Raw genomic sequence first — 57671 nt, forward strand, 5'->3', positions numbered from 1 at the left:
TTTGCCGATCGGTGGCCTGAAGGAGAAGTTGCTCGCAGCACATCGCGGAGGAATCAAACATGTGCTGATCCCGGAAGGTAATGAAAAGGATTTGGTTGATATCCCAGATAATATCAAGCATAAGCTAGAGATTCATCCTGTGAAATGGATTGACCAAGTTCTGACTCTGGCGCTTGCTCGTCAACCGGAGCCAATCACGGAAGCTGCCGAGCCTGTTGCCCCAGTCGATACATTGCCTGGAGCGGAAGCTGTGGCGCAAACCAACCCGCTGACCAAGCACTGACGCGGCTTCCAAGCTTGACACTGCGAAATTTCGCTTGCTATAAAGTTCGTGCGCTTGACCTATGCTTGGTATTCCAAACTGATCGAAAGGGGACATAAGTGAACAAGTCGGAACTGATTGATGCAATTGCTGCAAATGCCGATATATCAAAGGCTGCTGCAGGAAAGGCCCTCGATGCCACTGTTGAGGCTATCACCGAAGCACTGAAAAATGGCAATCTTGTCACTTTGGTTGGGTTTGGAACCTTTTATGTTGGCGAGCGTAGTGCGCGAAATGGCCGCAACCCACGCACAGGAGCGACGATAAAAATTGATGCGGCCAAGCAGCCAAAATTCAGGGCTGGTAAATCTCTCAAAGACGCAGTACAATAGTCGTCTTTATCAGGTTCACTCTAACTTCAAAGGTGGTTTGAGGTTGGGGGTATAAGGCCAGTGCTGGGTTTGATTGCTACTGCAGAAGGTAGCTGTTAATAAATTAGGAAGATGTTCCCGAACCCGTCAGTTAATGGCTATAGATTTCTGGAGCGGTAGTTCAGTTGGTTAGAATACCGGCCTGTCACGCCGGGGGTCGCGGGTTCGAGTCCCGTCCGCTCCGCCAGATGCGAAAGGGTGAACATATGTTCACCCTTTTTTGTTGCCTAAATTCACGATCTGGGATCAAAACTGTTCCTGGCGAGACGCTGTAAGGAAGACGTCCAAATGTTCGATCTAGTGCATAACAACAGAACCTTAGTTCAGGTGGCTTTGGGGGCTGTGGGCTTGGGCTTGGTAGTTACTGGCGGATTCACATTCAGTGATTATGGCAGCGAACCCTATGTAGCCAAGGTCGCTGACCGACGGATTACGGCCAGGGATATTGCGGAAGAGACTCGCGGCCAGCCAGTGCCTGATGCAATGAAGCCAATGATTGTTGATCGGCTGATTCAGAAAAGCCTGCTTTTGGCTGAAGCAGATAAACGATATCTGGTTGTGCCGGATGATCGCTTAAGGGATGTTATCGGCGCTATTCCTCAGTTCAAGAAGGGGGATAAGTTTGATCACGACACTTATGTTTCGATGCTGAGCGCTCAGCAGATGACTCCGCAGCTGTTTGAAGCAAAGGTCAAGGAAGATATTCGGCTTCAAAGCCTCACGACACCATTTCAAGCAAGCATCGTCTCCAAAGTTATGGCAGATCGGCTTGCGGCTGCATTGGTTGAGCAACGGGAAGTGTCAGCGGTTGAGCTGAAGGCAGTCCAGTTCCTCGATAAGGTTGCAGTCAGTGAGGCAGACGCCAAGAAGTACTATGACGCCAACCAACCTGAGTTCAAGGTTCCGGATCGCGTGAAACTTGAGTATCTGGTTTTGTCTCAAGACGAGATTGCGGCAAAGATTTCTGTTGATGAAGCTAAGGTTCGTGAGTATTTCGATAAGAATCAAAGTGTTTTTAACAAGGAAGAGAGTCGTAAGGTCCGGCACATTCTGATCCAGGCATCTGCTTCCGCCAGTCAGAAAGACAAGGCTGCTGCGAAGGCTAAAGCAGAGGAAATCCTGGCTGAATTGAAGAAGGATCCGTCTAAGTTTGGCGAACTAGCCAGGAAGCATTCCCAGGATCCAACTTCCGCCGAAAAGGGCGGCGAGCTTGACTATATCCGACGCGCAGGTCAGGTGAAGGCATTTGCAGATGTGGCATTTGGCTTGACAAAGAACCAGTTGAGTAGTGTTGTAGAAACCGAGTTTGGATATCACATCATTCAGGTTTTGGATATCAAGTCCAAAACCTATGATGAAGTGAAGCCGGAGGTTGAAAAGCAACTGAAGCGTCAACTTGCCCAGCAGAAGATGCAGGGATTGATTGATCAATTTGGTGAAGTTGTTTATCAGCAGGCTGATAGCCTTAAACCCGCAGCTGAGAAAATCGGTCTTTCTATACAGCGTAGTGACTGGGTATCTAAAGAGCAGGCAAGCGAGCCGGTGTTGAATAATGAGAAGCTCAGGCAGGCTGTGTTTGGAGATGATGTTCTACTAAAGAAGCACAATACCGAAGCGATTGATGTTGGGAACGGGGTTTTTGTTTCGGCGCGTATTGCCGAGTATCAAAAAGCATCCGTCCGCCCGTTCGCGGAGGTGTTGCCTACGATCTCGATCAAACTGAAAACGCTTAAGGCGAACGAGATGGCTGCCAGCGAAGGTAAGAAAGCTTTGGCTGCATTGCAGGCCGGTCAGCCAGCTACCGCATTGAACTGGACTGCCACAAAGCAAGTAAGCCGACGTGATCCCGCTGGTTTGCCTGAGAAGACGGTTACGGAGCTGTTCAAACTACCGACAGCCAAGTTACCGACGTATGCAGGCTTTGATCTTCCGGGCGGTGGCTATGCGGTTTACAAGGTAGCCAAGGGCGCTGAGGCCAAGTTGGATGATGCGACCAAGCAAGGCCTGTTGCAGGCATTGCAGCAGAGCCAGTCTGGCGCAGAAATGCAGGCGTATTTAGCCACCTTGCAAAAGCGTTACAAGGTTGAGCGAGCACAGATTAAAGCCGCACAGCAATAATTTGTTCTATCCTCGAATGCTGAAGGCCTAGCCTCTGGCAGCCATCACGGGCTCTAGCCTGTTGTCTGGTTGTCAGAGGTTATTTGTTTGAGCTTGAGGTGTCCCGAACTGTGGTGCCCTACGCAGCCTCTCGCCATTGAAATAGCTTGGTTTTGACCGGAAATAAAACTTTCGCAGAACCTGGGCTGAGCCTACTTACGGACCAACTCGTAGACCGTTTTGCCGCGAAGCCGGAACACATGGGCCGCGTGATAGAGGTTTTCTGAGTGGCCAACAAAAAGCAGGCCGTTGGGGCGCATAAGGGGGGCGTAGCGTTCCAGAATTTTTAACTGTGTGGCCCTGTCGAAGTAAATCATCACATTTCGGCAGAAGATCGCGTCAATTGGTCCGCGCAGAGGCCATACCGGATCAATCAGATTCACTCTGCGGAAGGTGATCAGCTCCTTGATTTCCTGTTTCACTTCGAACTGCCCGTCAGGGAGGCGACTGAAATATTTTTGCAATTGAGCCGGTGTCAGTTTATCGACTTTGTCTGGACTATAAATTCCAGCCTGGGCGGTACGCAAAACGCTGGTATCCAGATCTGTCGCAATGATTTTGACGGGTGGCCGCATGCTGTCCAATGCCTCTATGGCCGTCAGGGCCAGCGTGTAAGGTTCCTCTCCAGTTGAAGATGCGGAACACCATATGGTTTGTACCCCAACATGCTTGTTCGCCTTCAAATGCTCAGCCAATACCGGGAAGTGATGCGCCTCGCGGAAAAATGAGGTGAGATTGGTTGTCAATGAATTGATGAAGGCTTCCCACTCTGCCTCGTTGCCTTTTTCCAGCAGGGCCAAGTAGTCATTAAAGGTGGTCATATTGTGGGCACGCAATCGCTTGGCGAGCCGGCCGTAGACCATATCGTGTTTGCTGTCGTTCAGTGCGATTCCGGCATAGTCGTACACTAACTTTCGAACCCGCTCGAAGTCCTGCTGAGTGAATTTGAACTCTCGACTGGCTGGTACGGGCGGAATGGACATGGCAGTGCAGTCTTGCGCGAAGTTTTTTTAATCTTAGAAGTAGATGCTCCAATTAGCGAGCAAGAGCTGATGAGGCATTGCGCCGACGCGTATCGCCTACCTTGGTGTGCTTTCCGGTTGCTGTGGGCGTGGTAATTGTAGCCAACTGGACAGTTTGACTTCGAACGGTTGCGTATAGGCAGGGCTGGAAGAGGGGAGGTCAAGCAGGATGATGGTGGCTGAGCACCCAAGCAGCTGTTTGCGACCAATACGCGCAGCCGTCTTTCCGTTGAAGCCAATGTACTTCAGGCGGGGATGCTGGGCGATCAGCGATGCGAGATCATTGTGGTCAGCATTCCGGATAGCGCTGTCCAGGCTGCCGGGCCGTTGCGCGGTAGCGATGACATCCCATAAGCCATAGCCATGTACTTGTAGAGCAGCGAGTCGTTCGGGGTAGGCGAGGGCTGCGAGATCCTCCCGTAACACAGCCCCGAGCAGTCGCCAAAACTGGTTTTGGGGGTGTCCATAATATTGTGCTCTCGACAGTGAGGCATCGCCCGGTAGGCTGCCTAATATCAGGACCTCGGTATCGGCATCCACGACTGGTGGGAAGCATTGCTTGCTGGAGAGGCTCATTCAGGAGGTTCGTCGAATAATGAAAGTTGGATCACCCGGCTATGGTCGGGTTCAGCAAAGCGAATGCCGACGCCGAGCAGTCGGACGGGTTGTTGCTTGCGCTCAAAACCCTGAGTAAGCAAGCGTCGAAATGTGGCGTCACCTGGATAAGGATCTACACATTCGGCGGTGGTCTGGCTGAAGTCCGCAAAACGAAGTTTCACGAAAGCCTTATGAGCGGGCGTCGGATCGTTCAACTTCTGCTGGCGTTGTCGTAGATCTTGAATGAGCTCTCCAAGTGCGGCCTGGCAGCTACCAAGGTCTGGCAGATCATGCGTATAAGTGGTTTCGACCGAGAGCGATTTCCTGACGCTATCCGGGCAGACCGGCCGTTCGTCGATGCCTCGGCAGAGCTCATACAAACGTTCACCGAATTTGCCAAACTCTCGCCACAGGTTGGTTAGCGACCAGTCTCTTAGTTGGCCACAAGTTTCGATTCCGAGCGTGTTCAGTTTGGCAGCGGTCACCTTGCCGACACCGAACAGCTTACCCACCGGCAAGGCGGCCACAAATTCGTCGATTTCATGCGGTGCGACAGTGAACTGACCGTTTGGCTTCTGCCAGTCGCTGGCAATTTTGGCGACAAACTTGTTGGGGGCAATACCTGCCGAGGCAGTAATTCCAACTTCTGTGGCGATGCGCTGACGGATTTCCTGTGCCATCAGGGTGGCACTGCCCTGGCAGAAGTTCGTATCACTGACATCCAGATAAGCTTCGTCTAGCGAAAGCGGTTCAACCAGGGGAGTGTAGTCGTGATAAATGGCCATGATCTGGCGCGAGATACTGCGATAGCGTTCGAACCGGGGGGGCAGAATGATCAGCTTGGGGCAGATGCGCAACGCATGACTGGATGCCATAGCCGACCGCACCCCAAACCGACGCGCAACGTAGTTGCAGGTTGCAATGACGCCGCGTGCGCCAGGTTGCCCCCCCACAGCGAGAGGCTGTGTGCTCAGGGAGGGGTCGTCAAGCATTTCGACGGCGGCATAGAAACAATCGCAGTCGCAATGGATAATCTTGCGCGGCGGCTTGGACATTGAGTGAGGTTTGGTAGACGAATGTTCTCCAATCTTACTGGTTTTGGAAAGGGCTTGCACCTCGTCTGAGGGGTGTAGCATTGCAGGTTTTTGATGAGTGACAGCCGGGGACTTCCGGTATGAAAGACAGAATTCATGCTTAGTTATCGCCACGCATTTCACGCCGGCAATCATGCCGATGTGCTCAAGCACTTTATTTTGGTTCAGTTGCTGCAGTATCTGGGTCAGAAGGATAAGCCGTTCTGGTATGTGGATACCCATGCCGGGGCAGGTTGTTACCAGCTTGATACGGGCTATGCCGCCAAAAATGCTGAGTACCTCGGAGGGATTGATCGGCTGTGGCAGCGCAACGACTTGCCCGAAGCCATTCAGGAATATGTTGAGGTGGTGCGGACGTTCAACCCGGATGGCAAGCTGCGCTTTTATCCCGGTTCGCCGATGTGTGCTTTGAATGTCATGCGCAGTACCGACAAGCTGCGCTTGTTTGAACTGCACAGTACGGATAGTGGTTTGCTGGCTGAGAATATGCGGCCAGCCGGGCGACAGGTAGGTTTGCAGGCAGCGGACGGTTTTGCCGGCCTCAAAGCGGTGTTGCCCCCGCCGCCCCGACGCGGCCTGATCCTGATTGACCCACCTTATGAAGATAAACGAGACTACCAGCGTGTAGTGGCTGCAATGCAGGAGAGCCTGCAGCGATTTGCGACAGGGACTTACGCCATTTGGTACCCACTACTGCAACGCCACGAAGCCATGCAACTACCCGAGAAATTGCACGGGGTACCTTGCAAGAGCTGGCTCAATGTCAGTTTGACGGTGCGTCGTCCCTCTTCCGATGGCTTTGGCATGCATGGTAGTGGAATGTACCTCTTCAATCCTCCCTGGCGCTTGCCGGAATTATTGAAGGAGGTAATGCCGTGGTTGACCGCAGCGTTGGCTGAAGATGACGGCGCAAGCTATCGGCTAGATTTTCAGATGGATTGAGTTGTGTTGATTTGCGGCGTATTCACCCTGAACTGCCCCCGGCTCGGCCTTGGTTGAGGACACGAATCAACAATGCTCCAGACAAAAAGCCCCGCCAGTTTGTACTGAGCGGGGCTTTTTGCTGGTGTGACTGGCAGTAAAAGGTCAACCGAACTTGGGTTGGCGCCTGCAGAGCAATCACCAATTAGTCGATATGGTAATTCGGTGCTTCCTTGGTGATCTGCACATCGTGTACATGCGACTCGCGGATACCTGCCGAGGTGATTTCGACGAACTCTGCACGCTCGTGCATCTGGGCGATCGTTGCGCAACCCAGATAACCCATGGAAGAACGCAGGCCGCCCATCAGTTGATGGATGACGGCAGTCAACGGGCCCTTGTAAGGAACGCGGCCTTCGATGCCTTCCGGTACGAACTTGTCGGGTTTGGCTGTGCCATCCTGGAAGTAGCGATCACTGGAACCTTGCTGCATGGCACCCAATGAACCCATGCCACGGTAGCTCTTGTAGGAACGGCCCTGATACAACTCGACTTCACCAGGTGCCTCTTCGGTACCGGCAAACAAGCCCCCGAGCATTACACAATGGGCACCAGCGGCCAAGGCTTTGGAGATGTCTCCGGAGTAGCGGATACCACCGTCTGCGATCAGCGGTACCCCCGTACCTGCAAGCGCGTCGGCAACGTTGGCAACGGCAGTGATCTGCGGTACGCCTACCCCAGCCACGATACGGGTGGTGCAGATCGAGCCTGGGCCGATACCGACCTTGACACCGTCTGCCCCTGCATCCACCAGGGCCAAGGCGCCAGATGCGGTGGCGATGTTGCCACCGATGACCTGTACATGCGGGAAGCTCTGCTTGACCCAGCGCACGCGATCAAGCACGCCCTGGCTGTGGCCGTGTGAGGTATCGACAACCAGCACATCAACGCCGGCTTCAACCAGCGCGACCACACGCTCTTCTGTGTCACCGCCCGTGCCGACGGCAGCGCCGACCAGCAGGCGACCCAGGCTGTCTTTGGCGGCCAGTGGGTGTTCGGTAGTCTTGATGATGTCTTTTACGGTGATCAGACCTTTCAGGCGGAAGCTGTCGTCAACTACCAGCACGCGCTCCAGACGATGGGTGTGCATCAGCTGGCGGGCGTCTTCGATGCTCGCACCTTCCTTGACGGTAACCAGACGCTCACGCGGGGTCATGATGCTCGACACGGGCGCATCCAGCCGGCTCTCGAAGCGCAGGTCACGGTTGGTGACGATGCCAACGATCTGGCCATCCTTTTCGATTACCGGCAGGCCGGAGATGCGGTGCTGACGGGTAAGAGCTACGACATCACGCACCAGCATATCGGGGCGGATGGTCACGGGGTCTTTTACAACGCCGGATTCGTATCGCTTGACCTTGGCGACTTCCAGCGCCTGCGCCTTCACCGGCATGTTCTTGTGAACGATACCGATACCACCTTCCTGTGCAATGGCAATGGCGAGCCGGGCTTCGGTCACGGTATCCATGGCGGCGGATAGCAGAGGCATGTTCAGGCGGATGTTGCGCGTGAGTTGAGTCGAGAGATCAACTTCGCGTGGCAAGACCAGAGAGTGGGCGGGAACAAGGAGAACGTCGTCGAAGGTGAGGGCTTTTTGAACGACACGCATGGTGAAAAATCCTTTCCGGCAAAAGACAATTATACCGTAGCGCCCACTTGCAAACGAGTAGCTGATTGCTTTTGTTCAGTTAGTGCATAAGCTGGAATGAAGGATTGCAGCTGCTGTGCCAGGGTTCCGGATTGATCTGGCGAGGGCGTCTCGCCGTATTGGCGACGGGAAGCTCGGGTTGGCGGCTGCGGTGAAGGCACCAAGAAAGCGCCGGATCAGAGGGAAAACAATGACTATGCTCGGGTCGCCGGTCATCGGCTTGATCCTGTCAGGCGGCGGTGCCCGCGCCGCCTATCAGGTAGGTGTACTGCGGGCGATTGCCAAATCTTTGCCACCAAAGATTCCCACACCGTTCAAGATCATTTGTGGCACTTCGGCGGGGGGCATCAATGCAGCCTCGCTGGCGGCGGGTGCGCAGGATTTTCGCAAGAGTGTGTGCCGGCTTGAATACCTATGGAAGAACCTGCAAGTGGAGCAGGTTTATCGTAGCGACTTCGCAACCTTTGCCCGCTACTTCGGGCACTGGATCGTATCGCTGGTGATTGGCGGCATGGGTAAGCGAAATCCCCGCTCCCTGCTCGACAACACACCGCTCGAAGCCATGCTCACCAAGCTTGTCAATTTCGATGGCATCCAGAGCGCAATCGACTCGGGTTTTCTGAGGGCTTTGAGTATCACTGCTTCAGGTTACAACAGTGGCCAGTCGGTCTCTTTTTTCCAGGCTGTTGAAGAAATGGAAGGCTGGAATCGGGCCCAGCGGCTAGGCTGCCGGTCCAGGATCGAGATCAAGCATCTGATGGCGACTTCCGCCATCCCTTTTGTGTTTCCGGCCGTGCGCATCAATCGGGAATTCTTTGGCGATGGCTCGGTGCGGCAGGTAGCCCCCATCAGCCCGGCTTTGCATCTGGGCTCGGAAAAAGTGCTGGTGATTGGCGCCAGCCCACCGCGCGAATTGCCGGGTGAGCGTCTGCGGGCACCCAATTATCCGACGCTGGCGCAAGTAGCCGGTCATTTGATGAACAGTATCTTCATTGATGGTCTGGAAGTGGATCTGGAGCGCATCACCCGCGTCAACCGCACCTTGTCGTTCATTCCGCCCGAGGTGAAGGAGCGCAAGGATGTCGCCCTCAGGGAAGTGGAAATGCTGGTGATTGCGCCATCCAAGGCATTGGAGATGATCGCGGCACGCCATGCCATGCATTTCCCGACCACAATGAAATTCATGCTCGGCGGCCTGGGGGCCCTTAAGCGCCAAGGTTCGGTGGTGGCGTCCTACCTGCTGTTCCACAAGCATTACACCAGAGACTTGATTGAGCTTGGCTATCAGGATGCAATGCGGCGGCAAGACGATATTGTTGAGTTTCTCGGCTATGATAGTCCCGCCCCCAAGCGTTCTGAAGGATAAGCGTGAGATGCATCGCAATCGCAACTGGCTGTGCCTTGTCTTGATGCTGCCCCTGCTCGCGGCTTGCGACCATTTTCCCTATTACGGCGGGAAGCCGCCCGGCATTGTCGATCCCTTGCTGGATCAGCGCGGCCTGCGTGCGCCGGCTGACTGGAACGAAGTAGCCCGCGATGCGGCTTACCGTGTCGTCCAGCGGGCGTCGCAGATCAAGGATTTAAGCAGCCGCACGCTCTACGTGCCCATGCCGGCCAAGCCCACCCGCTTTACGCTGGCCATGCATACCTTTTTGATCTCCGGCCTGACCCAGATGGGACTGACGGTTTCTCAGCGTGCCGATGGCTCGTTGCCTGTGGAATTCGAGGTTCAGCCGGTTCAGCTGGAGCGAGGGTTGCAGCTGATTACCACAGCGTCGATCGGTAATGGTTCACGCTACCTGTTCCGGGCCTCGGATGTGTATTACGTCAATAGCAACGATGCCCAGCTTTATCTGGATGCCTTGAATCAGCCACCGCCACCGCCTCCCCCTCCAACGCCGGTCAGAAAAATGCCGATTACAGGAGGCGCCTGATGAAACGCCTGCTGCGAGCGGCACTGCTCGCTTTAATGTGCGCACTGGCAGGTTGTGCCAGCTATGAGGCGGGTAGCGCCAACCGGCTGATACGTGCCAGCTATGACTCGACCGATACCCTGATCGGTCTGATGCCTGCGCCCCTGCCCAAGGATGCGCCCCTGCTGGTTGCCACTTTGGTCAATATCGATGCCCTGACCGAATCCTCCACGCTGGGTCGGATACTGTCCGAGCAGGTGTCGGCCCGCCTGACTCAGCAGGGCTATCAGGTTATCGAATTGAAAATGCGCGGCAGTGTGTTCGTAAAAGCCTCTCAGGGCGAGCTGATGCTGTCGCGCGAGATCAAGGATCTATCCCAATCGCATCAGGCACAGGCCGTGGTGGTGGGCACCTATGCGCTCGGGCCACAACACCTGTTCGTCAACCTGAAGATACTGCGGCCGCAGGACAATCGCGTACTGTCAGCGCACGACGTCGCAATCAAGCTCGACAGCACGGTGCGCATGATGCTGATGTCGGAAACCTAGTTGACGTTTGGTTTGCGGCCGGGTCGGGCCGAGTTTTGGGGTAAAGTCCTGGTTTGAAACCTGTGCGCTGGTAATTCATCCCTGCTGGCGTAAAATCGCCGGCCCTTTCCTGAACGCCGATCACCATGCATTCGATGAATCCCCCACAGCGCGCTGCGGTCAAGCACCTGGATGGCCCTTTGCTGGTGCTGGCCGGGGCTGGGAGTGGCAAGACCCGCGTCATCACCCACAAGATCGCCTATCTGATCGAGCAAGGGGGATATCAAGCCCGCAATATCGCGGCGATTACCTTCACCAACAAGGCTGCACGCGAAATGCAGGAACGGGTGTCCAGCCTGATCGACCCCGCCAAATCACGCGGCCTGACCGTTACCACCTTTCACTCACTGGGGCTGATGATCGTGCGCCAGGAGGCCCAGCATCTGGGGTACAAGCCGCAGTTTTCCATATTGGATGCGGCGGATAGCGCCAAACTCATTTCCGACCAGATTGCCACCACCGACAAGCAGGAAATACGCAAAGTACAGTCGCAGATTTCGCGGCTGAAAAATGACTGGATTGGCCCTGATCGAGCGCTGGTGGAAGCCCAAAGCGACGGAGAGCTGCGACTGGCCCGCATCTATCGTGCATATCAAGACACCCTGCAGGCCTATCAGGCGGTTGATTTTGATGACCTGATCCGTCTGCCGGTCGAGCTGTTCGAGCATCATTCCGAAGTGCTGTTCAAGTGGCAGAACAGGCTCAGCTATCTATTGGTCGATGAATATCAGGACACCAATACCTGCCAATACCGGTTGCTCAAGCTGCTGACTGGTTGGCGTGGCATGTTCACGGCAGTTGGCGATGATGACCAGTCGATCTATGCCTGGCGCGGCGCCAACCTCGACAACCTGCGATTGCTGCAGGAAGACTTTCCCAAGCTCGAAGTCATCAAGCTTGAGCAGAACTACCGGTCCACAGTGCGGATTCTGAAGGCGGCCAATGCGGTGATCGCCCATAACACCAAGCTGTTCGAGAAGCAGTTGTGGAGTGAACTGGGCATTGGCGACCCGATACAGGTCGTCGAAGCCAAAGATGAAGAGCACGAAGCCGAGCTGGTGGCCATGCGACTGCTGGCGCACAAATTTGAGCACCGTACCAATTTTTCTGATTACGCCATTCTGTATCGAGGCAATCACCAGTCGCGCATCATTGAGCAGCAGTTGCGGAACCATAAAATTCCCTACGTGCTATCGGGAGGGCAGTCTTTTTTTGATCGCGCAGAAATCAAGGATGTTCTGGCCTATCTACGCCTGTTTGCCAATGAAGACGACGATCCGGCATTCATCCGTGCCATCACGACACCCAAGCGTGGTGTCGGCAATGTCACCCTTGAAAAATTGGGCAATTATGCGGCCCGGCGCAAGGTCAGTTTGTTTGAAGGATTGTTTGAAATTGCATTCGAGCATGAAGTCGGGGCGGCGCAGTACGCACCACTGAAGATGTTCGGGGACTTCATCAACCGCATGCAAGACAGGGCAAGGCGCGAGCCAGCGGGCGCCGTGCTGCGCGAGCTGTTGCACGCCATCGACTTCGAGACCTGGCTCTACGACAGCGAACCCGGCAAAGCGGGTGAAACCAAGTGGAAAAATGTACTGGATCTGGTGGGTTGGCTGGAACGCAAGGGTGAAGAGGATGGCAAGAACCTGATCGAACTGACCCAGACCATCGCCCTGATCACCATGCTGGAAGGACGGGATGAAGGTGAAATGGATGCGGTCAAACTGTCCACTTTGCATGCCTCGAAAGGCCTGGAATATCCGCATGTCTTTTTGGTCGGCTGCGAGGAGGGCATATTGCCGCACCGAGAATCTCTCGATAATGGCATGGTCGAAGAAGAAAGACGGCTTATGTACGTTGGCATTACCCGAGCCCAGCGTAGTCTGACAATCAGTTATTGCAGTAAACGCAAACGGGCCGGCGAATGGCAGATTGTCGAGCCATCGCGCTTTATTGCCGAGTTGCCGGAAGACGAGATACGTATGTCCGGTAGAAAAAAAGATGGCCCTGCCGTGACGCGCGCCGAAGGTAAAGCCAAATTACAGAATTTGCTGGCCGGCCTTGGCGGCAACAAATCCTGAGCCTAATCATGCAGGACATAAGACTTAAACAATTTATTGCATTTAGGTCTAATGACGGATTTGATAAGCCAGATGGTATTTGATTGAATTGACCGACAATCTGATAATTACCCATGATGGGGCGGATTGGTTTAGTGTATCGCTTAAATCTGCAAAATCAGGGTGATGCCTGCCAGTGGATGGCTCGGCAGATGTCAGGTATGCGGGGGCCACACTTGGCGCTAGCCCAGCGTGGAAGCCAGTTACAGCGCTTCTTCGTTTAAATGGCGTGCGGTTTGGTGTGGATCGGGGTCCGCAATAATTATTAAATATGACCCGTGCTCAGAGTGCTACATAAAATGCAATATAAGTATTAACTGCTTTACAAGATTATTTTTGGTGTTTACAGGCGGCTCTGCATTGGCACGATGCAGCTATGATAAGATGCCGCCCGCCGAGGCAAGGCATAGACACATTCGAGTTAGATCATTATTTATTGAGGCATATTCAAGCTATGGGAAGTCAGAGATTGACCCGAATCGGGGTCTTTTACGATGGTAATTTTTTTTCGCACGTCAGTAATTTCTACAATTATCACCATCCACGCCGAGCGCGAATCAGTATTGACGGGCTGCATGCGTTTGTACGCAAAAAAGTTGCCGATTGTGAGAACACCGATGTGCGCTATTGCCAGATTGTTGATGCGCATTATTTTCGGGGTCGTCTGCGGGCGCAGGAGGCCCTGCATCGTGACTACCTGATGAAAGAGCGGGTCTTTGATGATGTACTGATGCGTGCCGGGGTGACCACCCACTACCTGCCGCTAGGCCCGGAAGGCGAGAAGGGCATTGATGTATGGCTGGCGCTCGAAGCTTATGAAACCGCATTGCACAAAGAATTTGATGTAATTGCCCTGATTGTGTGCGATGGGGACTTCCTGCCCCTGCTGCGTAAGCTGAATACGCTGGGAACAAGAGTCATGCTGCTGGGCTGGGATTTCAAGTACACCGACCAGTCGGGGGATGAGAAGGAAACCCGTACTGCGCAGACCCTGCTCGACGAGGCGACCTATCCGATCATGATGCATCAAGTGATTGATGACCGTGCCTTGAAGTCCGATTCCGATCTGAATGGCATTTTTGTCAGCCAGCGTACGCCTCTGCTAAGAGATGCCGACGAAACGGCCAGTCAGCCCGAGATTGGCAATTCCACCCATCAGCGCGGCACGGTTTACAAGTTGAAGGAAGGTTTTGGCTTTATCCAGCCGGACTCTGGCGAGCGTGAAGTTTTCTTCTACTGGCGGGATGTCAATAACCGTGACTTCAATGAACTCAAGGTTGGCGACAAGGTGCAGTACTACCTCGGTGAAAATCATCGGGGTGTCTGTGCCAAGGAAGTAACCTGCCTGGGGGCAGAGATGCCTGATCAGGAAGAAGTGGAATTTGTTGAGTAGATATCGCGTAAACCTTGGGCTGCACAGCCCGAGTTGCCAATAAAAAGCCGTGCAGGCAATCACTGCACGGCTTTTTACTTGCCCTAACGTCCGCCACCGTGCAATTCGTTCAGCAGGGTTGCCAGATGTTTGTCGATTTCCAGCCCGCGCTTGTAGGCATCCAGCGCTGCCTGGGTGCCGCCCTGCACGATCTGCACCAGCATGTTTTCCTGTGACTCCTTCAGCCCCAGCATCAGCAGGGCATCTTCGAAGTCGCGCATCATGGTGTTGAAGGCTTCGAAGGTATCGGCCTGTTGCTGCTTATAGCCACGGTCGATCAGTGTCAGGATTTCCTTGGTGCGGTCCACGATCTTGCTCAGCGCCTCGGTTTCCATCGACTTCAACCGTTCCGATGCGCCTTCCACGAGCAAGGCCAGGTAATCCTTCAATTTGCCATACAGGCCGCTGTCGTCCATCGGCATATTCTTTATCAGCACCGAAATCGCCCCGTAGTTGAAGGCGGTACGATTGCTGTAATCGACAATGCGCTTGCCCTCTGCCCCCAAATGGGTGAGTAGCACATTCTCCATGGCGCTGGTTCGGCCATCAGAATTCAGTGTCACGTTACCGCTGGCTTGGCGGATCTGGACGGCGGCAGACAAGCCGTATTCATTCATCGAATCGAGAATGGCTTTTGCCAGTGCCTGTGCGTCACCGAGCGTGAACATACGCCGGAAGAACTGGATGACGATGCCCAGCGCGCTGGTATCCGACATCGCAGACATAGCCACGCCCATGGCGTCAGACGCTGACTGCTTGAGCGCGGCGACCTCACTGCGCATTTTCAGCGTCTGCTCGACCTTTCGATATAACTCTTCAGGCGATAGTGGCTTGGTGACAAAGTCGGTAGCGCCGACGTCGTAGGCGGCCAGTCTATCTTCCGGTCGGCAATGCGCCGAGACGAAAATCACAGCGGGGGAGTCATCGCCCAGCTTGGCCTTGATCTCGCGGCAGACTTCGTAGCCATTCATGCCGGCCATTTCAATATCCAGCAAGACCAGCTGCGGGTTTTCGACGGCGATGGCTTCCATGCACGAGCGGCCATCCGGCGCGTAGGCAATCTGGTGGTCTCGCTCCAGCACGGCCTTCATCAGCTGGTAGATAAAAACATCGTCATCAACGATCAGGATTTTGTCGCTCATGCTCTCGCTCTGGCGGGGAAGGGGACAACCTGCTTTCAGACTATAACCCGAAGCCCTGCAGGACAAGGACAAACTGCGGCACGACCGGAAACGAAACGCCAACAGACGTTGCCATCATGCGATGGCGGTTTGGGCATTGGAAGATTAAGCCATGTTGGCCAGGTGCCGGGCTTGCCCGGCATGACGGCCAAGCCCGGCTAGGGGCAGTCTGAAAGGGAAGGGCTGTGCATTGCGTGACAAGGTGGGAATGCCTGTCTGGCAGCTGACGGGTTGCTCTGTGCAAAGCGTCGCATCGACCACAGTAGCGGGCAGAAATGTTGCGCAGGAAGTCACGCTTTGCCTACGCAGGTTGGCTCAACCTCGTCTATATCAAGTTTTGGGGAGACTCGGTGCGGCCGGTTGCCGACGAACGGCAATACCGACCGTCAGCACTGGCCATGTGACCAGAAGCCATCGCCGACATTCGTTTCAAACGACGCAATAGCCCGGAGTTTCGAAGACCATGCCGAAAACCATTCTTACCGTCGATGATTCACCTTCTATTCGCCAGATGGTGGGTTTTACGCTTAAAAGTGCCGGCTATCAGGTTGTCGATGCCAATGATGGCTCGGCAGGGCTGACCAAGGCCAAAGCGGCTGCCTATGACCTAGTGCTGACTGACATCAACATGCCGGCCATGGATGGCTTTGCGCTGACTGCGGCGTTGCGGGCGCTGCCCGAGTACAAGTCGGTGCCGATACTGGTGCTGACGACTGAGTCCAGCGATGAGATGAAGCAGAAAGGGCGGGCTGCCGGGGTGACGGGCTGGCTGATCAAACCCTTCGATCCCCACAAGCTGCTTGAGGTTGTCCGCAAACTCATAGGCTAACTGCACGGAGCTGGCGATGACGATTGATCTTTCGCAGTTCCACGACGTCTTTTTCGACGAAGCCGAAGAGCATCTGGCCTCACTCGAATCCCTGTTGTTGGGGCTGGATCTTGACGCGCCCGATACGGAAGCGCTCAACGCGATCTTCCGTTCTGCCCATTCGATCAAGGGCGGGGCCGGGACTTTTGGTTTTGATGACATGACCCACATCACCCACGAGCTGGAAACCCTGCTCGACGGGGTGCGTAAGGGGACGCGCCAGCTCCGCAAGGATATGGTCGATGTGGTGCTGTCTGCAGGTGACACACTGAAAGCGCTGGTGATGGCGCATCGCGGGGGGGATGACGTCCCGGCCGAGACCATTGCCAGCATCGTGACCGCCCTGCAACAGATGCTGAACGATGATGGTGCCGCGACCAGCAAGGCGCCCGCGCAGAGCGGTGCCCCCCTCAAGCGGGCAAGCGAAGCCTATCGCGCCCAGATATTCATCTCGCCGGAAGCGGATTGGGGCGGTGTCCTCAGCGAACTGACCCGGTTTGAAGGCGCTCGCATCATCGAGTTTCCGGCAGAAGTCGGGGTGAATACCCCGCTGGTGATTGATGTGCCGGCTGGCGGTCCTGCCTCCAGCGAGCTTGAGGATAGCCTCGCTTTCCTGCTGCCGCCGGATGCCATCAAGATCGGCCCGATTCCAGCGCCCGAACCCGAAACATTCGGTTTCTTCGATCCGGCGTTGGCGAATGCCGATGATTCCTTCGGCTTCTTTGTCGAGCCCGAGCCGGTTGCTGCCGCAACGCCGGCACCCAGCTCGGCTGTCGTTGAAGACCCGGCCTTCGGTCTATTCGAACCCATGCCCGATGCGGCGCCGGCAGCTGCGGCGCCCGTCGCCCCTGCCGCGACGATGCTGGCTGATGGCGAAGGCTATGGCTTTTTTGCCCCGGTGGCCGCTGCGCCAGCGGCTAAGCCCGTCGAGACCAAAGCCCCGGCCCCGGTTGCCAAAGTCGAAGCCAAACCCGAAGCCAAACCCGAAGGCAAGGCAGAAGCCAAGTCTGATGCCAAGCAAGCTGAGAGCGCGTCGATCCGGGTGGGTGTGGACAAGGTGGATCAGCTGCTCAACCTCGTGGGGGAGTTGGTGATCACACAATCAATGCTGGCCCAATGCGCACAGGTGCTCGATTCGACGGCGCATGAAAAGCTGCTGTCCGGCATCGACCTGCTGGAACGCAATACCCGTGAGCTGCAAGAAGCGGTGATGTCGATACGCATGTTGCCGATTTCGGCCGTGTTCAACCGCTTTCCAAGGCTGGTGCGCGATCTGGCCGGACAGCTGGGCAAGAAGATCGACCTCAAGCTGATTGGTGAGCAGACCGAGCTGGACAAAGGGTTTATCGAAAAGTTGTCCGATCCACTGACCCATCTGGTACGCAACAGCCTTGATCACGGCATCGAATCGGCGGAAGTCCGGCGATCCAAAGGCAAGCCAGAGACCGGCACCCTGACGCTTTGTGCCTTTCACCAAGGGGGGAGCATCGTCATTCAGGTGATGGATGACGGGGGCGGCCTCAATCGCGACAAGATTCTGGCCAAGGCCCGCGAGCGGGGCATGTCCGTCAGCGATAGTTTGACCGACGGTGAAGTCTTTGCCCTGATTTTCGAAGCGGGCTTCTCCACGGCCGACAAGGTCAGCGACATCTCGGGCCGAGGCGTCGGCATGGACGTGGTCCGCCGCAATATCCAGCAGATGGGCGGACGCATCGACATCGAGTCGATGCTCGGAGTCGGCACCACCATGACGCTGCGTCTGCCGCTGACGCTGGCGATTCTCGACGGCATGAGCGTATCGGTGGGCGACGAGATTTATCTGATTCCGCTTGGCTTCATCGCCGAATCTTTGCAGCCACGCAAGCAGGATCTGCGCACCGTGGCAGCCAATGGACGGGTCATTTCGGTGCGGGAGGAATACCTGCCGCTGGTGGCCCTGTATGAGGTGTTTGGCGCCAAGCCGCTTTATCCCGATCCGTCGCAGGGCCTGTGCGTGATTCTGGAGTCGGATGGCGAACGGGTGGCCTTGCAGGTGGATGATCTGCTGGGCCAGCAACAGGTCGTCATCAAGAATCTCGAAACCAACTACCGCAAGGTTGCCGGCATATCCGGTGCCACCATCATGGGCGATGGCCGGGTAGCACTAATTATTGATGTGCCGGCGCTCGTTCGTATGACGCGCAGCCGCCATCCTGCAACCCAGACTGCCTGAGGAGCTGACATGACTGTCTCGAATGCGCTCGCCAATACTGAAAGCCGCGAGATCCTGATCTTTACCCTCGGCGCCGAGGAGTACGGCATCGACATCCTGAAGGTGCAGGAAATCAGGGGCTACGATGCGGTGACGCGGATTGCCCATGCGCCGGAATTCGTGAAAGGCGTGATCAATCTGCGCGGAGCTATCGTGCCCATCGTCGATCTGCGTCTGAAATTTGGCTTAGGCGAGCCGACTTACAACGAATTCACCGTCGTCATCATCCTCAACGTCAGAAAGCGGGTGGTGGGCATTGTGGTTGACGGGGTGTCAGATGTGTTGCGACTGGACGAAGGCCAGACCCGGGCGGCGCCCGAGTTCGGGGCTGCCGTCAAGGCCGACTACATCGAGGGGCTGGGCACGATTGGCGACCGGATGCTGATTCTGGTCGATATCGAGGCCCTGATGAGCAGTGAGGAAATGGCACTGTTCGATACCCTCTGACGTCATCCCATCGTGACGGTTGCTGAATTCATCTGGCGGGCGATGAGCCTGTTATCACACAGGGCGAGGTAGCAATGAATGCCTTCTTTAACCGGTTTAGCCTCACAGTCAGGCTGGGGGCCATCACCATTCTGGCCGTGCTGGTGTTTCTGATTCCCAGTTACGAGCGCTGGCAAGCCACCAACGCCGAGCTGGCGCTGACCAAGGAGGAGCTGCGGGCGTTGCCGCCTCTGGATATCGCCAGAGACATTCTGCGCAATGTCCAGATCAACCGTGCCTTGTCCAGCCAGGTCTTGACTGCTGGCGACAGCCATCCGGCACGGCCAAAATTTATCGCACAAAAGCAGAAAGTCAGCGAAGCCTTCGACAAGTTTCTGAGCTTGCCCGATGTGGCCAGCCAGCCGGTTTTGCAGCAGAAAGGTCGAGATCTGCGAGTGCGCTTCGAGAGCCTGCACGGCAAAGTTCATGACCGGCAATTGGATGCTCGAGAGAGTTTTGTTGCCCACACCGAGCTGGCGATTGATCTGCTCTATCTGCTTGATGCCTGTGCCAACCAGTTCAAGCTGGCACTCGATCCCGAAGCCGGTAGCTATTACAGCCAGTTGCTGGTGGTGAGTACCTTGCCGACGCTGTCGGAAGAGCTGGGGCGGATGCGGGCAACGGGTTCCCAGCTACTGGCGGTTAGCGGGGCTGATCCGGTATTGCAGGGCAGGCTTGAGTTATTGCGTGCGAACGTCGGCGATCGGCTACGTGCCTATGGCTTTACCAGTAACAACGCGGCGGCCAGCCTACCCGAAGCCCAAGCTTCTGCATTAAAGAAAGAGAGTGCAGAGCTGATAGCGACGATTCAGTCTTTGCTGGATATCGTCAACACCAAGGTACTGACTACAGACGGGAAAACCACGTTTGCCGCAGAAACTTATGTTGAACAGTTCACCCAGGTGATCAATCGGGTGTTCGATTCCTCAGATAAGCTTTCAGTGGTGTTGACAGGCGCCTTGCAAGACCGTGAGTCCCGGCTAACGTCGCGCTTGCGTAGCGAGATGGCGAAATCACTATTGCTGATTGCCGTGCTGGTCGGGCTGACGTGGATGATTGCCCGCTCGATTACCCAGCCGATCGGCACTGCCATGCAGGTGGCGGGTGACATAGCCGACGGCCGGCTTGATGGGGCACCGATCCGCGAGGAGGGCAGTAGCGAGACGGCCCGTCTGCTCTGCGCATTGGACGACATGCGGCGTGATCTGGCCGACCGCATCAGCCGCGAGCGTACCGTCGCAGCCGAAAATGCCCGCATCCGCAGCGCGCTGGATGTCTCGGCCACCAATGTGATGATTGCCGACGCCAGCAACGCCATCATCTACACCAACCAGACCATGCGCGAAATGCTGCGTGTGGCCGAGTCCGACATCCGCAGGGAGCTGCCGCAATTCCGGGCCGATGGGGTACTCGGCGCGAATGTCGATCAGTTTCACAAGCATCCGGCCCATCAACAGGGCTTGCTGCGCCAGCTCAATAAAACCCACGAAGCGACCATCAGCATTGGCGGCCGTACCTTCCGGCTGCTGGTCACGCCGATTTTCGATGCGCAAGCTGGCCGGTTAGGCACCGTGGTGGAATGGCAGGACCAGACCGAAATGCTGGCCCAGCGGGAAGTCGAGCAGCGCAAGGCTGCTGAGAATGCCCGCATCAAGGCCGCGCTCGACAATGTTTCAGCCAATGTGATGATCGCCGATAACGAGCGCCGCATTATTTATATGAACCCGGCCGTGCTGCAGATGCTGCGGCGGGCCGAAAACGACATCCGCAAGGCCTTGCCGCAGTTTGATACCAGCAAGCTGCTTGGCCACAGCATGGATGCCTTCCACAAGAATCCGGCACACCAGCGCGACCTGCTGGCGGGTCTGAAGACGACCTACAAGTCTGAAATCACCCTGTCTGGCCGTACCTTCAGCCTGATTGCCAACCCGGTGTACAGCGAGGATGGCCAGCGCCTGGGCTCGGTAGTGCAGTGGGCCGACCGCACCGACGAAGTGGCGGCGGAGGCCGAAGTGTCGAGCATCATCAGCGCGGCGGCCAATGGCGACTTTTCGCAGCGCATGGGGTTGGAAGGCAAAGAAGGCTTCTTCCGCGTGGTGGGCGAAAACATCAACCGCCTGGTTGAAACAGCGGCCGATGGCCTTGAAGAAATCGCCAGCGTGCTCGACCGGCTGTCGCAGGGCGACCTCACCTACCGCATCGAGAAAGACTACCAGGGCATCTTTGGCCGGCTGAAAGATGGGGCCAACACCACGGTTACCAGCCTGAGCGAGCTGGTCATGCAGATCAACGAATCGGCCGACACCATCGCCACGGCTGCCAAGGAAATCGCCAGCGGCAACCAGAATCTGTCGCACCGCACCGAGCAGCAGGCCGCCAACCTCGAAGAAACCGCGTCGAGCATGGAAGAGCTGACCAGCACGGTGAAACAGAACGCCGAAAACTCCCGCGAAGCCAACAAGCTGGCAGGCGAAGCCTCGACCGTGGCGCAGCGCGGCGGCGAAGTGGTGGGGCAGGTGGTCAGCACCATGAGCGACATCAGTGCCTCGGCCAAGAAGATTGCCGACATCATCGGCGTGATCGACGGCATTGCCTTCCAGACCAATATCCTGGCCCTGAACGCCGCAGTGGAAGCCGCCCGAGCCGGCGAGCAGGGCCGTGGCTTTGCCGTGGTGGCGAGCGAGGTACGTAGCCTGGCCCAGCGTTCGGCCACCGCCGCCAAGGAAATCAAGACGCTGATCAACGAATCGGTTGGCCGGGTTGAAGAGGGGACCAAGCTGGTTGATAACGCCGGCAAGACCATGGAGACGGTGGTCGAGTCGATCAGGCGTGTGGCCATGCTAATGAGCGACGTCAGTGCGGCCAGTGTTGAACAGAGCTCGGGCATCGAGCAGATCAATCGCGCTGTCACCGAAATGGACGAAACCACCCAGCAGAACGCAGCCCTGGTCGAGCAGGCTGCCGCTGCCGCCGAAAGCATGGAGCAGCAGGTGGATTCACTGACAGTGGCGATTTCGGTATTCCAGCTGGCCAATCAGCCTCGTTCCCGTCAGGCCCGCAGCTTGCCAGCGGTCGCCAGCCCGCAACGCGCAAGCGCCACAGCCAAACCCAAAGCCCTGCCCAAACCGATGGCCAGCCAGGGGCATGAAGAGGAGTGGGAGGAATTCTGATGGTTGGCGGGCCGAACGCCGTTTGCACGACCACAACGTACGGCGCCAGCAACGTACTGGCGCTAATCACCTAACAGTCTTGAACTGCCCTAAGGATTGAATGCCATGAAAAAAATCGCCAGCCTGAGCCTGATGATGTTAGCCGCCACCGCCTTTGCCAAAGGGGTGGATGACATCGTGCCTGAAGTCGAGAAAATGGCTGCCCACCCAGCTGTGGTGCAGGCCGTAAAAGCCCAGAACGCCAAGAAGCTGACGCTGGAAAAGATCAAGACAATCGACGCGGACTGGATCGCCAAGAAAGGCGAAGTGCCGCTGGCACGGGAGCTGATGGACAACGCTGCCGCCAAGCAGCTTGCACAGATGCAATCGGCGCGAACTTACTTTATTGAAGCCATCCTCACCGACAACCTGGGCGCCAATGTGGCGATTACCCATCTGACCAGCGACTACTGGCAGGGGGATGAGCCCAAATATGAAAAAGCCTGGGCCGGTGGCAAAGGGGCGGTGTATATCTCGAAGCCAAAGCAGGATGAGAGCACAGGTGACCAGCTGTCGCAGGTTTCAGTGCCGGTGAAGGATGGCGATGCCGTGATCGGCACGTTCACCATTGGCGTCAAGGTCAATCTCTTGCACTAAGCCGAGACTAAAACTGTACAGAAATCGGGGGAGCGTCATGCTGTCTGACCTGAGCTTCAAGGCGAAATTGCAGCTACTGCTATCCAGTGCCTTGGCGGCATTGCTGCTTGTTGCGTTGCTGGCGATTGTGGCGACCAGCCTGTTACGGACTGATAGCGACCGCTTTGAGTTGTATTCCGTGGCCATGGCTGCACAGCAGGATTCGGACATGATGCACGATGCGATTCGTGCTGACGTGCTGGATCTACTGAATTCAACCAGTGGCGAGGCGATATCGGCCGAGGAAAAAAAGCGGCTGGAGGACTCCCGAGCCGAGCATGTGGCCGACTTTCAGAAAAGCCAGGCACTGCTGGCCCAGTTGCCGCTTGATGACGATGTGAAAGCAGCAGCCAAAGCGGCGGATGCCGAGCTGAAAAAGTATTTTGAGATGGCCGAAGCCATTGCCGCAGCGGCCTACAAGAATAATGGGCTGGGGCAGATGCAATATCCCGCGTTCTACAAGCAGTTCGAGGCGCTTGAAAAACGTATGGAGACGCTGACCGAGTTACTACAGAGCAAGCGCGAGGCTGCGAAAGCGCAACTGGCCACGGACTTTAACCGGGTTGGCTGGGCGCAAGTAGTCGTTGCGGTTTTTGGGTTTTTTGGGGCTTTGCTGATTGGCATCAAGGTCTATCGCAGTGTGATCACCGATCTGGGCGGCGAGCCGGCCGACGCAAGGCAGCTGGCCAACGAGATCAGCCGAGGCAACCTCGATAACATGATCCGCCTGCAGCCGGGCGACAGCAGCAGTCTGCTGGTGGCGCTGGCCAATATGCAGACCCAACTGGCCGAACGGCAGAAAGAAGCCCTCGCCAATGCCCGCATCCGCGCCGCGCTCGATGTTTCTGCCACCAATGTGATGATTGCTGATGCAGCCAATGTGGTGATTTATAGCAATCAGGCCATGCGCCGTACCTTGCACGACTCGGAGGTGGATATTCGTAAAGACATGCCGGCGTTTCGCGCCGGTGCGCTGGAAGGCGGTAACGTCGATCAGCTTTATAGCAACGCGGTATTGTCTCAAGCCATGCTGCGCCAGCTGGACAAGATGTACGAGACCCAGATACAGATGGGTGGGCGCACCATCCACCTGATGGTGACGCCGATTGTCGATGTAAAAGCTGGCCGGCTGGGTACGGTGATGGAGTGGCAGGACCAGACCGAGATGCTGGCCAAACTGGAGATCGAGCGGCGCAAGGCTGCCGAGAATGCCCGTATCAAAGCGGCGCTCGACAACGTCAGCACCAATGTGATGATTGCCGACAATGATCGCAACATCATCTACATGAACCCCGCCGTGGTGCAGATGCTGCGTCACGCTGAAGCTGACATCCGCAAGACCTTTCCGCAGTTTGATAGCAGTAAGCTGCTGGGCGCGAATATGGATGGCTTCCACCGCAATCCAGCGCATCAGCGCGATCTGCTCGCCAGTCTGAAAGGCACCTACAAATCTGAAATCACCCTGTCCGGCCGTACCTTCAGCTTGACCGCCAACCCGGTTTATGGCGAAGACGGCCTGCGGCTGGGGACGGTGGTGCAGTGGCTGGACCGCACTGATGAAGTGGCGGCAGAGAAGGAAATCGGCGGCATTATCGGCGCTGCCGCCAACGGCGATTTTTCACAGCGCATCCTGCTTGATGGCAAGAACGGCTTCTTCCGCGTGGTGAGTGAAAACATCAATCGTCTGGTTGAAACAGCGGCCGATGGTCTTGAAGAGGTGGCCAGCGTGCTCGACCGGCTGTCGCAGGGCGATCTCACCTACCGCATCGAGAAAGACTACCAGGGCATCTTTGGCCGACTTAAAGACAGTGCCAATACCACGGTTTCCAGCCTCAGCGAGCTGGTGACGCAAATCAATGAATCGGCCGACACCATCGCCACCGCCGCCAAGGAAATCGCCAGCGGCAACCAGAATCTGTCGCACCGCACCGAGCAGCAGGCCGCCAACCTCGAAGAAACCGCGTCGAGCATGGAAGAGCTGACCAGCACGGTGAAACAGAACGCCGAAAACTCCCGCGAGGCCAACAAGCTGGCAGGCGAAGCTTCGACCGTGGCGCAGCGCGGCGGCGAAGTGGTGGGGCAGGTGGTCAGCACCATGAGTGACATCAGTGCCTCGGCCAAGAAGATTGCCGACATCATCGGCGTGATCGACGGCATTGCCTTCCAGACCAATATCCTGGCCCTGAACGCCGCAGTAGAAGCCGCCCGAGCCGGCGAGCAGGGCCGTGGCTTTGCCGTGGTGGCGAGCGAGGTACGCAGTCTGGCCCAGCGTTCGGCCACCGCCGCCAAGGAAATCAAGATGCTGATCAACGAATCGGTTGGCCGGGTTGAAGAGGGGACCAAGCAGGTGGACAACGCCGGCAAGACCATGGAGACGGTGGTCGAGTCGATCAAACGGGTGGCGGCATTGATGAGCGATGTCAGCGAAGCCAGCGTCGAGCAGAGTTCGGGCATCGAGCAGGTCAACCGTGCGGTGGCCGAGATGGATGAGAGCACCCAGCAGAACGCGGCCCTGGTCGAGCAGGCTGCCGCCGCAGCCGAGAGCATGGAGCAGCAGGTAGGGGTTCTGTCCAGCGCGGTGTCGGTTTTCCGGCTGGATGGGGCCAGCCGCAGATCGTCACCCAGCAAGGCGGTTGTTGTGGCTGCGCCGCGCAAGGTTGCCACGACAACGGCGCGCCCGGCCGCTGCGCTGGCCAGACCCGCCAAGCCTGCCAGTTCGGATCAGGAAGAGTGGGAAGAGTTTTAGGCTTTGTTGACGTGTTGTTTCCTGAAACAACACGTCAACAGACCTTTGCCAGTCCGCGACAAAGACTCGGTGCGTGAAACCGCTTGCAGCGTGGTAAGAATTAACAAGGCGCAGATGAGCCGGCCGGTGGAAGCGCTGGCCACCGTGACAAGGTAATCGGCGCTATCTGGCGGAGCATCCGCCGTTTTGAGGAGACCCCATGTCCATCATTCAATACCTTCCCTGGATGCGCAGTCAGGCTGAGCAGGCGCTGGAACAGACCATCGACGCGGTCGTCACCATCAACGACAAGAACTGCGTCACGTACTTCAATAAAGCGGCCGAGCGCCTGTGGGGGTATAGCCAGGCTGAAGTGCTGGGTCGCAATGTGAAGATGCTGGTACCACACGGCATACAGGCCAACCACGACAACTACGTGAATCAGAATCGCCGAACCCGCCAGGACAAGATCGTCGGCACCTCGCGTGAAGTGGAGCTGGAGCGCAAGGATGGCAGCAAGGTATGGGTGAGGCTGTCGCTGTCGCGTGTCGAGGTGAGCGGCAAGGCGCACTATACGGCCTTCCTGAATGACATTACCGAGCAGCGCAACGCGCAGGAACTGATCAGCCAGACGCTGGAGCAGGCGCTGGATGCGGTGGTGACCATCGACGAAAACAATTGCGTGACCTTCTTTAATGCCGCCGCCGAACGGATGTGGGGCTATAGCCGCAGCGAAGTCATGGGCCAGAACGTGAAGATGCTGGTGCCCAGACTGATTCAGTCCGAGCACGATAGTTACGTGAATGCCAACCGGACTACCGGCCGCGACAAGATCGTCGGCACCAATCGTGAGGTGTCGATAGAGCGGCGCGATGGCAGCAAGGGCTGGGCGTCACTGTCCTTATCCAGAGTCAAGCTGGGGACACGCACACTGTATACGGCGTTCCTGAAGGATGTGACGCAGGAGGTGGCTAACCGCGAACAGTTCAAGCTGCTGTCGCTGGTGGCAAACGAAACCGATAACTCCGTGATCATCTGCAATGCCGAGGGGCTGGTCGAATACGTCAACCGTGGCTTTGAACGGCTGACCGAATACACGATTGACGATATGCGCGGCAAAAAGCCCGGCCAGATGCTGCAAGGTAAACTCACCGACCAGGAGACCGTAAGGCGGGTGAGCGAGAATCTGAAAAAACGCCAGCCGTTTTACGAAGAAATCCTTAATTACAGCAAGTCGGGCCGCATGTATTGGGTGTCGTTGGCGATCAACCCGGTGTTCGATGCCAGCGGCAAGCTGGAGCGCTTTGTCTCGATCCAGACCAATATCAACGACACCAAGCAAAGAGCGCTCGAATCAGCTTATCGGCAGGAAGCCATCAGCCGCTCCACGGCGACCATCGAGTTTGATATGAGCGGCAAGATCGTGACCGCCAATGACAATTTTCTGAGTGCCATGGGCTATACCCTGGCAGAAATCCAGGGACAGCATCACAGCATGTTTGTGGATAACGAATACCGCAGCAGCCCGGAATACCGCGAGTTCTGGGAAGTACTGCGGCGTGGCCAGAACCATACCGGCCAGATCAAGCGGATTGCCAAGGGCGGCCGGGAAGTCTGGCTGCAAGCCAGCTACAACCCGATTCTCGACATCACCGGTACGCCAACCAAGGTGGTGAAATTTGCCAGCAATATCACCCCGCAGCGGCAGGCTATCGAGGCAATTGCTGCAGGGCTGATCGGCCTGTCGAATGGCGACCTTTCTGCGCGTGCCGAAGGAGAATTCGACGCCGAGTTCAACCGGCTGCGCGATGCCTTCAATGGCAGCATGGAAAATCTGCAGGTAACCATGTCATCGGTGCGGGAGGCGGCAGATACCATTGCCACCGCCACCAAGGAAATCTCGCACGGTAACCAGAATCTATCGAGCCGCACCGAGCAACAGGCTGCCAACCTCGAAGAAACGGCGTCGAGCATGGAGCAGCTGACCAGCACCGTGAAACAGAACGCCGAAAACTCGCGTGAAGCCAACCGGTTGGCCAGCGAGGCTTCGACAGTTGCCGTCAGGGGCGGAACCGTGGTTAGCCAGGTAGTCAGTACCATGAGCGAGATCAAGGATTCAGCCAAAAAGATTGCCGACATTATCGGGGTGATCGACGGCATTGCCTTCCAGACCAATATCCTGGCTCTGAACGCAGCCGTAGAAGCCGCCCGTGCCGGCGAGCAGGGGCGTGGCTTTGCCGTGGTGGCCAGTGAGGTACGTAGTCTGGCCCAGCGCTCAGCGACAGCCGCCAAGGAAATCAAGACGCTGATCGGCGACTCGGTTGGCCGGGTCGAAGAGGGCGCCCGGCTGGTTGACGATGCCGGTCGCACCATGGAGTCGGTGGTGAAAGCGATCAAGCAAGTGGCCACGCTGATGGGAGACATCAGCGCTGCCAGCATCGAGCAAAGTGCCGGCATCGAGCAGATCAATCTCGCGATCACCCAGATGGATGAAGGTACCCAGCAAAACGCCGCACTGGTGGAAGAAGCAGCCGCAGCTGCCGAGAGCCTGGAAAACGAAACGGACCAGATGAGTGAGGCCGTTGCGCGATTCAATCTGGGCGGGGGACAGGCACGTATGCCCGTAGTGGCGCAGCGCCACACCCCGGCCCTGGCTGCACCCAAAGCCAAGGCCGGCAACCACAAGGCCATCGCGGCGCCCAAACAGGCAGCGCATCAGGATGATGAATGGACTGAGTTCTAAGCATTGGCTGCGGACCGGGCAAGACAACTTGATGCGGGTGTCGGGCCGGATCGGGTCTGGCCCCGCTCGCTGAACGCTATCCGTAACAGGTTTTGCAACAGGTCTTGATTCGGTTCTCAACCACAGCAGCCTGGGCAGCGTTTAAGTAGGGGGGAAAATTGGCGAGCGTACTCGATGAGCAGCCACTGGGCGAGCGCGAGTTTGTATTCACTACTCGTGATTTCGAAGCCGTGCGCGAGCTGTTGTACCGGCACACCGGCATCAAGCTGCACGACAGCAAGCAGCCGTTGGTTTACAGCCGGTTGGCGCGTCGATTGCGCCAGCTGGGGTTTAACCGTTTTGACCAGTATCTGGCGTATGTCAACCCGGATGGCGAGGAGTGGCAGCAGTTCCTGAACGCGCTGACCACCAACCTGACGTCGTTTTTCCGTGAAGTTCACCATTTCGAGCACCTGGCCGGATTCGTCAAGAGTCTGCCGCGTAGCCGGCAGGTCAGGGTGTGGTGCTCGGCATCGAGCACCGGCGAGGAACCGTATTCGATCGCAATGACCTTGATCGAAGCTTACGGCACCTATGACCCACCGGCCAGCATTGTGGCAACCGATATCGACACCCAGGTGTTGCAAACGGCCAGTCGGGGCGTCTACCCGCTTGACCGGCTGGAAAAGATCGCGCTGGAGCGTAAACGCCAGTTCTTTTTGCGCGGAAAGGGCGACCAGGACGGCTTTGCACGGATCCGGCCGGAGGTGGCCAAACTGATTGAATTCAAAAGGCTGAATCTTCTGGATAACCCCTGGCCTCTCGAAGGTTTGTTCGATGTCATATTCTGCCGGAATGTTTTGATTTATTTTGATAAAGAGACTCAAGCCAAAGTGCTGAGGAGAATGGCCCCCCTGATCAGGCCCGATGGCGTGTTATATGTCGGACATTCGGAAAGCCTGTTTCACGTGGCCGATTGTTTTGAAAATTGTGGCCGAACTGTTTACCGGGTCAAAACATCATGAGTGAATCAGTCCAGGAAGTCCTGGCGCCCAATCTGTATTACGACAAATATTTTGGCGCCGAGGCAGTAAAGATTTTGCCGGGGGAATACTACGTTACTCCGCGCGAAATGCTGCTGGTGACGGTATTAGGTTCCTGCGTGGCAGCATGTATCAGGGATCGCAAGAAAGGCATTGGCGGCATGAACCACTTCATGCTCCCGGAATGCTTTCAGGATGCGGAATCGATTAATGGACTGCCGACACGCTATGGCACCTACGCCATGGAAATGCTGATTAACCATTTAATGAAACTGGGTGCCAGTCGCCAGAATCTGGAAGCCAAGATTTTCGGCGGTGGCAGGGTTTTACGCGGATTTACTGTGTCGGATATTGGTGGGAAAAATGTCGAGTTTGTCCGACATTTTCTCGATACGGAAAAAATTCCCGTCGTAGCGGAGGATTTACTCGATGTTTATCCCCGAAAAGTTTATTTCTTTGTGCCGACAGGACGTGTTCTGGTAAAGAAATTGAAATCGGTTAATAACAATACCATTGTGGAAAGAGAAAAGAATTACTCGGACAAACTGCGTTATATGCAGCCAGGCGGCGACGCCGAGTTGTTCTGACGTTCGGTTTCCGGTTGCGATGCGTATGCCGTGGCCGTGCTGAACCGCACGTCGATGTAACGGGATATGCGATGCAATGGTGATGGGTGGCAAAGGTTTGTCGGGCTTCGCAAAGAACGCTGGTTTGCTTGCCAGGGTTATTCAGAGGGCCCGGTAATGAGATAGCGCCAAAATACCTCTGGTGTGGCGCCAGTTTCGCGATGGCGTTTAGGGGAGCTTATTTACTTTGTTGTTATCTGCCCCGTACAGGCAGATCGGGATAAATTTATGCCAAGTATCCGTGTGGTAATTGTCGATGATTCTGCGGTCCAGCGAGCCCTGTTGCGTGAGATGATCGAGCGCGATCCGGCATTCGAGGTCGTGGCGATGGCGCCAGACCCGATCGCTGCACGTGAGGCGATTCGAGAACATAGCCCCGACGTGATTACGCTGGATGTGCAGATGCCTCGCATGGATGGCCTGACCTTTCTGGAGAGGCTGATGCGACTGAAACCTACGCCGGTCGTCATGGTGTCGTCGCTGACGGAAGCCGGCGCCGACTCTACCCTGCGCGCGCTGGAGTTGGGCGCCGTGGACTTTATGACCAAGCCCAGAATGGATGCGGGCGATAATCTGCGGGACTATGGGGATGAGCTGCGGGAGAAGCTCAAGGCGGCAGCCAAAGCCAAGCTGGTTCCGCTCACCCCCGCCCCGGCGGTGGCGTCCAAGCCGGCCGCTGCTGTCGAGAAGGCACGCAGTACCCGCATGCGGGATCTGATTGCGATTGGTGCTTCAACCGGGGGGACCGAGGCAATCAAGGAAGTGCTTGTCAGGCTGCCGGCCGACTTGCCACCTATCGTCATCGTTCAGCACATGCCTCCTGGCTTTACCCGAAGTTTTGCAGCGCGCCTGGATGGCCTGTGTGCGCTGTCTGTCAGCGAGGCAGTGCATGGTGAGGTGCTGCAATCCGGGCATGCTTATATTGCCCCCGGCGACCAGCACCTGGCGATTGAGAAGCAGGGTGGACGCTATGTGGCGGTGTTGAAATCGACCGAGAAGGTCAATATGCACCGGCCGTCGGTTGATGTGCTGTTCGAGTCGGTATCGCAGATTGCCGGGCGCAAGGCGGTCGGCATGATTCTGACCGGCATGGGCAAGGATGGGGCGCAGGGTTTGTTGATGATGCGGAATGCCGGGTCGCCAACACTGGCGCAGGATGAAGCCAGTTGCGTGGTCTACGGTATGCCGCGAGAGGCCGCGGTGGTTGGTGCTGCTGAAGAGGTGGTGTCACTCAAGAGCATGGCGGATCGCCTGCTTGATCGTCTCTGACTGCAGAGGCAGGGGTGCATGAAAATGGCAGGCCATGAGCCTGCCATTTTTTCGTCTGAGGCCTTGAAGGCCCCATAATTTGGGCAGGCGGACTTACGAGAAGTACCAGAAGTCCAGGCCAATATGCGCGACGATCAGCGGACGTAGATCATCGAATTCCAGATAAATGCCAGCAAACAGCAGGCCGAACGTAAAGCAGCCGGCCATATTGGGCAGTCCCGTGTGCCAGTGGATCAGTGCAAAGATCAACGAGGAACCGATGACAAAACCAAGTTTGCTCCAGCGGGCTGGCAGCAGCTCTTCGGCAACACGGCGTACCATGCCCCGGTAGAAGAGTTCCTCGACGACACCGGCAGTCACCGCCAGATACACCACATATACCCAGTGCGCCCAGCCAAAGAATTCGACGGACTGGTAACTGATCTGCAGTGGCATCAGGTCGGGGATGCGGTCACCGGTCCATTGCCCGATGGCTGATCCCACCCGGTACAGGCAATGCCCGGCAACCGCAGCAAAGGTGGCGACGCCCAGCATCCAGGGCCAGTCGGCTGCGGCAGTTTTGCGCACATACACATGAGGCCGGACATCGAATCTTCGCCACAGCATGGACAGCAGGAAAACCGGGATGACACAAAAAGCGGTGATGTCAAAGGCCAGAAACAGCAGGCGATTTTCCATCAAGGTAGGTAGCCAGATGCCTTTGAGCACTGACAAGGTGAAGTAGGCGATAAAACAATGCGCAACCAGTCGGGAAACTGGCAAGCGGTTGACAGCCGAAGGGGTGGATTGGTCCATTCGGGGCTCCTCCTGTCCACGCAATTATTTATCTGAAACTTTGCATGTAACACCAGCCGCTTGGGTATGAGGCAGATTTATTGTCTGGCTGGTCAACGGGTTATCGCTGTCTTAATGATAGTGGTATATCGCGCTTTGCTGTTTGATTTTTTCAGAATAACTTCAAAAAAATGACGGGAATCGAAAGCAAAACTTACAAGGCACTGGGTTTTGATTGGGTTGGTTACGACAAAAGTGCTCGGCTTTTGGTTATTGAGAGGGTAGGACTTTGGGCTCTGTGAGGTTTTGCTTCCGGTCGTGCCGAGCCGAGTGGCGGGAAAGGGCGATACCTGTAAAAAAGTAGGCCGTGGATTGGCAAAGGGCTAAAACCCCAACCACCATGCACGGCAGGCTGAGTGCAGTTTGGCTGGCTGAATCGGCGAATCCTGGCGAATCCTGGCGAAGCCGTCGCCCGCGGCATCGCATGACCTGGAACAAAACATCAACAGAATCTGCCTATCTCGTGACGACACTATCTAGACCACTTGTACACCGCCGTCATCCTCTTCCTCCTTCTTCTCTTCCACCAAACTTAGATGGTCAAGACCGGATTTGGGGTCGCTGCCTTTGTTGTGTTTGCTTTCCAGCTTGATTTTCAGACGCAGCTCGTTAAGTGAGTCGGCATTGCGCAAGGCTTCTTCGAGAGAGATCTTGCCGTGTTCATACAGGTCAAACAGAGCCAGATCGAAAGTCTGCATACCCAGCTCGCGGCTCTTGGCCATGATCGACTTGATTCCGCCGATGTCGCCTTTGAATACCAGATCTGCAATCAGCGGTGAGTTGAGCAATATTTCGATGGCCGCGCAGCGACCTTTGCCATCTTTTGTCGGGACCAGCCGCTGCGAGATGATGCCCCGCATATTCAGTGACATATCCATATACAGCTGGGCATGCCGCTCTTCCGGGAAGAAATTGACGATGCGTTCCAGTGCCTGATTGGCAGAATTGGCATGCAATGTGCCCATGGCCAGGTGGCCGGTTTCAGCAAAGGCCATCGCGTATTCCATGGTTTCACGATCGCGGATTTCGCCGATCAGAATCACATCGGGGGCCTGGCGCAGGGTGTTTTTGAGAGCGGCAAACCAGTTGTGGGTATCGCGCCCCACCTCGCGGTGAGTGATCAGGCAGTTTTTGTTGCGATGCACGTACTCCACCGGGTCTTCGATGGTGATGATGTGGCCGTGGCTATGTTCGTTGCGGTAGTCGATCATCGCCGCCAGTGTGGTCGACTTACCGGAGCCGGTTCCTCCCACCAGCAAGATCAGCCCCCGCTTCGACATCATGACGTCTTTCAAGATCGGCGGCAGACCCATTTCGTCGAAGTTGGGAATCTTGGTGGTGATGGTGCGCAGAACCATGCCTACTTTGTCCTGCTGCACAAAGACATTCACCCGAAAGCGGCCAATACCTTCCGGGCTGATAGCAAAATTGCATTCCTTCTGCTCTTCAAATTCCGTCCGCTGCTTGTCATTCATGATCGAATAAGCAAATGCCTTGGTTGCTTGGGCATTCAGCTTCTGACCACCTACGGGGGTCATCTTGCCGTTGATCTTCATTGCGGGCGGAAAATCGTCGGAAATAAACAGATCTGATGCCTTTTTCACCAGCATCATGCGTAGCAGATCATGCATGTATTTGAGGGCAACGTCGGGTGTCATGGTTCGGGCTCCGGCATATGGCCGCATGGCTGACGTCCCGGCGCGAAACTGCAACAGGCACGGGGCGGATGACAATCGCCAACATCGCAAACGATCAGCAGCGGTCTGGTGTTATTGCGGTCAGGGCAAGTTTTTGAGCGATCCTGTAATGTCGCTTATAGTCACGATTGTAGAACTCAAAAATAGCCATAGCGCCGCAAAATGGTGTGGCATGAGGGAATTCCGACAGCCGTCATTCGGAATTGTTGATGCAGATTTTGTTATCTGCTCAAATCAGGCCAAACTCCTATTTGTACCCTGGTGATAAAGCTTTATTGCCGCCCGTGGCCATTTCAAAATATCAGGAAGAGACGAATGTCCATTACTCATGTTGTTGCCACCAATCCGGTTTCCGATTACGAGCTTGTCGGAGCAGGCATCGACCACCTTTCCGAAATTCATGATGCCTTGCTCTATACCCAGCTATTTCGGCAAATGGATACCGTTTCGCTTGAAATACTCGCTGAATATCTGACGGTATATAAAGTAGCGGCTGGCCGCCCGTTGCTGAAAGAAGGGGAAACAAGCGATTTCTCCATTCTGTTGTTGTCAGGCAGTGTTGAAGTTCTGAAAAAGCCACCCCGCCAAAATGCCCCCAGGCTGATTGCCACTGTGACACGCGGTAAATTGATTGGCGAAATGTCGCTGGTCGATGGCGAGCCACGGTTTGCCAGTTGTATTGCCGGCTCTGAAGCGACGTTTGCCGTGCTGAGTCGGGCTGACATGCTGCGTTTGCTGGATGAGCACCCGAAGCTGGGTTCGCTACTGCTCATGCAGTTGATTTCCCTGCTCAGTCAGCGTTTGCGCCAGACCAGTCGCAAGCTGGTCGGGTTGATGGCCTCGACCGGAAAGGGTTAAGTTCTGCAGGGTGTTTAAACAGGCATTGGATGGTTAATTGGATTTTTGAAATTTTATTTTCAAGATCTTCCTTGTTAATTGAATACCTGCATGCAGCCTCCAGGCAGAACCCAATCTGCAAATGGCGATGTAACTCGTGTGTTGGACTGACAAAACAATCAATCAGAACGAAAGGTGCGGTGTGTCATGAAATTACATGGTTTTCCCCCTTCTCCCAATAACCGCAAGGTGCTGGCTGTGGCGGCGCAACTCGATCTGCCCTTGGAGGTGGAGTGGGTGAGTCTGGTTAAGGGTGAACAGCGATCTGCGGCATTCCTTGAGTTGAATCCAAATGGCCGGACACCAGCTTTCACTGATGGCGAAGTCACGCTTTGGGAGTCCAATGCCATCTTGCATTACTTGGTGACTCGCAAGCCGAATGACTTGTGGCCGGACAATGGCACAGATCAGGCCGATGTGCTGCGCTGGCTGTATTGGGAACAAAGCGAGTGGCGCAAGGGCTTTGGCGGCTTGTACTGGGAAAACATGCTCAAACGTATTTTTGGATTGGGCGAGCCAGACCCCGCCGCAGTTGATACCGCCACAACAGAGTTTCGCCGTTGCGCAACGGTGCTGGAAAAGACGCTGTCCAGGCAACCCTGGCTGGCTCACTACGGTTTGAGCTTGGCGGACTTTGCGATTGCCGCCCCGCTGGACAATGCCGCCCGGTGCAAGCTACCGCTAGCGGAGTTTCCCCATCTGGCAGACTGGTATCACCGCATTGCTGCCTTGCCGGCATGGCAGAGCTCTTTGCCCGAACAACCTGCTGCTTGAGCGAGGCGAGTGTTTGACGACAGCACGAACAAGCCCATTAGTGTTGGGTGGATTGCTAGGGAGACAAAACAAAAGCGGCCATGATGGCCGCTTTTGTTATTGCCTGTTCCAGTTTCAGGATCAGCCCTTACCCAGTAAACGCTGGATTTCGATATATTTCTTGTTGATGTCCTGATACTTCTTGTCTTTCTGATCAAGCGGCACCGCATCATCATTCATCAAGGTGTATTGCTCGTTGAACATTTCCAGATCGGCAATCCGCTTCAATTGCAGGTTGGTGGAACGCTCGAAACCTTTGAGTTCATGCGCCTGCATCAGGTTTTTACGTTCGTCGGCATTGCGGCCGTAATCCAGAAAGAACTTCTGCACTTTCTGCTTGATGTCGCTTGGCAGACGTTTGTCGTACACCATCGGGTCCAGACCGATTGGCTCTGACTTCCAGATCACCTTTACCTTGGCGTACTCGGCAGGGTATTTGGTTTTGAAATCGTCGTAATCGTTGGTGTTGTTGGTAGCGGCATCGACCTTGCCACTGGCAACGGCCAGGAAGTTATCCTGATGGCTGCCTGTCATAATGGCCTTGAAATGCTTCTTCGGCTCAATGCTGTTTTTGGTGAAGACGTAGTAGGTAGGGATCAGGAACCCAGAAGTCGATGTCGATTTGCCCATGGCGTAGGCGTACTTGCCGGGGGCGCTGAGCAGTTGCTCAACTGATTGGATACCACTGGCATTGCTGGCAAGAATCAGGGACTGGTAGCCCTTGCTGCCATCTGCTTTGACGTGGCGAGCAAAGACTTCACCGTTGGCGTCGGTTACGGCCTCAAGAGCAGGTTTGGCGCTGAGCCAAGCCACCTGTACTTTGCCGGTCTTCATGCCTTCGACGATATTGGCGTAGTTTTTGGCGGCATAGCCAGTCACCTTCATGCCGGTAATCTTGCTCATGTCGTCGAGCAGGGGCTGCCAGTTTTTCAGGGTTTCGGCTTCGTTGGTACCCGCCATCAAACCCACTGTGAGCTCGCGTTGCTCGGCCATGGCAAAGGGTGCTGCCGCAATCAGTGCTGCTGTAAGCATGCCACGTAACATCATGTCCAATTCTTCCTATCTGAGTCTGGATGTAAGGTCAGGTGGCAATTGTCACCTGAGTTTCAACTTGACGCCAGCATCTTGGCGTCCAGGCCCTAACAATTTACCGCATGTTTGTATATAGGTGAATTCCGACGTCATAAATCAACTCGTGAAGAGATGCATTCCGCTTAGTTACAATAAGACTTTGCTTATGTAGATGGCTCGTTAAAGCAGGGTGGGATAATACTGTGGCGAGCGTGCAACGGTAGGCAAGATTCGCCGGAAACGCATCGTGTTGTTTAAGTCGTGGCGATGCGGTTTGTTGAGCTGGGCGGAGCGGTTTAAACCTAGGTCGGCGGGGGAGGTTTTTGCTGCTTGCTGGAGATGCAAGTCGGCGACGCGGGCTGGGACACTGAAAATACCGCAGACCCTGCTGGTCGAGGTTGAGGCAACAGGATCTGCGCGATGTATTAGGTAACGGAGTGGTCTGCTTAGCCTGAGCCCAACAGGCGTTGAATTTCGCGATACTTCTGATTGATCTCGCGGAAGCGCTTGTCTTTTTGCTCGGCTGTTACCGAATCATCCACCATCAGAGAATATTGCTCGTTGAACATTTCCAGATCGGCAATGCGCTTGAGCTGCATATTGGTTGAGCGCTCGAAACCTTTCAGATCGTACGCCTGCAGCAGGTTCTTGCGTTCCTCGACGCCTCCCTTGCCATAGTCGATGAAGAAGCGTGCGAGCTTTTGCTTGGTATCGGCAGGCAAGCGCTTGTCGTACAGCATTGGGTCAAGCCCGACAGGCTCGGACTTCCATAAAACTTTTACCTTGGCATATTCACTGGGGTATTTGTTCTTGAAGTCGTCAAAGTCGTCAGTGTTATTGGTGGCAATATCGACCTTGCCCGCAGCAACAGCCAGAAAATTGTCTTGGTGGCTACCCGTCACAATGCTTTTGAAATGCTTCTTCGGATCGATTTCGTTCTTGGTAAAGACGTAGTAATTCGGTAGCAGGAAGCCCGAGGTCGAGGTGGGTTTTCCGTTGGCATAGCTGTACTTGCCAGGGCTGCTGATGACTTGATCAAGTGAGGCAATGCCACTGCCGTTGTGGGTCAGCAGCAATGCGGAATAGCCTTTGCTACCGTCTGCCTTGATGTGGCGGACGAATACCTCCCCGTTTGCCTCGACCACCGCTTGCAACGCCGATTTTGCGCCGAGCCAGGCAACCTGCACTTTGCCCTGCTTCATGCCATCAATGATGTCGCTGTAGTTCTTCGAGGCATAGCCGGTCACTTTCATACCCAGCTTCTTGCTCATGTCATCCAGAAAAGGCTGCCAGTTTTTCAGGGTCTCAGCTTCGCTGGTGGTCACGATCAAACCAACGGAAATTTCCTTTGTTTCGCTAGCCAGTGCGGTGCCTGCTGTCGCGAAGAGTGCGGTGGCGACCAGAAGTCCTGTCGTCAATTTCATGGTGCGGCTTCCTTGTAGTGGAGAGTGTGCATGGGTGGATCACCGGTAGGTTCCCCGTCTGTTCTTGTTATGGACGTTGTAATGTACGTCAGCACCAATTGGCACAAGCCGATCAGGCTTTGAGCTGGTGTCTTCATGCATCCGGTATTAGGGATTATCCCTATCTATAGCCAGATCGGCTATACGCCTTATTTGAATGCTCTTCATTTGTCTGGCAATTCAACAGGCTAAATGTTGCGATTCATCTATTACCGTTCATCGAATATTTCTGCATCCACTAAATTAGCATTGCCTGATACTGGCAAAGTTGTGGCGACGTGCTACACCAATAAATGATGCCCGCGAGCCCGGTCTGCAGAGAGCTTTGTTCAGTTTAAATTATTTGCAATATCAGTTTTTGTGAGCTTTCTTTATGGGTATAGGTGACTTTTGTGGCGAGTGCGCAGGCTTGGTGGCGTTAGTCTTTGCTGCTTGCCGATTGCGGCTGGAATGGGGTGGTTGCGTCGCTGTGCCGATTCGGGTTCCTGAGGAAACAATAATTTAGATGAGCTTGGCTTATGGCAGCCAGGGCGGATGAAATCGGCAGCAACAGGGTTGTGATGTGTGGTGGGAGGTTGCGCAACCTTGAAATGTCGGTCCAGATTTCATTGATGACGGGAGTGACCCGGAAAGTCGGTGCATTCCTGTTCTGTGTGTGCTTGCGATAATGAGGGGGTGTTTGCTTATGTTTTCGCAGATCAAATCGGCACTCGTGACGGTGCAGAATAGTTTTTCGGAGCGAATTGAAAAATCTCCGGATAAATCGGAAAAAATATTGCTGATAAAGCCTTCGCTGTATAGCCCTCCACCAGGGTCGCTATTTCGAATACCGAAAGTCTCTGTACTCGGTATTTCGTGCGTGGCGTTTCTGCACGCAACGTCTGCTTGGGCGATCAGCAACAATAATTCACTTGTCACAAACTCCACCACCGCTTTATCAGCAGCTGTCTGTACGGGGCAGACCAAGATTTCCACCTGTGGCAAGTTGCGTGGTTCTGTTGATGTGGTGGCTGGGGCGGGTACACCAAGCCTTTACTCGATTGATGAGTTGGCATTTGTGCGGGATAGCGGCTCGGTCAGCGGCATTACCCCATCGTTTTTTACTAGTAATGGCGTTCCAAGTCTGGGGTCTGGCGCCGTCAACAGCACATCGCTGGCTTGTTATGTCCTGGATGCCAACCCGGGGGCGGCAGGCGTACTCAACTACACATGCGAGATGAGCTCTCTGGCCTGTAACGCACTGTATCGTTACCACTTCGCGGGTTCGCATACCACAGCGGGTGCGGTGGAGCACTCGAATACCAACACCACCGCAACGTCCATGCACTTCTATACAACGGCCTGTACGCCCTCGGCCGGGACGCTTGCAACTTCCACTCAAACTACCGCGTCGGTAACCGTGTCGATGCCAAAAGGCGCTTTGGCGCAAACGGTGACAGCCGAGTATGGTACGACGACCGCTTATGGCAGCTCTGCGACGATGACCGGGGGTTCAGTGACAGCGGGTTCGGGTAGTTCAACCGTAACCGCCAACGTTACCGGTCTGACCTGTGGTACCACCTATCACATCCGGTTCAATTCCACGACCGATGACAGCGCAGTCAATGGCTCGACTACCATCAATGGTACGGATGCCACCTTCTCGTCCTCGCCTTGCGGCCCGATTGTTACAACGGGTGCTTCTTCGGCCATCGGCATGACCACGGCGACGATTGGCGGGACGGTGGATGACAACACCTACAACACCACAGCGATCATCGTCGAGTATGGCCCGACAACCGCTTATGGTTCGCAGGTCAATATGACCCCGAACACCCTGGCTGGTGGGACAGGGGCCACTGCCGTGTCCGCCAACCTGACCGGGTTGACTTGTAACGCGACATATCACTACCGGGTCTCTGCAACTGGCAACTCGGTTACGGTGACCGGCAATGATGCGACCTTCAACACGGCAGCGGTCTGCACGACGGTTCCGGTCGCTACAACGGGCAGTGCTTCCAATATCAAGACCGACTCTGCGACCTTGTCCGGCACGGTCAATGATGGCAATGGTAATACCACGGTCACCTTTGATTATGGAACTTCGACGTCTTATGGCACCAATGTGGCGGCGACCACTGGCGGTTCGATCAACGCTGGGGCTGGCACGACTGCGGCCTCGGTGGTGCTGAGCAACCTGCAGTGCGGTACGACCTACAACTTCCGCATCAAGGGGGTGAACAGCGCCGGAACAGGTAACGGCAGTAACGCTACCTTTGCGACGGGTGCCTGTGCCAATCCGTTCAACCCGGGCGGCACTGAAACGGTCAATAACATTGTAGGCAGCAGCGGTGTAAACGCCGTCAGCGGTTCTGGCATCGTCACCAATATTCCTAATCTCGATAACCGGGTTGGTGTCGCAGATAACGGTGTGGTGGTGGTCCTGAACAATGACGTGAAGGAACCCATCAAGATCAAGGACAATCCGCCTTCCAACGTGCTGTTCTCCTTCCCCGAGGATAAGCCGGTAGATGTACAGGTTGGTGGCCAGACCTTCACGATCAAGGTGGATGGTGAGAACCAGAACAATGCGCGTGACTCGATCCTGGCAACCAACACCTTCACGACCAGTGACGGTGCCAAGAACCCAGGCTTCAACGTACTGCAGGGTCAGGCATTTGTTGGCAACTCGCAGCCTTCCAGCCTCTTGGGCGGCCTCACCTTGTCGAAAGACAATACCCTGCAGAACGTGGTGGTTGAGACCGGCACAGCGGGTAGTACCGCAGGCTTCCTCAAGAACAACTCTGATAAGTCCGGGTCAGTATCGGCCGAGTCGGGGGATGTGAAAGTGTTTGTGACGCCCGCAGCTGGTGCCAACCGGTTCGAGGCAACCCAGACCATCACATTGAAAGCCGGTGAAGTGGCTCGCTTCAATAGTCAGGGTCAGCTGGTTGGTGTGTATCTTGGCTCGCTTTCAGGGTCGGGGGGCAAATCAGGTGATCTGGTGTCGATGAGCGTCAACGGCGTAATGGGCTATCCGAAGGTGGTGCGGTTTGATGCCAGCAATGTCATCGGCCGGTTCGGAGCGACCAACGTCGCGGCCTTCCAGTCGGTTGCCCTCGGTGGTAATGGCACGGTCAAGGTCAGGGCTGATGGCTCGGTTACCCTTGAAATTGGTGGGCGGCGTTATGCCGGTCTGCCCATCGGCTCGATTGAGGTTCTGGGTAGCAGCAGCACCGAGCAGTCCAAGCTGAATGCTGACGGTACCTACAATCTGGTGGCAGGCGGGGTGCGCTACACCTTTGCGCCGGCAATGGAAGACGTCAGCGAGTTCGCCACTTACCTTGCCGACACCTACGGCTTTACCACCTCGGTCGATACCGATGGCAAGCTGCTGGTCTGGGCGTCTGATGGCGTGCGCTTCTACGCCGGCCGCCCACGGTTTGCCATGGAGCGTGAAGTGTCTGATGCGCCTGGCCTGCACGAGCATGGCGACCAGATCTCGGTGACCTTCGTTGGCAAGAATGGTGTGGTGCAGACCATCGACCCATCGTTCTACTCGTTCAGCCAGCTGAGCAATGCAGCCAGCAAGGCCGGCTGGACGGTCAACCGGGCAGATGAGATCCATATGACCGCCACATCGCCATCCGGTCAGGTTTACGACCTGCTACCGGTCTACCGGATGAATGTCCTGCAAAGCCCGTTTGTTGGTCAGGATCTGGGCAATAGCTTCTTCAGCGATGCCAATGGTCAGCTCTACTTCAAGACCTTGGTGGGATTCGGCATCCCGGCCTACCAGCCATTTGTTGTGCGATAAGGCAGCACTGTTGCAACAACGCCACGGCCCCTGCCGTGGCGTTTTTCTTTGTACGCAGCGGAATCTGTCGACAAAAAGGGTGGTAGGGCGAAAGCAGGACAGAATGGGATTGACGTTGCTGGGATATTTATCAGGCAAAATAAGTATTTGCTGATAAATATCGTTGTAATCAACATGCAAACTTCTTTACAGAATTCGGCCCGTCAGGTGCGTGCAGGCATTCAGGCTGCGACCCAAGGGCTGGTTGGTCGTGAGCAACTGGCTGAACTCATGGTGCTGGCGGCCATTGCTCAGGAACATCTATTGGTTGTCGGCCCTCCCGGCACCGCCAAGAGTGCGGTCGTGCGACGCGTGGCACAGGCGATGGGGGGGCGCTACTTTGAATACCTGCTCGGGCGGTTTACCGAACCATCCGAGCTGTTCGGGCCGGTTGATCTGAAAAAGCTCCGCGAAGGCACCGTCGAAACCGACGTTACCGGCATGCTGCCGGAAGCGGATATCGCCTTTCTGGATGAAGTATTTCTAGGCTCTACCGCTATCCTCAATACTCTGCTGGGCGTGTTGAATGAGCGGCGCTTCCGACGTGGGCACACGCAGCTCCAATGTCCATTAAGGGTTTGCGTTGGCGCAGCCAATGGTCTGCCGGAAGACGAAGCGCTGGCCGCTTTCGCCGATCGTTTTCTGATTCATCTATTTGTCGAGCCTGTGCCCGATCATCAGCTGGAAGCCTTGCTGCAAGGAGGCTGGCAGTCTGAGCAGAAGGTTGTGGCTTCAACGGGGGGGATGCCGCATCTGGATGCGCTGTGCCATGCGCTAAGGCTGGTACGGCTCGACGGCGCTCGGCCGGGCCTCATCAATGCCATCCGCAGCTTGAGGCAGTCTGGCGTGTTCTTGTCCGATCGCCGTATCGTCAAGGCGCAACGATTGATTGCCGCCGCCGCCATTATGGCTGGCCGGCTGGAAGCCAGCCAGGCCGACCTTTGGCCCTTGCTTTATGTACTGCCGACCAAAGAGGCTCAGGCGAGTGCTCGCGAGATTCTTCGCGAGACCTTGGCGCATTCCGTCAACCCCAATTTGCTGAGTGCGGTGGAAGAGGCAACGCTGCAGCCCCTTTCCAGAGTGACCCGTCTGGTTGAGCTGGCAACTGCCTGCCTGGCCGATGCTGGCGACCAGCAACGACAGGGCGCTGAATCGTTATTGCGCGAAATCGATGCCAACTTTGATGCGGCGAGTCTGCCGGAGCCACTGTCCGGGCTACGCCAGCAGCTGGCGGAATTGTTGGTGGTAACAGCCTGATGCGCGAAGCAACGATTCGTTGGCAGTGGCAGCCCTGTTCTCCACGCCCTGCCCGTGCTGCCATTGCCTGGCACGATGCGGCCGAGCGCCTGCATCTGCGGCTACAGCGCATGCCGGTTGATATAGTCGGCACACTGGAAGCGACCGGTCGTGCCGGTCTGCTGATTGTCTGCGGGCCGACCGAAGTTTTGCCTTGGGTCGATGGTGTGGACTACGCCGCCCCACACCAGCAAGCGCCTTCGCTCTGGTTGCCGACCCGGCAGGAGCCGGATCTGCCGATTGAGTGGCTGCAGCAGGCTTTGCAACAGCAAAGGGGGCGGCAGCCAGTCCTACTATGGCCGCAGCCTGCGGCTGTCATCCCGCTGGATCGCCTGTTGCCGCTGAGTCCTGCGCTGTTACGCAAACTAAGATCCTGAAGCCCCCGCGAATTTCGTCTGATGTGTAAATAATGTCCCTGCAATTACCAGAATCCTTACAACCCTGGGCGCACTGGTTGTCATGGCTCCGGCCTGAGCTTTCGATCGAAATCGGGCAGATGGTACGAAAGCTGCAACTGATTGTCGGCAAGCCTCGCGGCAATCAGACGGGCGTGCCGGAGCCCGATGGCCTGGGTGACCTGCGGCGACGCGGCCCCTACGAGCGCTTGCTGACTTCCGAATGGTTGCTGGCGGAAGAAATTCCCGATGAGTTTCTACGCCGGGCGGCAGGTGGCGAACATCTGTTTCTATCGCCGGTGCTACGACAGCTACAGGCCGAATCACAACTGGTGGCTTTATTCGACGTCGGCCCCCTGCAATTGGGCGCGCCACGCCTTGCCCATGTTGCCTTCTGGATTCTGCTGGCACGGCGAGCCAGTGAGGCCGGCGGCAGTTTGCGCTGGGGCGTGCTGCAAGAGCCGGGCAGATTGCACGATGCCGATAATCTGGCCTTGCTCAAACATATGCTCGGCCGTCGCAGTTGGCTGCCCGCATGTGCCGATGATCTGGTTGCTTGGCAACAGACGCTGACAGCATTGACGCCAGCCATGAGTGAAACCTGGCTATTGGCCAGCAACGAGGTGACGGGCGCTGCCTTCAGCCACCAGGTAACCATAAAACCCAGTCTGGCAGAGGACAAACTGCTGCTGACCTTGCGGGAAGGGCAAGCTACCAAGACTCTGCAGCTTGATCTGCCTCCTACTGACAGCTGCAAGCAGGTGCTCGCCGGGCAACTTGAGCCTGAGGCTGAGCCGACTGCGCACAGCCAGTCTGACAAGCGCTTCTCTCTCAAGCGCCCACCCATCATTGCGCCTGATGGCGCGTATGTAGCGGTGGTGGTACTCGATGAACCCGCTTTGCTGATGCTGGACACCACCTTCAAACGGAAGGATGCGGCGGTAAAGCTGCGCAGAATGCGCTGGAATGCCGGTGCACCGCCACTGGCCATTGCTTTGCGTGGCAAGAAGCCCTTTGGCGTGGTGCCGGATGGCGAGCAGATCAGCTTCTGGCAGCTCGGGCAATTTCCCACCGTCTCGCGGCCGCAGCCGGAACGCTTCAATCTGCCTCCAGGTCTGGCTAGCTGGTCGCCGCTAGGCTTGCTGAAGGGGTCGGGTCGGCAACAGTTGCACCTGCTCGATCGACTGGGTAATCACCTGTTCTGGGAGGCAAGCTTCAAGGCGACACCCAGCGCCCGTACGCCGGCTCCAGGCATCACCCATTATTTGCGCAAGAACACGCTGGCCATGGTGCAGATTGACGATACGGCACTGTTGGTGGCGCATTACGACGAACAACGTCGTATCGTTGCAATGGTGCAAGCGATGCAGGCTGAGCCTCTGCGGCAGGCCGTTATTGCCGCCAGCAGTGAAGCACCGACTGTACTGTTCGGCGAGTTGGCGGGTTGGCGTTCCAATGGCGGTTTGTGTGCGCTTGGGACTGGCAATGGCCAGCGTTGGGACCTCTACGCCTTCGTGGCTGGCCAGGCGCAGTGCCGTGCGACGCTGCACATGAAGCCGGAAAGCCAGGTATTAGGGGTTCTGCTGGATGCCCCATCGTCCCGTTATCTGCTGCTGACGGTTGCGCCAAACAAACGCGGCCTGGTGCTGTTGGGGCAGGACTATCAAGAACGTGTGTACGACTCGCCCAACCCGATCTCCCGCATCACCTTCTGTGACCGTTCAGGTCTGGTTGCCATGTTGACTGACGAAAGGGAGCTGATTGTTTTTGATCTGCGCCATCGTCGGCTGCGCCGTTTTGTTGGCTCTGCGGGAAACCGTCAACCAGCGACCTCACCCCGTTTCAGCGATTTGCCTGGGGCGGCCCATAGTGTCAGCGCTCTTCCGTTACTGAAGACTCTCAATTGAATGAACGTATTGCAATGAAATTACCACCTGTGGCGGCGGTCAGCCGCCCCTGTCTGACAGGGCTGCAGTCGATTGCCGGTATCTGGCTACCGGCAGAATGGTTCGGTGCCCAGGAACGCGCCACCCGGCTGTTGTCGGTATGGCAGAGCAAGGCGCGGGCCTATCGCTTTCCTGCGGGCGACCTGCTGATCTTCCACGAAGCGCGGTCCTTGCAGTGTGAGGCATTGCCTGGCTGGCCGTTACGCCGCTATGACCGCACTCTGGCCTCGGCCGAACTGTCTGCAAATGAGCGCAAAGCCGCGCCAGCGGCGGATGTCTGGCTGATTACCGCTGGCCAAATCGAGGCACTGCGGCTGGCTGACGCAGAACCGATCCTGCCCGGTCTGTGGGTGGATCTCGACGCCTACCCGTTGATGGAATGTGTGGATGCCTCTGAGCTGGTACGCCTACCTGAAATGGACCTGGACCTGGATGGCAAGAGCCTGGGTGAGGTGCTGGGTGATGGCCTGCCGCAAGCCAGCGATCGTAAACAGCAGTTTCTGGAAAAGCTGGCCCGAGATCGGCAACGATCTGGCAACCGTACTGAAAGCGCCTCGTCTAAGCCTGGATTGTTGGCTGGCACTGGGGTGGCTGACATCCTCCGCGTCTTGAAAATCATGGCCTTTCTGGTGGGCTGCGTGATGCTGACGGTGTATCTGGCAGAAGGCATGCGTTCGCAACCAGACCCCCCTCTGGAACCGGGTGCCTCATCCTTGCCACAAGGTACTATGCCCCTGACGCCTCCAACCGCAGAGTTGCCGATACCGCCTGCCCCAGAAAATGCTGGGGCAGGATGGGCGCTACTTCTCGTGGCCGTGCTGGTCTGGGTCTGGTTTGCTCACGTACTGCGGAGGAGCAAGGCGCGGGGTGAGCCGCCAATGCTGAAATACTCCACACAGCCGGGCGGTGCGAGTCAAGCCTCGTCATCGGCCCAATCCCGCATTCCACCACGCCGATCCCATGCCAGCCCGCCTCGGCAGCGTTGGCGTGACTGGATGGTACAGGCGATCAAGGCATCGGGCCTCGCCAATCTGCTGGCGAACTACCATGTCCGCTACATGCGCGAGATGCTGCAGATGTTTGAAGACGGCGACCTGGAAAAGGCGCTACGTCACGCCGTTCCCCTGGGGGAAAGTCAGCCGATGTCCGGTCAGGCACTCGGCAACCCGCAGGCTCGCAAGGATCTGTCTCTCAGCAGGGTGTCAGGCGCTGGCGGGGCTGGTTATAACTTTGGCGAGGAATTCAGCCAGCATCTGGCGGCCACTTATCGCCGGGCTTTCGAGAAACTGGACAGGGAAGGGCGCGTGGATGAGGCAGTCTTCGTCCTGGCCGAGCTGCTGCAGTCGCGCAGCGAGGCGCTGGATTACCTCGAACGCAAAGAGCGAGTCAAACAGGCAGCCGAGCTGGCGCTGGCGTGGGATATGCCGGTTCATACAATTGTTCGCCTGCACTGTCTGGCCGATGATTGGCGAACAGCCATTGCTGTTGCCCGACGCGACAACGCCTTTGAAGCAGCCGTCAGCCTGCTGGCGACGAAATGGCCGGATGCGTCGCGTCGTCTGCGGGTCGAGTGGGCGCAGTCGCTGGCCGATCGCGGGCAATGGCTGGAGGCAGTGGATACGCTGTGGCCCGTAGAGCAGGAAAGAAATCTGGCTATTAGGTGGCTGGAAAGTGCAGAGAAAGCCGAAGGCCAGCTGGCAGCGCGGGCCTTGGTGCAACGAGCTTGCCTGGTTCCGGCCACACTGCAGACCCATGTTGAGCGCATCGCCCGACTGCGTAATGACCCTGAAGCCTACGCAGAGCGCACGGCGCTCGCGCTGGCACTGATCGAACTGAAAGCACCCAATACAGCCTGTCGCCGGCTGGCCAAGGCAATCCTGCCAGCTTTGATGGTTGACATTGCGCAGACCAGAGCCTCATTTCATCGCCAGCAGCTGTATGTCCTGATCCAGCTGTCAGGCGATGAGTTGTTAAAGGCCGACTTGCCCAGGCAGCCATTTCCGGAAGCCAGTCGTCCGCAAGCCTTGGCGTCAAGAAAGGATACCGCTCACTGGCAAGCGCCACCTGCCGGAAATCAGGCGATCCTTGATGCAGCAGTGTTGGCGGATGGTCAGTTTCTGCTGGCACTGGGTGAGGCTGGGCTGGTCAGGGTCGATGAGCAGGGCAAGATCACGGCACGCTTTGCCACTCCGGCCACCCACATCGTCGCCGCCCACAGCGGCATGCTGGCTTTGGCGCTGATCAAACGCGACCAGATTTGGCGGGTGAGCCGAATCGACATCGCCAACCTGCACATCACGGATCTTGGCGTGATGCAGCTCGATCATTTCGCAACCAGCTACGATGGCATTGGCTGGACTGTAGCAGTTGGTAATCGTCTGTGTGTACTGGATAGCACCCGCTCGTTGCGGGATGTGTTGTGGCAGGTGACCGATCTGCCCGGCCCCGTGATTTCATTGCAGACGAATCGCCAGTTCGAGGTAATGGCCGTTGGCAAACCGGGTGGCTTTGAAGCCTGGCAATACAGGCTGGAGGATTCGCGCAGGCTGGTGGGACGAGACCAGTATGACTACGGTGGTGGAAATGATTTCTGGATGATTGATGCGTCGGATGGCGTGTTGGGCGTGAGTAATAAAGTCAAACCCAATAAAGTAGAGCTGACGCTGCAGTACCCTCATCGGCACATCGGCATTGCACTGGATGGTGTTGTGACGAGTTCAGCTGCCGTAAAGCTGACAAAGGACCGGCAACTATTGGCCTGCGTCTTTGATGAGCCTTCCCTGGTGACAAGGACTTTCTTTCTGACGCATGGCAGGTCCGGCCCATGTGGTGTGCTGGAGTGGCCATACGATGCACCGGCCAGCACCCGGGCAATGGATGGAGATTGGGTGATATTTGATTGCGAAGGCCGTCTGTGGCACATGAATGCCGCCACCAGCATGGTCCGGTCAATCAGCTTGCGGCTCTAAGCTCTGTTGACGTTCCGTTTTCGGATCATGTCTCATCGGAATTGTGCCTGAGGCTAAGCGAAAAACGCGCCACTTTGCGGTAATCGCCACGCAAGGCTGGGGTTGATTCTTGGGGCATGGCGTCGTTAGGGTTTGTCTATTTGGCGCGCTAAACTGCACTCACCCTGTCGTGCGTGGTGGTTGGGGCTATAGCCCCTTACTGTCTACGGCCTATTCTTTGCGGGTAGTGCCCTGCCCGAAAATTCGGCCCGGTACGACCGGAAATAAAACGTCAACACAGTCTAGGCGCTATCGGATGCTTATCAGGCAACCGGTTAAACCCTCGTAGTTTTGCGGTGACGTATTGTCCGGAGTGCTTGAAGGTTGGGCTGATATTCAGCGTTGCTGGAACCAACCCATTGGCCGTAGATCGGTAAAGGTCAAAATCTCGATTTCCCCGGCCAAAATGGCAAATACGTGCTGCTCGAATTGCACTGGGTCTGGTGGTGGATTACAGGCATATACCAGCCGGCCTTGTTTGGTCCATTCCACCAATACCGTCAGGTTGCCATGAGCTGCAGTGCCGGCAGGCGCCGCCATTTTTTCCAGTCCGAATATTCTTAATTGTGACAAATCTGCTTTTGGCGCGAGAATGGCCGAAAAATACAATTCATTGCGTGCAAGCGGTAGTGGTAGGGTTATCAGAAATCGCAGCATTTCTGCGGATTCGCGCAGGTCAATCTGCAAACCAGTCTCTGCAAGCCTTTCATTTTCAGCGAATTCCTGACCGACATTTTTCCATGCATTTTGCAGAAACAACGGTCCCTCGCTGCCAGAAAAAGTACGGACAAACCACTCAGGGTCTGATAAGGTCATGATTGGTAAGGAAACTTTTCCGAATTGGAAATGATGTGGTCGAGGGGTGCTCAGTGCCTTGTGGCCATTTGTTTCGATTTCGTTTGATTTTTTACTGAATCGTGATTGGAGATTTGATAGCCACTTCATAAAGATAAAAAGTCCAGAAAAATATGCGATGACGGAATTTGATCAGGCCGATGCCTGGTTGGATAAAAAGAAGAATTTCGATCGGGATTTTATTTATATTTTGCTTAATTCAGCAATAGAGCGCATAGTGCGGGGTAGCGATCTTCAAGTAGTGCTGTTGTTGTCTGGTTCTACGCCCGCCTGGCCTGCGTTAATTTCCCTTCATCACCTTGCCGTCTTGACCTTCGCCCTCGTATTCAGGGGCATGTCCCTTTTCATGTTTTTCCAAGGAGCATCAAGTTATGGCAACAGGTACAGTAAAGTGGTTTAACGACGCAAAGGGCTTTGGCTTTATCACGCCGGAAGCCGGTGGTGACGATCTGTTCGCACACTTTTCCGCGATTCAGGAGCAAGGCTTCAAGACCCTGCGCGAAGGTCAGCGCGTCAGCTTCGATGTGACCACCGGGGCCAAAGGCCTGCAGGCATCGAATATCCGCTCAGCGGAGTAATCCTGACTTCGCTGTGGTACGGCCCACAGCACTGCTTGGAGTGGCCCGTTTACGATCGGCCACCACCGGATGAGAGCCCGGCATTGGCCGGGCTTTTGTCATTGTATGAACCTTATTGATTTCTACTAACCCCTGCTGCGCGACCGAATTCCGGCGACGGCCTTTCTCTCAGACCCCACCTATCGTATTTGGATAAGTTCCGGTTTTTGCGGCGAGCCCCCGACCTTTGTTAGCCAGCCAGTCCGATTTCTGGATGGGAACAGCAACCCTGCTGCGGTTTGCCGAGCCTGATCGTGAGATTGCGATTAACCAAGGAGAAGCGGCCATGGCCAAAGAAGCACTGATTGAAATGAGCGGAGTGGTGGTAGATGTCCTGCCCGATTCCCGCTTTCTGGTAAAACTCGAAAACGGCCATTCGCTGATCGCGTATACGGCCGGCAAGATGCGCAAGCACCATATCCGGATTCTTGCGGGGGATCGGGTGTCTCTGGAATTGTCGCCCTACGACTTCAGTAAAGGCCGCATTACTTTCCGCCATATCGAAGGGCGTGGTCCTTCTACGCCAAGCCAGCCGCGCCGCCGGACCTAGGCGATGCCCGGATATCAGATAAAAGTTGAACAGATTGAAGTGGCTGGAGGAAATGCGCTGACGATTCGCTCACTGCTTGACCGTCAGCAATATTTTGATCCATTAGGTGAGGCAGAAGCAGCCGGAATTTCATCGGCCTGCTGGCCGCTATTTGGCCTGGTGTGGCCTTCCGCCCAGAAGTTGGCTGATTTGATGCAAGGCTGGGATATCGGCAGCCGGCGGGTTCTGGAAATTGGTTGTGGGCTTGCTCTGGCAAGTATGGTGATTCAGCGTCGACAGGGGGATATCACCGCTAGCGACTGCCATCCGTTGACGCAGGCCTTTCTGCTGGCAAACAGCTTGCTCAACCAGCTGCCGGAGCTGAAATACCAGACTGGCAATTGGGGGCGCGAGAATCCGGGCCTGGGCGAGTTTGATCTGATTATTGGCAGTGACGTTCTTTACGAGCGCAGTCATCCCGAGCAACTGGCTGCCTTCATCCAGCTGCATTCCGCTCCCAGGATCGAAGTGTTGATAATTGATCCTAACCGAGGCAATCGAAGCGCCTTCAACCGGCAAATGGCACGCTACGGGTTTGTGCTGTCCGAATCGGCTCTGGACGGGGCTTTGAGCGACGGTTCCGCCTACCGGGGGCGGCTGATGCACTACCGGCGATCAGTGTTGGTTTAGAGAATGTCTGGAGCGCCCGGACCCGGCGTGTCGCTCATTGCCGGATGGAGAGGATTTCCAGACCGATTTCATAGAGTCGGCCACGCTCGATTTCGTGGCAGCGACGTACCCGGACCAACGCTGCCAGCGGCTTTTGCGTGCCACCATTCAGCCCTTGCGGTGGAATCACCATGACTTCCAGTTCCTCATCCTCGCGCGGGACAAAGCTGGTCTGAATGGACATGCCGCTGACGCTCAGATCGGTGCAGACGCCATACCACGGGTCTCCTAGATCTTTGGTACGGATTTTGACCGGGCAATTGATGGGGATCCGCCGGTCAATGCGTTGCTCGACGGGGCTCATTTTGCAAGCCGGGCCAGATAGGCGTTAAGCCAGAACAACCCGACGATTGTCTTGCTGTCGCTAATGTCGCCGTTCTGTGCCAGGGCCATGACTGTTGGCAACGGCAGAGAGAAAACCTCCAGTAGTTCTCCTTCATCAAGCTGGCGCTCGCCTTCGGTCAGACCGTCGGCAAAGTAATAGACAATGCGCTCGTCCGAATAACCGATGCAGGCATCTGCCGCACCGAGCCGCACCCACTTTCTGGCCTGATAGCCGGTTTCCTCCTGTAGCTCACGGCGAGCACAATCCAGCTCGGCTTCGCCGGGGTCGATCTTGCCGGCGGGAATCTCGATAAAGCTGCGTCGCAACGCAGAGCGGAACTGCTTCTCCAATAGCAGTTCACCATTGGGCAGCCTGGCCAGCACGGCAACGGCACCCGGATGTCGCACATACTCACGAACACCGGAACTTCCATCTGGCAGGGTGATATGGTCCTGCTGGACCTTGAGCCAATGGCCCTGATAAACCTGCTCGCTGCTAACAATGATTTCTGCTGCTGGGTCGGCGGGGATTCGCTCGGTCATATTTCAGATCTCCTGGCTGCCGTCTGGCAGGATGATTGGCAAGTACATCAGAAAATGCTTATTTTCAATATAGTGCTATGGGCAGGCGGTGCTCGATAAACGGATGTCGATCAGGGTCTGTATTGTCGGGCAAGTTTGCCTATAGTTATATCAAGGACTTAGAGGCATATCGCTATCGGGCCGTGGTAGCATGAACGGGTTCTCACAAGACTATTCTGGGGCGCAACATGACCAACCTGGTTTCCATGAAAAACTTCAGCGCTAATATGTCGCTGACTCTGCAAGAGCAGAACCGGCTACTCATGAATGATGTTCAGAAAACGGTAGACAGGCTGGACCGCAAGCGTGAGGCGATTTCTCAAGCGGGCCTGCAGCGATTGCAGGATAGCAACGCGACAGCGGCCAAACTGTCCGAGCAGCGTACCAAGATCGACGTCTACGTCTGACACCGTTTCGTTCCTGCATTGCTGTGTCCATGCAAATAGCCACCTAGGGTGGCTATTTGTCTTTCTGCATCAGTCGGCTTGAGTGGTTGGGTCAATAGGGGTGAAGCGTTGCACCTGCTGGCCGTTATGTTCGATCAGTTCGAAGAAAACGCTGCTGGGTCTTGTCCAGACCGAGCCATCCGATGCCCGATAGACGATCATGGTGATGGTCGGATCGCTTTCCAGACGTGCTTCGTGCAGGAATTCGTAAATCCCGCCTTTGAAATGTCGATATTGCATGGGAGTCTCTTGCGGTTGTAGCTGAAGATAAACCCCAGCATCTTACCTTTCATGGCCTGAAATCTGTACACGGCACGAGGGCGGGATCTGATCTTGGCACTTGCGTATGTGCCGGTTCAAGATGAAGGGGCCGGGATCTAGAGAGCTGCTGCCGCAGACGCATGGCGGGTTGCAGAGCCTGCAAACCTTGCTTTATGCCATGCAACGGGGAGGGTCAGGCAGGAGGTCGCGGTACAATAGCAAGCTTCGTTCACCCAGAAGCTAGGTTTTGTCATGTCTGCACTACCACCGCCGGCCACCGCCGATTTGTCTGTCATTGAAACCGAGATGCGCCAGTGGCTGGAGCGCGCAGTAATCGGTCTTAATCTGTGCCCGTTTGCCAAGTCGGTTTATATAAAAAACCAGGTGCGTTTTGTGGTCAGCCGTGCCATCCATCTTGATGCCTTGCTTGAAGAACTGGACCGCGAACTCGACTTGCTGGCCGAGACCGACCCTGCCGATGTTGATACCACCTTGCTGATCCACCCCTGGGTATTTCAGGACTTCATGGATTTCAATGATTTGCTTGAAATCACCGATCAGGTATTGCTGGAGCATCAATTGGAAGGGGAGTTGCAAATCGCCGCCTTTCACCCCGAATTCCAGTTTGCCGACACCGAGCCAGACGATGTTGGCAACTACAGCAATCGCGCACCTTACCCTACGCTGCATTTGCTGCGTGAAGCTAGTATTGATCGTGCGGTAGCGGCCTTCCCCGAAGCGGAGGCGATTTACCTGCGCAATATTGAAACCCTGCAAAAGCTTGGTCACGAAGGCTTTGCAAAGGTATTGCGTGGTGACGGCACCGCTGAGGATGAATAGAAACGGAGGCAGGTTCGGGCTTCGCAATGTGCCATTTGCAAAGTGCGCCCTGGCAATCGGAGCCTGGCAGCTGATCCAGCAGCGCGTCAAAACCCGGACCGGCGCAACCGGAAACAAAACATCAACAGAGCCGGGGGTTGGGTAGATACTTTGCAATACTCAATAACCGGCGAACGCTGCTTTTAAATTTGGCTTAAATGGATGGCTGAGGTTGAAAATGGTTTTTGACTCAGACTTTAAATGAATTTTCTGGCTGGGTATTGTCAAAGCCATTTTTGTGCGTTAAATTGACGGCCATTCTCAGGACGATTCCAATTATGAACCAGCCAGTATTTCACCACCAAGACCTCGCCGCTGCCATTTGTGCAGAGGGCAAAACACGCCAGTTTGGGCGTGTGGCTGGTCGCGTGGCGCTGGCTATTTTGGAATAGACCCCCAGCATTTTGGCTCGGGGGTGAATACCTTCCGGGCATCTGAAACCCCCGGAAGGCTTGCCCTTTCGGGGGTTTTTGCTTTGAAGGATTCATCATGCGTACCTACGACAAACTGATTGCCACAATTTGTTCCAGCCAGGGGCCAGGGAGCTTGCGCCCTGCCTTTGGCTCGATGCAGGTGGGGTTGGCGAGTCGTCGTGGTACGGCAGGCCGGCACCTTGGCCGATTGCAGAGAGATTGGGTCTGCAATTTGCCAAGCGGGGCGTGGATGAATCTGTCAAAAATGCCATTTAAAAAGACTTTACTCCTCACTCGTGCGCAGGCAATGGCGTAGCCTTTTCATGTTTATTTTGAAAAGGCATTAAATGAAACATGCCTTTTCGGGATATTAAATTTAAACCCCGGCAGGCAGGCCCCTGTTCGGGGTTTTTATTTGGGTGATTATCATGGAGAAAAGAAAACTACGAAATATCGGCATTATTGCGCACGTTGATGCGGGTAAAACCACGACCACAGAACGCATTCTGTTTTACACCGGCAAGACTCATCGGATTGGTGAAGTACATGAGGCCAACACCGTTATGGATTCGGATCAGCAGGAAAAAGCACGAGGCATCACTATCAATAGTGCGGCAACCACTGTGCTGTGGCGAGATTGCCAGTTCAATCTGATCGATACGCCAGGCCACATCGACTTCAACATCGAGGTCAACCGCTCTTTGCGTGTACTGGATGGTGCGGTGGTGGTGTTTGATGGGGTGGCGGGAGTTGAGCCGCAAACCGAGACGAATTGGCGGCTGGCCGACCAGTATGGTGTGCCGCGCATCGCGTTCATCAACAAGCTGGACCGTGTAGGTGCTGACTTTGATCGTGTTGCGGCCATGATTGCCGAGCGACTTGGTGTGCGGGTGCTGGCTTTGCATCTGCCATTGGGCCGCGAAGCGGAATTTACTGGTGTGATCGACTTGCTGACGCAACGCGCGCTCTATTGGCCTCATGGCGACAAGGCCCAGCCAATGCAGAGTCTGGCGATTCCTGCTGAACTCGCGGAAGAGGCGGGGCGACGCCGGCGGCAGTTGATTGAGCAGATCGTCGAGCGTGATGAGGCCATGCTCGCCGCGTATCTGGAAGGTCGTGAACCAGAACTTGAGGATCTGCAGCGAGTCATCCGTCAGGGAGTACTGGCTGGCTGGTGGGTGCCGGCACTGGCCGGATCGGCATTCCGTAACCGGGGGGTCGAGCCGTTGCTGGATGCGGTAGCCCTGTATCTGCCCGCACCGGGCGAGGTCGCCATGCCGGCTGAGACTACGGTCGAGGCCGATCTGGAAGGCCCTTTGGTTGCCTTGGCGTTCAAAGTGGTGAATGACCAGCACGGCGCGCTGACTTATGTGCGGATTTACCGTGGCCGACTGGCTGTTGGGGATAGCCTGCTCAATGCCAGTACGGGTAAGCAGGAAAGGGTATCGCGCATTTATGAAATGCATGCAGCCCATAAGTTGGAGCGGCAGCAGGCGCAGATGGGAGACATCGTGGCATTGGTCGGCCTGAAGGCAACGACCACGGGTGATACCCTTACCGCGTTGGGTCATCCGGTGGTGTTGGAGCGGATCGAAGCGCCAGAGCCGGTGATTGATGTGGCGGTGGAGGCGCGTACGCAGGTGGATCAGCAGAATCTGCTGCGTGGCTTGCGTACCTTGGTACAGGAAGATCCAAGCCTGCATCTGCGGCACGATGCCGAGTCGGGTCAGACGCTGTTATCCGGCATGGGGGAGTTGCAGATCGAAGTTGCGCTGGAAAACCTGCGCAAACGCTTTGCGGTGGAGGTGTTGGTTGGGCGTCCACAAGTCGCGTATCGGGAAACGATTTCGCGTCTGGCCAAGGCCCGGCATGTCCATAAAAAGCAGAGCGGAGGCCCTGGCCAGTTTGCTGAAGTCGTGTTGTCGGTCGAGCCTCTCGATCGTGGCTCGGGCGTGGTCTTCGTCAATCAGATCACGGGAGGTGCCATTCCTGCCGAGTTTATCGGCAGCGTGGAATCGGGCGTGCGCAAAGCGGCGCAGACCGGTGTGGTCGCGGGTTTTCCTTGTGTGGATTTCCAGATCACCTTGGTGGATGGCAGCTACCACGACCGGGACTCATCAACGCTGGCGTTTGAGCTGGCTGGGGCTGCGGCTTTGCGTCTGGCGCTGGCGCAGGCAGGTGCGGTGCTGCTGGAGCCGCAAATGGCAGTAGAACTGGTCACGCCGCTTGAGTATGTGGGCGCCTGCATCGGCGATGTCAATCGCCGGCGGGGTTTGGTGCGCGATCAGGCGATGCGTGGCAATGCCGTGGTGATTGCAGCCTGGGTGCCATTGGCCGAGATGTTTGGCTACATCGGCCAGCTGCGGGCGCTGACGTCTGGCCGTGCCAGCTTCAGCATGCAATTCGACCACTATGCGGTTGCCCCGCACCGCGCAGTGCAGGCGGCCTGAACGGATCCGCCCGCAGCTGGCTAGCGGTAACTGCTACCCAGGCTTTTCTTGACGCCTGGACCCACTTCAGGGGCACTTCGGTGCCCCTTTTTGTTTTCTGGCGGGGAGTGGGGATAGGTCGGCCACAGTAAGCGTGGTCGCGGGTGTCCTGCCTCAGAGTCGGAACGGCAGGAACTGCAGGCTGCCAAGAATCACCCCAATGGCAAAACCGGCTGCCAGCAGATCGTCCAGCATGACCCCGAAACCGCCTTTGACATGCTTGTCCAGCCAGCGAATCGGCCAGGGTTTCCAGATATCGAATAACCGGAAGGCGATAAAGGCTGCCAGTGCGCCTTGCCAGTTCTGTGGGGCGGCGGCCATGACCAGCCACATCGCCACCATTTCATCAAACACTATGGCTCCGTGATCTGAGACACCCAGGATGCGCCCGGTGTAATCGCACACCCAGCAACCAAGCAGAAACAGGGGGATGCACAGCAGGGCGATTTCCAGTGGCGTCAATAGCAGGCTGAGCAGGTAGTAGACCGGAATGGCGGCGAGGGAGCCGGCCGTGCCGGGGGCTTTGGGGGATAGGCCACTGCCAAAGCCTAAAGAGATGAAATGCGTGGGATGAGACAGTAAAAGTCGGATGTCTGGCTGGCGTGGCATGGTGAAAGTAGGGTTCTATGGATATGAGTTTCGCAGCCATGCCCACCTGAAATCTGCCGGGAAGGGTTTGCTGCCGCGTGAATGGTTCCTTGGGGGAGGGTGATTTGACTCAAGCATTGCACCCGGGTTCTACCAAAGAGCCTAGGTTCCGTTGACGAAAGGTTTACAGTCGCGCCGGGACGAGTTTTGGGGCGAGGCGAGGCAGGGTAAGCGCGGTTTAGCGAGCTAAATGAGCGAACCCTAACGACGCCCCGCCCCAAAAATCGTCCCGGCCCGGAGGGTTTTGCCGGAAAACGCGATCTGCAAACCTTACGTCAACAGAACCTAAGACTGGCCGAAATGATCGAAGCCACGCAAGGCAGGCCGGATGGCTTGTCCTGCCCTGAAAACCTGAACATCCCGACCTGGGACCATGCGGCCAAT

Annotated in this window: 49 protein-coding genes and 1 tRNA gene (2 of these 50 running past the window's edge); 35 read left to right on the top strand and 15 right to left on the bottom strand. The window is 56.2% G+C overall.

Going from position 1 to position 57671, the window contains the following annotated elements:
* The 4 genes from lon to PZA18_RS05000 all read left to right on the top strand — a co-directional run.
* Window positions 1-283, top strand: the 3' end of a protein-coding gene (lon, locus tag PZA18_RS04985) for an endopeptidase La (protein ID WP_284099698.1). The gene continues 2144 nt to the left of window position 1, outside the view; the window shows 283 of its 2427 coding nt (coding positions 2145-2427); the start codon falls outside the window, past its left edge; its stop codon occupies window positions 281-283.
* Window positions 284-381: 98 nt separating this feature from the next.
* On the top strand, window positions 382-654 hold the full coding sequence (locus PZA18_RS04990) for an HU family DNA-binding protein (RefSeq protein ID WP_284099699.1): 273 nt from the start codon (window positions 382-384) through the stop codon (window positions 652-654).
* 149 nt (window positions 655-803) lie between these two features.
* Window positions 804-880: transfer RNA gene (locus PZA18_RS04995), tRNA-Asp, on the top strand.
* A gap of 101 nt (window positions 881-981) precedes the next feature.
* Window positions 982-2811, top strand: a complete 1830-nt coding sequence (locus PZA18_RS05000; protein ID WP_284099700.1) for a peptidylprolyl isomerase — start codon at window positions 982-984, stop codon at window positions 2809-2811.
* Window positions 2812-3002: 191 nt separating this feature from the next.
* Here the strand turns inward: PZA18_RS05000 and PZA18_RS05005 are convergent, their stop codons facing one another.
* The 3 genes from PZA18_RS05005 to dinB form a co-directional block, all read right to left on the bottom strand.
* Window positions 3003-3833, bottom strand: coding sequence for a CheR family methyltransferase (locus tag PZA18_RS05005; RefSeq protein ID WP_284099701.1), 831 nt, complete (start codon window positions 3831-3833; stop codon window positions 3003-3005).
* 96 nt (window positions 3834-3929) lie between these two features.
* Window positions 3930-4448, bottom strand: coding sequence for a DNA-deoxyinosine glycosylase (locus PZA18_RS05010; RefSeq protein ID WP_284099702.1), 519 nt, complete (start codon window positions 4446-4448; stop codon window positions 3930-3932).
* On the bottom strand, window positions 4445-5524 hold the full coding sequence (gene dinB, locus PZA18_RS05015) for a DNA polymerase IV (RefSeq protein WP_284099703.1): 1080 nt from the start codon (window positions 5522-5524) through the stop codon (window positions 4445-4447). Before dinB ends, PZA18_RS05010 begins: the two co-directional genes overlap by 4 nt.
* Window positions 5525-5659: 135 nt before the next feature.
* Here dinB and PZA18_RS05020 point away from each other — a divergent pair, with 135 nt between their 5' ends.
* Window positions 5660-6505 carry a 23S rRNA (adenine(2030)-N(6))-methyltransferase RlmJ gene (locus PZA18_RS05020; RefSeq protein WP_284099704.1) on the top strand — a complete coding sequence of 282 codons (846 nt, stop codon included), beginning with the start codon at window positions 5660-5662 and terminating at the stop codon, window positions 6503-6505.
* 184 nt (window positions 6506-6689) lie between these two features.
* Here PZA18_RS05020 and guaB read toward each other — a convergent pair whose 3' ends face one another.
* Entirely contained in the window at window positions 6690-8153 is a 1464-nt protein-coding gene (guaB, locus tag PZA18_RS05025) for an IMP dehydrogenase (protein ID WP_284099705.1), read from the bottom strand.
* A 229-nt stretch (window positions 8154-8382) separates the two neighbouring features.
* Between guaB and PZA18_RS05030 the strand changes: the two genes are divergently transcribed.
* From PZA18_RS05030 to PZA18_RS05050, 5 genes are all read left to right on the top strand, one after another.
* On the top strand, window positions 8383-9558 hold the full coding sequence (locus PZA18_RS05030) for a patatin-like phospholipase family protein (protein WP_284099706.1): 1176 nt from the start codon (window positions 8383-8385) through the stop codon (window positions 9556-9558).
* 7 nt (window positions 9559-9565) lie between these two features.
* Window positions 9566-10126: a hypothetical protein gene (locus PZA18_RS05035; protein WP_284099707.1), complete on the top strand. Its 561-nt coding sequence runs from the start codon at window positions 9566-9568 to the stop codon at window positions 10124-10126.
* Window positions 10126-10653 carry a FlgO family outer membrane protein gene (locus PZA18_RS05040; RefSeq protein WP_284099708.1) on the top strand — a complete coding sequence of 176 codons (528 nt, stop codon included), beginning with the start codon at window positions 10126-10128 and terminating at the stop codon, window positions 10651-10653. The genes PZA18_RS05035 and PZA18_RS05040 overlap by 1 nt, the downstream gene beginning before the upstream one ends.
* A gap of 125 nt (window positions 10654-10778) precedes the next feature.
* The gene (locus PZA18_RS05045; protein WP_284099709.1) at window positions 10779-12773 is read left to right on the top strand and encodes a UvrD-helicase domain-containing protein; all 1995 of its coding nucleotides are present in this window, start codon (window positions 10779-10781) and stop codon (window positions 12771-12773) included.
* Between the two features lie 508 nt (window positions 12774-13281).
* Window positions 13282-14205, top strand: a complete 924-nt coding sequence (locus PZA18_RS05050; protein WP_284099710.1) for a cold shock domain-containing protein — start codon at window positions 13282-13284, stop codon at window positions 14203-14205.
* A gap of 83 nt (window positions 14206-14288) precedes the next feature.
* Here PZA18_RS05050 and PZA18_RS05055 read toward each other — a convergent pair whose 3' ends face one another.
* Window positions 14289-15386 (bottom strand): response regulator, encoded by a 1098-nt coding sequence (locus PZA18_RS05055; RefSeq protein ID WP_284099711.1) that lies wholly within the window; start codon window positions 15384-15386, stop codon window positions 14289-14291.
* Between the two features lie 314 nt (window positions 15387-15700).
* Here PZA18_RS05055 and PZA18_RS05060 point away from each other — a divergent pair, with 314 nt between their 5' ends.
* From PZA18_RS05060 to PZA18_RS05125, 11 genes are all read left to right on the top strand, one after another.
* Entirely contained in the window at window positions 15701-15829 is a 129-nt protein-coding gene (locus tag PZA18_RS05060) for a hypothetical protein (protein WP_284099712.1), read from the top strand.
* Window positions 15830-15888: 59 nt separating this feature from the next.
* The gene (locus PZA18_RS05065) at window positions 15889-16254 is read left to right on the top strand and encodes a response regulator (RefSeq protein WP_284099713.1); all 366 of its coding nucleotides are present in this window, start codon (window positions 15889-15891) and stop codon (window positions 16252-16254) included.
* Between the two features lie 16 nt (window positions 16255-16270).
* The gene (locus PZA18_RS05070; protein WP_284099714.1) at window positions 16271-18505 is read left to right on the top strand and encodes a chemotaxis protein CheW; all 2235 of its coding nucleotides are present in this window, start codon (window positions 16271-16273) and stop codon (window positions 18503-18505) included.
* Window positions 18506-18514: 9 nt separating this feature from the next.
* Window positions 18515-18991 carry a chemotaxis protein CheW gene (locus tag PZA18_RS05075; RefSeq protein ID WP_284099715.1) on the top strand — a complete coding sequence of 159 codons (477 nt, stop codon included), beginning with the start codon at window positions 18515-18517 and terminating at the stop codon, window positions 18989-18991.
* A gap of 74 nt (window positions 18992-19065) precedes the next feature.
* A complete protein-coding gene (locus PZA18_RS25230) occupies window positions 19066-22200 on the top strand; it encodes a methyl-accepting chemotaxis protein (RefSeq protein ID WP_331488597.1) in 3135 nt (1044 codons plus the stop codon).
* 105 nt (window positions 22201-22305) lie between these two features.
* The gene (locus tag PZA18_RS05090; RefSeq protein ID WP_284099716.1) at window positions 22306-22836 is read left to right on the top strand and encodes a PDC sensor domain-containing protein; all 531 of its coding nucleotides are present in this window, start codon (window positions 22306-22308) and stop codon (window positions 22834-22836) included.
* Window positions 22837-22873: 37 nt separating this feature from the next.
* Window positions 22874-25621 (top strand): methyl-accepting chemotaxis protein, encoded by a 2748-nt coding sequence (locus PZA18_RS25235; protein ID WP_331488598.1) that lies wholly within the window; start codon window positions 22874-22876, stop codon window positions 25619-25621.
* A 199-nt stretch (window positions 25622-25820) separates the two neighbouring features.
* Entirely contained in the window at window positions 25821-28343 is a 2523-nt protein-coding gene (locus PZA18_RS25240; protein WP_331488599.1) for a PAS domain S-box protein, read from the top strand.
* 158 nt (window positions 28344-28501) lie between these two features.
* Window positions 28502-29347, top strand: coding sequence for a CheR family methyltransferase (locus tag PZA18_RS05115; RefSeq protein WP_284099717.1), 846 nt, complete (start codon window positions 28502-28504; stop codon window positions 29345-29347).
* A complete protein-coding gene (gene cheD, locus PZA18_RS05120; RefSeq protein ID WP_284099718.1) occupies window positions 29344-29952 on the top strand; it encodes a chemoreceptor glutamine deamidase CheD in 609 nt (202 codons plus the stop codon). Before PZA18_RS05115 ends, cheD begins: the two co-directional genes overlap by 4 nt.
* Window positions 29953-30219: 267 nt before the next feature.
* Window positions 30220-31260 carry a protein-glutamate methylesterase/protein-glutamine glutaminase gene (locus PZA18_RS05125; protein ID WP_284099719.1) on the top strand — a complete coding sequence of 347 codons (1041 nt, stop codon included), beginning with the start codon at window positions 30220-30222 and terminating at the stop codon, window positions 31258-31260.
* 93 nt (window positions 31261-31353) lie between these two features.
* On the opposite strand, the gene PZA18_RS05130 is transcribed toward PZA18_RS05125, so the two are convergent.
* Window positions 31354-32055 (bottom strand): CPBP family intramembrane glutamic endopeptidase, encoded by a 702-nt coding sequence (locus tag PZA18_RS05130; protein ID WP_284099720.1) that lies wholly within the window; start codon window positions 32053-32055, stop codon window positions 31354-31356.
* A gap of 515 nt (window positions 32056-32570) precedes the next feature.
* Window positions 32571-33752, bottom strand: a complete 1182-nt coding sequence (locus PZA18_RS05135) for a PilT/PilU family type 4a pilus ATPase (protein WP_284099721.1) — start codon at window positions 33750-33752, stop codon at window positions 32571-32573.
* A gap of 354 nt (window positions 33753-34106) precedes the next feature.
* Here PZA18_RS05135 and PZA18_RS05140 point away from each other — a divergent pair, with 354 nt between their 5' ends.
* Together PZA18_RS05140 and PZA18_RS05145 are read left to right on the top strand one after the other, a co-directional pair.
* Complete coding sequence (locus PZA18_RS05140; RefSeq protein ID WP_284099722.1) at window positions 34107-34649, top strand: Crp/Fnr family transcriptional regulator; 543 nt, start codon at window positions 34107-34109, stop codon at window positions 34647-34649.
* Window positions 34650-34835: 186 nt separating this feature from the next.
* Window positions 34836-35462, top strand: a complete 627-nt coding sequence (locus tag PZA18_RS05145; protein ID WP_284099723.1) for a glutathione S-transferase family protein — start codon at window positions 34836-34838, stop codon at window positions 35460-35462.
* A 120-nt stretch (window positions 35463-35582) separates the two neighbouring features.
* Here PZA18_RS05145 and phnD (PZA18_RS05150) read toward each other — a convergent pair whose 3' ends face one another.
* Both phnD (PZA18_RS05150) and phnD (PZA18_RS05155) read right to left on the bottom strand, forming a co-directional pair.
* On the bottom strand, window positions 35583-36548 hold the full coding sequence (phnD, locus tag PZA18_RS05150) for a phosphate/phosphite/phosphonate ABC transporter substrate-binding protein (RefSeq protein WP_284099724.1): 966 nt from the start codon (window positions 36546-36548) through the stop codon (window positions 35583-35585).
* A gap of 470 nt (window positions 36549-37018) precedes the next feature.
* The gene (phnD, locus tag PZA18_RS05155; protein ID WP_284099726.1) at window positions 37019-37996 is read right to left on the bottom strand and encodes a phosphate/phosphite/phosphonate ABC transporter substrate-binding protein; all 978 of its coding nucleotides are present in this window, start codon (window positions 37994-37996) and stop codon (window positions 37019-37021) included.
* An 898-nt stretch (window positions 37997-38894) separates the two neighbouring features.
* Between phnD (PZA18_RS05155) and PZA18_RS05160 the strand changes: the two genes are divergently transcribed.
* From PZA18_RS05160 to PZA18_RS05180, 5 genes are all read left to right on the top strand, one after another.
* The gene (locus PZA18_RS05160) at window positions 38895-41831 is read left to right on the top strand and encodes a beta strand repeat-containing protein (RefSeq protein ID WP_284099727.1); all 2937 of its coding nucleotides are present in this window, start codon (window positions 38895-38897) and stop codon (window positions 41829-41831) included.
* Window positions 41832-42005: 174 nt separating this feature from the next.
* Window positions 42006-43127 (top strand): AAA family ATPase, encoded by a 1122-nt coding sequence (locus PZA18_RS05165; protein WP_284099728.1) that lies wholly within the window; start codon window positions 42006-42008, stop codon window positions 43125-43127.
* Window positions 43127-43543 (top strand): bpX5 domain-containing protein, encoded by a 417-nt coding sequence (locus PZA18_RS05170; protein WP_284099729.1) that lies wholly within the window; start codon window positions 43127-43129, stop codon window positions 43541-43543. Before PZA18_RS05165 ends, PZA18_RS05170 begins: the two co-directional genes overlap by 1 nt.
* Window positions 43544-43662: 119 nt before the next feature.
* Complete coding sequence (locus PZA18_RS05175) at window positions 43663-45468, top strand: hypothetical protein (RefSeq protein WP_284099730.1); 1806 nt, start codon at window positions 43663-43665, stop codon at window positions 45466-45468.
* A 14-nt stretch (window positions 45469-45482) separates the two neighbouring features.
* Complete coding sequence (locus PZA18_RS05180) at window positions 45483-48476, top strand: bpX6 domain-containing protein (RefSeq protein WP_284099731.1); 2994 nt, start codon at window positions 45483-45485, stop codon at window positions 48474-48476.
* 375 nt (window positions 48477-48851) lie between these two features.
* On the opposite strand, the gene PZA18_RS05185 is transcribed toward PZA18_RS05180, so the two are convergent.
* The gene (locus PZA18_RS05185; protein WP_284099732.1) at window positions 48852-49460 is read right to left on the bottom strand and encodes a hypothetical protein; all 609 of its coding nucleotides are present in this window, start codon (window positions 49458-49460) and stop codon (window positions 48852-48854) included.
* 28 nt (window positions 49461-49488) lie between these two features.
* Between PZA18_RS05185 and PZA18_RS05190 the strand changes: the two genes are divergently transcribed.
* From PZA18_RS05190 to PZA18_RS05205, 4 genes are all read left to right on the top strand, one after another.
* On the top strand, window positions 49489-49770 hold the full coding sequence (locus PZA18_RS05190; RefSeq protein WP_284099733.1) for a hypothetical protein: 282 nt from the start codon (window positions 49489-49491) through the stop codon (window positions 49768-49770).
* Window positions 49742-49948 (top strand): cold-shock protein, encoded by a 207-nt coding sequence (locus tag PZA18_RS05195; protein WP_284099734.1) that lies wholly within the window; start codon window positions 49742-49744, stop codon window positions 49946-49948. Before PZA18_RS05190 ends, PZA18_RS05195 begins: the two co-directional genes overlap by 29 nt.
* A 325-nt stretch (window positions 49949-50273) precedes the next feature.
* Complete coding sequence (gene infA / locus PZA18_RS05200; protein WP_284099772.1) at window positions 50274-50537, top strand: translation initiation factor IF-1; 264 nt, start codon at window positions 50274-50276, stop codon at window positions 50535-50537.
* Window positions 50538-50540: 3 nt separating this feature from the next.
* Window positions 50541-51206: a class I SAM-dependent methyltransferase gene (locus tag PZA18_RS05205; RefSeq protein ID WP_284099735.1), complete on the top strand. Its 666-nt coding sequence runs from the start codon at window positions 50541-50543 to the stop codon at window positions 51204-51206.
* 34 nt (window positions 51207-51240) lie between these two features.
* Here the strand turns inward: PZA18_RS05205 and PZA18_RS05210 are convergent, their stop codons facing one another.
* Together PZA18_RS05210 and PZA18_RS05215 are read right to left on the bottom strand one after the other, a co-directional pair.
* On the bottom strand, window positions 51241-51549 hold the full coding sequence (locus PZA18_RS05210; RefSeq protein WP_284099736.1) for a PilZ domain-containing protein: 309 nt from the start codon (window positions 51547-51549) through the stop codon (window positions 51241-51243).
* On the bottom strand, window positions 51546-52112 hold the full coding sequence (locus tag PZA18_RS05215; protein WP_284099737.1) for an NUDIX domain-containing protein: 567 nt from the start codon (window positions 52110-52112) through the stop codon (window positions 51546-51548). The genes PZA18_RS05210 and PZA18_RS05215 overlap by 4 nt, the downstream gene beginning before the upstream one ends.
* A gap of 227 nt (window positions 52113-52339) precedes the next feature.
* On the opposite strand from PZA18_RS05215, the gene PZA18_RS05220 reads away from it, so the two are divergent.
* On the top strand, window positions 52340-52558 hold the full coding sequence (locus PZA18_RS05220) for a hypothetical protein (protein WP_284099738.1): 219 nt from the start codon (window positions 52340-52342) through the stop codon (window positions 52556-52558).
* A 69-nt stretch (window positions 52559-52627) separates the two neighbouring features.
* Here the strand turns inward: PZA18_RS05220 and PZA18_RS05225 are convergent, their stop codons facing one another.
* On the bottom strand, window positions 52628-52837 hold the full coding sequence (locus tag PZA18_RS05225) for a DUF1653 domain-containing protein (RefSeq protein WP_284099739.1): 210 nt from the start codon (window positions 52835-52837) through the stop codon (window positions 52628-52630).
* A gap of 273 nt (window positions 52838-53110) precedes the next feature.
* On the opposite strand from PZA18_RS05225, the gene PZA18_RS05230 reads away from it, so the two are divergent.
* On the top strand, window positions 53111-53698 hold the full coding sequence (locus PZA18_RS05230; RefSeq protein ID WP_284099740.1) for a DUF1415 domain-containing protein: 588 nt from the start codon (window positions 53111-53113) through the stop codon (window positions 53696-53698).
* An 880-nt stretch (window positions 53699-54578) separates the two neighbouring features.
* The gene (gene fusA / locus PZA18_RS05235) at window positions 54579-56600 is read left to right on the top strand and encodes an elongation factor G (protein ID WP_284099741.1); all 2022 of its coding nucleotides are present in this window, start codon (window positions 54579-54581) and stop codon (window positions 56598-56600) included.
* Between the two features lie 153 nt (window positions 56601-56753).
* On the opposite strand, the gene PZA18_RS05240 is transcribed toward fusA, so the two are convergent.
* Together PZA18_RS05240 and thiL are read right to left on the bottom strand one after the other, a co-directional pair.
* Window positions 56754-57248 (bottom strand): phosphatidylglycerophosphatase A family protein, encoded by a 495-nt coding sequence (locus tag PZA18_RS05240; RefSeq protein WP_284099742.1) that lies wholly within the window; start codon window positions 57246-57248, stop codon window positions 56754-56756.
* 324 nt (window positions 57249-57572) lie between these two features.
* Window positions 57573-57671, bottom strand: the final stretch of a protein-coding gene (gene thiL, locus PZA18_RS05245; RefSeq protein ID WP_284099743.1) for a thiamine-phosphate kinase. The gene runs 858 nt beyond the window's last position; the window shows 99 of its 957 coding nt (coding positions 859-957); its start codon lies off the right edge, out of view — the gene reads right to left on this strand; it ends in the stop codon at window positions 57573-57575.

This window comes from Parachitinimonas caeni, assembly GCF_030129945.1.
GTDB classification, from domain to species: Bacteria; Pseudomonadota; Gammaproteobacteria; order Burkholderiales; family Chitinimonadaceae; genus Parachitinimonas; species Parachitinimonas caeni.

Coding starts and splice junctions, on each gene's coding strand:
- PZA18_RS05000 (WP_284099700.1), top strand. CDS start 982: ATGTTCGATCTAGTGCATAACAACAGAACCTTAGTTCAGGTGGCTTTG.
- PZA18_RS05005 (WP_284099701.1), bottom strand. CDS start 3,833: ATGTCCATTCCGCCCGTACCAGCCAGTCGAGAGTTCAAATTCACTCAG.
- PZA18_RS05010 (WP_284099702.1), bottom strand. CDS start 4,448: ATGAGCCTCTCCAGCAAGCAATGCTTCCCACCAGTCGTGGATGCCGAT.
- dinB (WP_284099703.1), bottom strand. CDS start 5,524: ATGTCCAAGCCGCCGCGCAAGATTATCCATTGCGACTGCGATTGTTTC.
- PZA18_RS05020 (WP_284099704.1), top strand. CDS start 5,660: ATGCTTAGTTATCGCCACGCATTTCACGCCGGCAATCATGCCGATGTG.
- guaB (WP_284099705.1), bottom strand. CDS start 8,153: ATGCGTGTCGTTCAAAAAGCCCTCACCTTCGACGACGTTCTCCTTGTT.
- PZA18_RS05030 (WP_284099706.1), top strand. CDS start 8,383: ATGACTATGCTCGGGTCGCCGGTCATCGGCTTGATCCTGTCAGGCGGC.
- PZA18_RS05035 (WP_284099707.1), top strand. CDS start 9,566: ATGCATCGCAATCGCAACTGGCTGTGCCTTGTCTTGATGCTGCCCCTG.
- PZA18_RS05040 (WP_284099708.1), top strand. CDS start 10,126: ATGAAACGCCTGCTGCGAGCGGCACTGCTCGCTTTAATGTGCGCACTG.
- PZA18_RS05045 (WP_284099709.1), top strand. CDS start 10,779: ATGCATTCGATGAATCCCCCACAGCGCGCTGCGGTCAAGCACCTGGAT.
- PZA18_RS05055 (WP_284099711.1), bottom strand. CDS start 15,386: ATGAGCGACAAAATCCTGATCGTTGATGACGATGTTTTTATCTACCAG.
- PZA18_RS05060 (WP_284099712.1), top strand. CDS start 15,701: ATGTTGCGCAGGAAGTCACGCTTTGCCTACGCAGGTTGGCTCAACCTC.
- PZA18_RS05065 (WP_284099713.1), top strand. CDS start 15,889: ATGCCGAAAACCATTCTTACCGTCGATGATTCACCTTCTATTCGCCAG.
- PZA18_RS05070 (WP_284099714.1), top strand. CDS start 16,271: ATGACGATTGATCTTTCGCAGTTCCACGACGTCTTTTTCGACGAAGCC.
- PZA18_RS05075 (WP_284099715.1), top strand. CDS start 18,515: ATGACTGTCTCGAATGCGCTCGCCAATACTGAAAGCCGCGAGATCCTG.
- PZA18_RS25230 (WP_331488597.1), top strand. CDS start 19,066: ATGAATGCCTTCTTTAACCGGTTTAGCCTCACAGTCAGGCTGGGGGCC.
- PZA18_RS05090 (WP_284099716.1), top strand. CDS start 22,306: ATGAAAAAAATCGCCAGCCTGAGCCTGATGATGTTAGCCGCCACCGCC.
- PZA18_RS25235 (WP_331488598.1), top strand. CDS start 22,874: ATGCTGTCTGACCTGAGCTTCAAGGCGAAATTGCAGCTACTGCTATCC.
- PZA18_RS25240 (WP_331488599.1), top strand. CDS start 25,821: ATGTCCATCATTCAATACCTTCCCTGGATGCGCAGTCAGGCTGAGCAG.
- cheD (WP_284099718.1), top strand. CDS start 29,344: ATGAGTGAATCAGTCCAGGAAGTCCTGGCGCCCAATCTGTATTACGAC.
- PZA18_RS05125 (WP_284099719.1), top strand. CDS start 30,220: ATGCCAAGTATCCGTGTGGTAATTGTCGATGATTCTGCGGTCCAGCGA.
- PZA18_RS05130 (WP_284099720.1), bottom strand. CDS start 32,055: ATGGACCAATCCACCCCTTCGGCTGTCAACCGCTTGCCAGTTTCCCGA.
- PZA18_RS05135 (WP_284099721.1), bottom strand. CDS start 33,752: ATGACACCCGACGTTGCCCTCAAATACATGCATGATCTGCTACGCATG.
- PZA18_RS05140 (WP_284099722.1), top strand. CDS start 34,107: ATGTCCATTACTCATGTTGTTGCCACCAATCCGGTTTCCGATTACGAG.
- PZA18_RS05145 (WP_284099723.1), top strand. CDS start 34,836: ATGAAATTACATGGTTTTCCCCCTTCTCCCAATAACCGCAAGGTGCTG.
- phnD (WP_284099724.1), bottom strand. CDS start 36,548: ATGATGTTACGTGGCATGCTTACAGCAGCACTGATTGCGGCAGCACCC.
- phnD (WP_284099726.1), bottom strand. CDS start 37,996: ATGAAATTGACGACAGGACTTCTGGTCGCCACCGCACTCTTCGCGACA.
- PZA18_RS05165 (WP_284099728.1), top strand. CDS start 42,006: ATGCAAACTTCTTTACAGAATTCGGCCCGTCAGGTGCGTGCAGGCATT.
- PZA18_RS05170 (WP_284099729.1), top strand. CDS start 43,127: ATGCGCGAAGCAACGATTCGTTGGCAGTGGCAGCCCTGTTCTCCACGC.
- PZA18_RS05175 (WP_284099730.1), top strand. CDS start 43,663: ATGGTACGAAAGCTGCAACTGATTGTCGGCAAGCCTCGCGGCAATCAG.
- PZA18_RS05180 (WP_284099731.1), top strand. CDS start 45,483: ATGAAATTACCACCTGTGGCGGCGGTCAGCCGCCCCTGTCTGACAGGG.
- PZA18_RS05185 (WP_284099732.1), bottom strand. CDS start 49,460: ATGAAGTGGCTATCAAATCTCCAATCACGATTCAGTAAAAAATCAAAC.
- PZA18_RS05190 (WP_284099733.1), top strand. CDS start 49,489: ATGACGGAATTTGATCAGGCCGATGCCTGGTTGGATAAAAAGAAGAAT.
- PZA18_RS05195 (WP_284099734.1), top strand. CDS start 49,742: ATGGCAACAGGTACAGTAAAGTGGTTTAACGACGCAAAGGGCTTTGGC.
- infA (WP_284099772.1), top strand. CDS start 50,274: ATGGCCAAAGAAGCACTGATTGAAATGAGCGGAGTGGTGGTAGATGTC.
- PZA18_RS05205 (WP_284099735.1), top strand. CDS start 50,541: ATGCCCGGATATCAGATAAAAGTTGAACAGATTGAAGTGGCTGGAGGA.
- PZA18_RS05210 (WP_284099736.1), bottom strand. CDS start 51,549: ATGAGCCCCGTCGAGCAACGCATTGACCGGCGGATCCCCATCAATTGC.
- PZA18_RS05215 (WP_284099737.1), bottom strand. CDS start 52,112: ATGACCGAGCGAATCCCCGCCGACCCAGCAGCAGAAATCATTGTTAGC.
- PZA18_RS05220 (WP_284099738.1), top strand. CDS start 52,340: ATGACCAACCTGGTTTCCATGAAAAACTTCAGCGCTAATATGTCGCTG.
- PZA18_RS05225 (WP_284099739.1), bottom strand. CDS start 52,837: ATGCAATATCGACATTTCAAAGGCGGGATTTACGAATTCCTGCACGAA.
- PZA18_RS05230 (WP_284099740.1), top strand. CDS start 53,111: ATGTCTGCACTACCACCGCCGGCCACCGCCGATTTGTCTGTCATTGAA.
- fusA (WP_284099741.1), top strand. CDS start 54,579: ATGGAGAAAAGAAAACTACGAAATATCGGCATTATTGCGCACGTTGAT.
- PZA18_RS05240 (WP_284099742.1), bottom strand. CDS start 57,248: ATGCCACGCCAGCCAGACATCCGACTTTTACTGTCTCATCCCACGCAT.